The organism is Nocardioides sp. AN3, assembly GCF_054653495.1.
Map to the genome: position 1 here is coordinate 1 of NZ_BAAIGC010000034.1, position 54,692 is coordinate 54,692.

Below are 54,692 nucleotides of genomic sequence, written 5' to 3' on the forward strand. Positions count from 1 at the left end.
GCTGTTGGACGTTCCAGAGGAAGTCCAGCGCTCGCCCGGCGGCGGCCTTGTCGCCGACGGCGAGCAGTCCGGTTGCGATCTGATAGAGGTCTCGCGACCACACCGCGTGGTAGACGGCGAGACTCTGCAACGAGTTCGCCCACGCCCACGGTCTGGCGGGGGCCGCGACGAACCCGCCCCGCACCGTCTTGTCCTCGCTGGCCGCCAGGACCATCGCGGACACGTTCCACTCGGTCTGCCAGTCGGCGGCGCTGGCCGGGGTCGGCGTCAGGTGTGCCAGGTAGTCGCTCCAGCCGGCGTCGTACGCCGCCCTCTCGGCCGCGAAGCCCTGATCCACGCTTGCCTGAGCGGTGGACAGCGCCGTCGACTCATCGGCTCCGAATCCGATGCCGACGGTGAGGTCCTGGTGGTTCTGCAGCCCGTTCACCAGGACGCGCCCGGTCTGCACCACATTGCCAGGAGTCGTGGCCGTGTAGTGCCAGTCCATCGCGTGGTCGGAGGCGAGGTCGGTCCAACCGTCGGAGACCCCGAGGTATCCGCTGGAGGTCTTGCCCAGGGCAGGGCGTACGACGACCGCACTGCTGGTCGTGCCGTCGGTCGAGAGCAGGGCGCCGTCCTTGGTGCTGCGTCCGGTGTCGTCGTTCCCGGTCATCGACAGCGCGGGGTCGTGGAGCAGATACAGCTGATACGGCCGCTCCGTGAGCGACTCGAAGCGCACCTTCTCCAGCACGGTCGAACGCGCCGAGTCGGTCACGAAGGTCTTCGTCAGCCGCCATGCTCCCGACCGGGCTGTGTTGACCAGCTGGTAGGCCAGGCTGCGGTTGTCCAGCAGGACCACGCGGTGTGTCGAGTCCCGATCCTCGCGGTCGGTGAACGTGGCCCCGTCGGTCACCACGAACTGGCTGTCCCTGATGCTCGGGGTGTCGATCCGGGGGTAGTAGACGTCGGTCAGCATCCCGTCGTTGAGCGTGTACCAGACTTTGCTCGCCGTGCCCCTCGCTGTGCCGAAGCCGTCCTTGTCGCCCTCGTTCCAGGTCGACGGTGTCCCTGGCGCCCCGGGTGCACCGGCGGAGGCGGCATGGACCGGCTCGGTCGCTTGCCCGGCCAGAAGCGGCGTCGCGAGCGAGACGAAGACCGAGGCTGCGAGGGCCAGGCAGAACGCCGCGCGCCGTTGCCGACCGCTCGGGTGGATGAGGTCGATCAGCATGGGACGCTCCTTCGCTGTGCGAGGACGGGCCAAGAACGATCACGTACCCAGCCATGTCCTCACTCATGCCGGACCGGCCCCGGGAGCGGCCGGCCCGAACGTGCGCCTGCCGAGCGCGACACGCCGGGGTCACCGGCGTGTCGCTGAGTTCGGGCGCAGCGAGCGGCCGCCGTCCGAGACGGCGTCAGCTGATCAGCCGCGGGCTGCCGGTGTCACCTGCGTTCGCCGGCCAGTCGTTCTTCACGAGGATCGACTTCAGTGTGCCGTCGGCCTTGATCTTGGCGATGTAGGCGTTGAGGGCGTCCACCAGTGTCTGGTTGTCCTTCGAGATCGGGAAGCCGGTCTGCGGGGGCTCGAGCGAGGCGGCAACCGCCGGGTCCGGCTCGACGACCTCGACCTTCAAGCCGTTGCTGTTCGACTTCGCCTCACCGAACCCGTCAATGCCGACGTCGAGTCGACCGAGCCTCAGGTCCTGGTAGAGGTCGGTCGGAGCGCGGTAGAGCTTCAGCCCGTCGCCGAGGTAGGCCTTGACGTCATCGACCCAGACGTTGCCGTTGACGGTGCCGACGCGCTTCCCCTTGAGGTCGGAGACCTTCTTGAGGCCGTCGGCCGAGATGAAGACCATCTGGTCGGTGTAGATCGGGTTGGTCAGGGCGAGGACCTTGGCTCGTGCGGCCGATCGCCACCAGCCGCCGGCCGCGACGTCGGCACGCCCGTCCTGGACGCTGGGGATCACCGCCGCGGCCGCTGCCGGCGCCGCCTTGATGCTGAGGCACTCGGTGGCCGCGAACTTCTCGAGGATGTCGCCGTCGGCGCCGCCCAGGTCGTTGCCCTTGAAGGTGATGTAGGGCGGTGCCTCGTAGACGGCAACCGTCAGCGCGCCAGGGTGGAGGGGGCTCAGGTGATCGGCCGGATGGCAGTCGGCGCTCACGGCCGTCTGGTCGTCTGAGGATCCGCACGCCGCCAGCATCGAGGCCAGCAGCAGGCCGGCCGTCGCAGTCGCCGCGGACGTGGCCGTTCCGTGAGGGAGTCTTCTCATGTCGTTGCCTTTCGAGAGGGTGGGCGGAGCTAGCGACGCAGCGCGAGTCGCTTCTCGACGCGAGCGCAGAGGACGCTCGCGGGGATCGTGATGGACGCATAGAGCAGCCCGGCGAGGCTGAGGATGCTGAGGTAGCGGAAGGTGATCGACCCGATCGTGTAGGCCTCGCTCATCAGCTCGGGGATCGCGATCGTGTAGGCCAGGGAGGTCGCCTGGAAGATCATGATGGCGAACCCCATCAGCGGCGGTGTGGCGATCCGCAGGCCCTGCGGGATGACGACGAAGCGCAAGGTGTCGCGCTGCTCCATCCCCAAGGCCATGGCGGCTTCGACCTCTCCGTGCGGCACCGCCTGGAGTCCGCCGCGCATGATCTCGCTGGTGTAGGCGGCCGTCGTGAGGGCGAGTGCCAGGGTCGCCGCCGTGAAGGCCGCCAGTGTCAGGCCGGCCCCGGGGAGCCCGAAGTAGAACAGCTGGAGGATCACGAGGGCCGGTGTTCCCCGGCCGATCTCGATGAGGCAGATCGTCAGGGACCGCACCTGCCGTTGTGGCGCGCTCGCTCCGAGCGCGAGGAGCAGTCCACCGGGAAGGCCGAGGGCCAGCACCGCGAGGGTGAGCTCGAGGCTCACCCGCAGTCCACGGAGCAGGTCGGGGAGGTAGGTCGCCCAGTCGTCGAAGAAGGTCATCGCGCGACCCTCCGTCGCAGGGTGGCGTCGAGCGAGCGGGTCGCCCACGCACACGGGATGGTCAAGGCGACGTAGAAGCCTGCGGCCACCAGGAACGGGGCCATGGCGCTTCGGGTGACGACGGAGTCGTGGTTGGCGAAGTACATGATGTCCTGCACGCCGATGACCGAGGCCATGGAGGAGTCCTTGAGGAGGCCGATCGCGAAGGTCGCCGACGCCGGAATCGAGACGCGGAGCACCTGCGGACCCGCGATCCGTGCCCATGTCGCGGCACGAGTCATCCCGAGGGCGTCGCTCGCCTCCCATTGACCGGGGTGGATCGCCGACAGGCCGCCCCGGTAGATCTCTGCCATGTAGGCGGCCGACACCACGCCGAACCCGAGCACCGCCGCGGTGAAGGCATCCATCGGAATGAGGCCGCTGCCGACGCCGAAGTAGATGATGAACAGCCACGCGAGCGTCGGGATCCCTCGAAGCACCTCGATCAGGAAGCGTGCGCTCCAGCGGAGCGCCGGGATGTGGGAGCCCCGGCCGAGAGCGAGCGGGATGCCCCCGAGAGCGCCGAGGACGAAGCCCAGCAAGGTCAGCAGGATGGTCGTGGGCACGCCCTGTGCCACGGATGTGAGCGCCGACATCGTCACCGCTCCAGGACGGCGCGCAGGAACCGCCGCGTCCGTTCCTCGGTGGGGGCCTGGAAGACCTGTGCCGGGGGACCCTCCTCCAAGATCGATCCGTCCGCCATCACCACCACCCGGTCGGAGACGTCGCGGGCGAACTGCATCTCGTGGGTGACCACCACCATGGTCATGCCCTCGTTGGCGAGCTCCCGCATGACGGCCAGGACCTCCAGCCCCAGCTCCGGGTCGAGGGCCGAGGTGGGCTCGTCGAAGAGCATGACCCGCGGCTCGAGGGCCAGCGCACGGGCGATCGCGATCCGCTGCTGTTGCCCACCGGAGCAGCGGTGGGGGTACTGCCCGGCCTTGTCGGCCAGGCCCACCCGGTCGAGCAGCTTCAGGGAGCGCTCATCGGCCTCCTGGCGGCGGCGCCCGAGGACGCGCTCCTGTGCCAGCGAGACGTTGCGCAGGACCGTGAGGTGCGGGAAGAGGTTGAACGATTGGAAGACCATCCCGACGTTGCGTCGTAGGCGGACCAGCTCGCGCCGGCGGACGGACCGGCCGCTCTCCACGCGGCAGTCGCCAACACGGACTCCTCCCTCGTCGGGCTGCTCGAGGAGGTTGATGCAGCGCAGGAGGGTGCTCTTCCCGGCGCCGCTGGGGCCGATGATCGCCACCACCTCGCCCTCGCTGACGGCGAGGGAGACGTCGTCGATGACGAGGTGGTCGCCGAACCGCTTCACGACCGACTCCAGACAGATGACCGGTTCGCGGCTCTCGTCGCTGTGCGTCATCGCCTCACGCTCCTGACGGGTGGTCGTCGGCACGTGTGGCCGAGAGGTCGAAGCCCGGCCCGAGTGCGCCGATCGCGAACGACGCCGCGTCGAGGATCGGGACGTCGGTGAAGCGACGGATCTCCTCGCGGAACTGGGGGAGCAGGGTGCACTCGAGGACGAGCACGCCCACATGCGCGAGCCGTCCGCCGGGGCCGAGCTCACGCTCCGCCGCCGCTCGGACCCCCGACCGGAGGTCCTCGAGCGTCCAGCCGTTGTGGTGGGCGTGGTCGTTGGTCAGGAGCCGGTTCCACCCGTCCTCGCCCTCCAGCCCCGCCACGACGAGGCGATCGCGCAGGTCGTGCTCGGCGAGCATGCGCTCGGCAGGCTCGGAGGACACGGTCAGCACACCGATGTCACCGGAGGTGATGGTGGCCGCGAGCGGGAGCAGGTCGAGGCCACTCGTCAGCACGTTGTCGGGCACCGGCCCGTCCCCGCGGGCGTAGTAGAAGAAGCCGCAGTCGGTGATGACCAGCGAGCAGGTGGAGAGACGTTCCGCCGCGGCGCGGAAGGCGTCGATCGCGACCTGCTCGCCGGCGACGAGGGGCTCGACCCGTGCGCCCCGGGCCACTGCGTAGGTGACCGGGATCCCGGGCCAGCTTCTGGGGTTCTCGAAGAAGCCGACGGGGTTGTCGCTGATGGTGGGTGCGTCGTCGTCGTGGCACTCGAGGTCGTCGACGGCGTAGGTGTCGAGGTCGCAGAGGACGACGCCCAGGATCGGTCGGCTCATGAGCGCGGCTCCGGGGCCGGGCGGCTGGGATAGGCGACGGTTGCCTCGGCACTGCCGACGATCGCGACGGCGTTCACCTCGACGCGGATGCCGGGCAGGTTGAGCTCCTTGCCGATTAGGATGCCGGTGGCAGTCGGCCCGGGAGCGGGGAAGTAGCTGAACCGGATGTCGTAGGTCCGCTGCCACTCCTCATAGCTGAGCTCGCCGGCGTAGAAGGTGTTGAACTGGACGACGTCGCCCATCGTGCCGCCGAGGTCCTCGATGACGTTCTTGAGCGACTCCATGACCGAGCGGCACTGGGCGACGATGTCGCCGGGGTTGCGGACGTTGCCGTCCGCGTCGAGATCCTCCTGACCGCCGACCCAGATGGTGTCGCCGACGCGGATGCCGTGACTGTGGTTGATCTCGAAGGAACCGGGGACCTGCCAATGGCCGGGCACATCGGCGTAGCGGCGTACTGACGACATGATGTCTTCTCTTTCGTGGTCTCTCGTGCTCGTCTCCCGACGCAAGGAGCCGGGATCGGGCGACGAGTATCACCACGAGATCACGCGTCTGCGGGCCCTCTGAGGGCCACGAGTTCGCGCGCTGCTACCAGGAGTCCTGGGGGACAACTTTCTCACCGCGCGCTAGGCAGAGACGCGGCCGAACGTCCCCTCGATCTCATCGAGGACCGCCTTCACGATGGGGCGCTTCGCGTCCCCGCTCCTCGCCACCGCGAGGAGGCGTCGGCCCAAGCGGGGCGCGTCGAGTGCCTGCAGGTGGACCGGCGCGATCCCCTTGTCGACGGACAGGGGAGGAAGCAGCGAGATGCCCTGCCCGGTGGAGATCGCGTCGACCAGGAGCAGGAGGTCCTCGGTCTGCCATCGGACGTCCGGCTCGAAGCCCACGGCTCGGCAGGCGTAGCGGACCGCCTGACCGCAGGCGCCGATCTCCGGTGGTAGCACCCAGCGCTCGCCCTTCAGATCCGAGAGCCGCACCTTCGCCGGGAACGTCCGAGCGGGCGGCGCGACCAGGACCAGCGCCTCCTGAAGCAGCTCGCGGGTCACGAGGTAGTCGGGGAAGGGGATCGGCACGTTGTCGTAGAGGTCGATGATCGCCACGTCCACGGAGCCGTTGAGCAGGGCCTCCAGACTGTACGTCGGCTCGAGGACGTCGACCGTGAGCTCGAGGTCCGGCAACGAGACCGCCAGCCGCTGAGCGACGTCAAGCAGGACCGACCGCGCGGGCGACGGGATGGAGGCGATCCGCACACGTCCGGCGAGCTCGCCGCTGAGCTGGTGCATCTCGGCGCGGGTGACCTCGAGCAGTCTGAGGATCGAGCGCGTGTGCTCGACCAGCACCTCGCCGGCTCCCGTCAGGGCCACCCCGCGAGGAGACCGGTCGAGCAGCTGCACGCCCATCTCCCGTTCGAGGACGCTGATCTGCTGGGAGACCGCGGAGGACGTGACGCCCAACGCCCTCGCGGCACCGGCCAGCGTGCCCTGGATCGAGACCTCGTTGAGCATCCGCAGCCGCGGGACGTCGGGCAGGGCGCTGGCGGTCATGGCTCATCCTTCCATGGCGCTGCCGAGGGGCCGAAGGGCACCTGATGCAAGCACGCGCACTTCTTATCAAGTTTAACTGTACTTACTACCAACCCAGATCTACCGTTAGCGGAACCTTACGACAGGGAGGATCCGTGGCACGAGCCATCAATGAAGTAGCCGTCTTCGGCTTGGGCAAGGTCGGCGAGCTGGTCGCATCCATGCTGGCCGGCTCAGGGTTCGTCGTGTCGGGCTTCGACGCCGTGCCGACAGCGATCGCGGAGGTGGAGACGCGCGTGGTCGACGTCACCGACGCCGCCGCCGTGCGGCGGGCTCTCGCCGACGTCCATGCCGCCGTCTCCTGCCTGCCCTACTCCCTCAACATCGGCATCGCCGAGGCAGCGGCGGAGACGGGGACCCACTACTTCGACCTCACCGAGGACGTCGCGACGACCAGCCGGGTCATCGAGCTCGCGGCCCAGCACCCCACGACGGTGTTCGCGCCGCAGTGCGGCCTCGCCCCGGGTCTGATCGGGATCGTCGGCTCGGCCCTGGCCAAGGACTTCGAGGAGATCCGGTCCATCGAGCTGAAGGTCGGGGCACTGCCGCGCAACCCGACGGGCCTGCTCGGGTATGCCTTCAACTGGTCGGCAGAAGGCGTCGTCAACGAGTACCTGAACGACTGCGAGGTCCTTCGCTCGGGGCGCCGGCAGATGGTCCCGGCCATGACCGAGACCGAGCGCGTCGTGATCGGCGGCGTCGAGCTGGAGGCCTCGCTGACGTCGGGCGGACTGGGCACGATGTGCCAGACCTACGCCGGCAAGGTCCAGCGGCTGGACTACAAGACCATGCGCTACCCCGGCCACTTCGAGCAGATGCACTTCCTGTTCGACGAGCTGGGTCTGCGGGACCGCCGCGACCTGGCCGGTGAGCTGCTCGTCGCCGCCAAGCCGCCCGTCAACGACGACATCGTCTACCTGCACGCCGCGGTCGAGGGCATCAAGAACGGCATGCCGTTGCGCGAGAACTACGTGCGCGGCTTCACCTCGATCGAGGTCGGCGGACGCGAGTGGCGGGCGATCTCGTGGACCACGGCGGCCTCGGCCGTCGCCGTCGTCGAGCTCGTCGCCGAGGCGCGTCTTCCGCAGCACGGATTCATCAAGCAAGAGGACATCGAGCTCTCCGACCTGCTCACGACGCAGGCGGGGGCCAGCTTCGAGAGCCAAGGAAGGGTGTGACCCAGATGCAGGGCAACCAGCAGAGCGTCGCGGAGCGAGCACGGGAGATCCTGGAGCGGCTCGGCGCCGGCGACCCGTTCGACGTCGGCGGCGACCTGGTCGCGCGCTCGCCCATCGACGGCGCGGCGATCGGGCGGCTGCGCTCGCACACGGCCACCGAGGCCACGCAGGCCATTGCCGAGGCGCAGCAGGCGTTCGAGACGTGGCGAACCGTCCCCGCTCCTGTGCGCGGTGCTCTCGTCCGCGAGCTCGGCACCCTCCTGCGCGAGCACAAGGAGGACCTGGGTGCCCTGGTCTCGATCGAGGCCGGCAAGATCGTCTCCGAGGGCCTCGGCGAGGTCCAGGAGATGATCGACATCTGCGACTTGGCCGTCGGTCTCTCCCGCCAGCTCTACGGACTGACGATCGCCACGGAGCGCCCCGGGCACCGGATGATGGAGCAGTGGCACCCACTGGGGGTCGTCGGTGTCATCTCGGCGTTCAACTTCCCGGTCGCGGTCTGGTCGTGGAACGTCGCGCTGGCCCTCGTCTGCGGTGACGCCGTCGTGTGGAAGCCGTCGGAGAAGTCGGTGCTGACGGCACTGGCCTCGCAGGCGCTCCTCCTCCAGGCCGCGGCGCGGGTCGGCGCACCGGCCGGGCTGACGTCGGTCGTCATCGGCGACCGCCGCGTGGGCGAGGTCATCGTCGACGACCCCCGCGTGGCGCTGGTCTCCGCGACCGGGTCGACCCGCATGGGCAAGGAGCTCGCGCCCCGCGTCGCCGCCCGCCTCGGCCGCACGCTGCTCGAGCTCGGTGGCAACAACGCCGCGATCGTGACCCCGTCCGCGGACATCGACCTGGCAGTGCGCGCCATCGTGTTCTCGGCAGTCGGCACCGCCGGCCAGCGCTGCACGTCACTGCGCCGCGTCATTGCCCACCGCTCGGTCAAGGACGACCTGGTCGCCCGCCTGCGGGCGGCGTACGAGACCCTTCCCGTCGGCTCGCCGCTCGAGCCCCGCACCCTCGTGGGACCCCTGATCGACCACGCCGCCTTCGACGGCTTCCAGCGCGCCATCAGCGCAGCCCGCGCGGACGGCGGAGAGCTGGTCACCGGCGGCCAGCAGGTCCACGTGACGGGGGAGGGTCTCTACGTCCGTCCGGCGATCATCGACATGCCGTCCCAGACCGAGATCGTGCGGGCGGAGACGTTCGCGCCGCTGCTCTACGTCATGACCTACGACGACCTCGACGAGGCGATCGCCCTGCACAACGGCGTCGCCCAGGGACTCTCGTCCTCGATCTTCACCCTGGACGCACGCGAGGCCGAGCGGTTCGTGTCCGCGACCGGCTCGGACTGCGGCATCGCCAACGTCAACATCGGCCCCTCGGGCGCCGAGATCGGCGGAGCATTCGGCGGCGAGAAGGAGACCGGCGGCGGCCGGGAGTCGGGGTCGGACGCGTGGAGGAGCTACATGCGCCGCAGCACCAACACCGTCAACTACTCGACCGAGCTCCCGCTCGCCCAAGGCGTCGAGTTCGTGTGATGGGCCTTCCTTCGAACGTCGGGTGGGACGACGACCCCCTCGTCGCCGCGTGGCCCGGCCTGCCCCGCCTCGACGGCGACCTCGTCGCCGACGTCTGCGTCGTCGGCCTGGGCGGCTCGGGACTCGCCGCGGTCGAGGAGTGCGTTCACCGCGGGCTGAGCGTCGTCGGGGTCGACGCCGGGCGCGTCGCCGCCGGTGCGGCCGGGCGCAACGGCGGCCTGCTTCTCGGCGGTGCCGCGGCCTTCGCGCACCGGGCGGTCGAGACCCTGGGGGATGCCGCCGCTGAGCTCTACCGTGCCACCCTCGGCGAGATCGACCGGCTCGCGGGCCAGCTCGGCCCCGAGGTGATCCGCCGGTCAGGCTCGATCCGCCTCGTCGGCCTTCCGGGAGTGCCCCGCGATGAGGCCGAGGAGCGTGACCGTGAGCTCGACGCTGCGGACTGTCGTGACCACGCGAAGGCGATGCGCCGGCTCGGCATCACCGTCGAGGAGTACGACGGCGAGCTCGGTGCGGGCCTGTACTTCCCCGACGACGCCTCGATGAACCCCGCCCGCCGAGCACTCGGGCTCGCCCAGCGCCTTCAGGACCGGGCGCGGCTCTTCGAGCACTCCCGGGTGCGCTCGGTCAGCAGCGGTCTCGTCCGGACCGACGCCGGCAGCGTGAGCGCGCCGGCCGTGATCGTCGCGGTGGACGGGAGGCTGGAACAGGTTCTCCCGCAGCTGGCCGGACGGGTCCGGACGGCTCGGCTGCAGATGCTGGCGACGGCGCCGGGGCTGCCGGATCGGCTCCCGTGCCCCGTGTACGGGCGGTGGGGCTTCGACTATGCGCAGCAGACGGCCGACGGTGCCCTGTTCGTCGGCGGCGGCCGCGACCGCCAGCCGCGGACGGAGTGGACGGCGGACGAGACGCCGACCGCCGAGATCCAGGGCTGGATCGAGTGCGTCGCCGAGCGCATGGCGGGGCGGCCCGTCACAGTGACGCGGCGCTGGGGCGCCTCCGTCGGCTTCACCGAGGACGGGCGGCCGCTCTGCGCCGAGGTCGAGAGCGGGGTGTTCGCCTGCGGCGGCTACAGCGGCACAGGCAACCTGGTCGGACCTCTCGCGGCACGCGCGGCGCTCGCGCGTGCGATCGACGGCGCTACGCCCCCGTCCTACTTCGCGGCATGATCAGGACCAGGGAGCAGATGCCGGACCCGCTTCGGGGAGCGGGTCCGGACGTCAGGGCCGCGATCACTGCCACGATCGAGGACCTCCGTCCTCGGTTGGTCGACCTGAGCCATCGGCTGTACGCGAATCCCGAGGTCGGCTTTCTCGAGCACGGCTCGGTCGCCGCAGTCGCGACGTTTCTCGCGTCCTACGGCTACGACGCCAAGATCGGCGAGGACGGACTGCCGACCTCCCTGCGCGCCGTCGCCGGCCACGGTCGGCCGCGGGTCGCCGTGCTCGCCGAGTACGACGCGCTGCCCGGCGTCGGGCACGGCTGCGGTCACAACGTGATCTGCGCCAGCGCGCTCGGAGCGTTCCTCGGGCTGGCGCGCCATGTCTCACAGGTCGGGGGAAGCGTCGCCCTCATCGGCACGCCGGCTGAGGAGAACGGTGCCGGCAAGGAGGTCATGGCGCGGGCGGGTGCCTTCGACGACGTCGACGCCGTCGTCATGCTGCACCCCTTCACCGGTCCTCGGGAGGTCGCCGGCTTCGTCTCGCTCGCCGTCCGCGACGTGGAGGTGACCTACCACGGCACAGCGGCGCACGCCTCGTCCGCGCCGCACCTGGGTCGCAACGCCCTCGACGCCGTCGTCGCGGCCTACCAGGGCATCGCCTCGGTGCGGCAGCACATGGGCTCGACCGACCGTCTGCACGCGATCATCACGGACGGCGGATCGGCGACCAACGTGGTCCCCGACCGTGCGTCCGCAGTGGTCGAGATCAGGTCCCGCGACCTCGACGCGCTGGTCGACCTGTCGGCCAGGGTCCAGGCGGTCCTCGAGGCGGCGGCGCTGATGACGGGCACGCGCCTGGAGGCTCGCTGGGACCCGTTCCCGCCGTACCTTCCCGTGCGCAGCAACGACGCCCTGGCCCGGCTCTACCACGGGCACATGTGCGCTCGGGGACGGAGCATCGACCTGTCCACCTCTGAACCCGTCGGGGGCGGATGGTCGACCGACCTGGGCAACCTGAGCGTCCGCGTTCCGGCCATCCATCCGACGCTGAGCATCTCGGCGGAGGCCACGCCCATGCACACGGTCGCCTTCGGCGACCACTCGGTCAGCGCGACCGGCGACGCCGCCCTCGTCGACGGAGCGGTCGGACTGGCCCTCACGATGGCCGACTACCTGGCCGACGCGGAGGTCCGCCGGGTCGCCCACGAGGACTTCGAGGCCGGCGGCGGACTCGTCGACGTCGAACAGACAGTGGCGGCGCCGAGAAGCGCCACCGCCACGGGAAGAGGATGAGGCAGATGCTGAACCCGGTACACCTGCGCACCCTGGCGGTCGTGATCCGCACCGGCTCCTTCGCCGACGCCGCACGACAGATCGGCTACACGGGCTCTGCGGTCTCCCAACAGGTCGCCGCGCTCGAGCGGGCGGTGCAGCTGCCGTTGTTCGAGCGCGACGCTCACAGCATCCGACCGACGCCCGCGGCGGAGTTCCTCGCCGAACGCGCCACCAGCATCCTCGCCGCCCTCGCGAGCCTCGATGAGGACATCCGCGGACTCACCAAGGGCGACCTGGGGAGACTGCGGCTCGGGAGCTTCCCGACCGCCAGCGAGCAGCTGCTTCCCGCAGCCCTGGCTCACTATCGTGGGCTGCATCCCAGCGTCGACCTCGACCTCGACGAGGGCGAGCCGGACGACCTGGTCGCCATGCTCCACGACGCGCTGCTGGACGTCGCGATCGTCTACCGCTACGACCTGGTGCCGCCTCGCTGGCCCCCGACGCTGGCGGCCCAGCCGCTTCTCCACGAGGACCTCATCCTCCTCCTGCCCCGAGGTCATCGCCTCGCCGACGAGGAGAGCGTGACCCTCGCCGACCTCGACTCGGAGAGCTGGGTCACCACACGCGAGGGGACCGCGGGGGCGACCTGCCTGCAGCGGATCTGCTCGGCATCGGGGTTCGCGCCCGCGGTCAGCGTGAGAAGCAACGACTACGACGTGATCCGGGGCTTCGTCCGCTCGGGGTTGGGGATCGCGCTGATCCCGTCACTCGCGCACGTCCACGCCGACGACATCGTCGCCACCCAGATCGACGGGCTCGAGGTCCGGCGTCATGTGGTGTCGCTCAGCAGGACGGCGCAACCGAGCACGACGGCAGCGGTCGACTCCCTGCGGCGCGCGTCCAACAAGCTGGCGATGGTGCAACCAGGGCTCACCCGGGCCGGAGCACCGGCGTGGGTCACGCCGGTGCCGGTCCCGCGCGGCCGGGCGAAAGCAGAGGCTGTGTCCTGATCGCCCCGTCTCAGTGGCGTCCGAACCTGTGGGTGGTGTTGCGTCCGGTGACGGTGGAGGCGATCACCACCAGGACGGCGGCGCAGATGATCGCGACGACCCAGCGCGTCCAGTCGATGCCAGGGCTGCCGTTCCCCCCGAAGGCGGTGTAGATGAACCAGCCGATGATGACACCGCCGATGCCGCACAGGATCGTCAGCCAGATCGGGATGTTGTCCTTGTCTCCCGGCGCGACGAACTTGCCCAGCAAGCCGATGATGATGCCGGCGATGATGACACCGATGATCTCCATGAGGGTTCCCTCCCGTGATGAGCAGGACGAACGGGCGACACAGGTGCGTCGTTCGCTCCCTGAGAGGTACCCAGATGAGCGGCGAGTGAACTCTCAGCCACTCTCAGCCGGGTTGCGCGGTGACCAGGAGGCGCAGGCGAGTCTGCCCCAGCAGGACGACGAGGCGGTAGCACAGGGGGCGCACGATCAGGTAGGAGACGACCGCGATGATCGCGCCGACGGCCAGGCCGACCACGACGTCGAGGGGGAAGTGGGCGCCGACATACACCCGGGTGGCGGCCATCAGGACGGCGAGTCCCGCCGTCAGAAGTCCGAGCCTTCTGTTGGCCAGCAGCACGCTGGCCGTGACGGCGCCCGCCATGACGGCGTGGTCGCTCGGGAAGGAGGAGTCCGTGCTGCGAGAGACGAGCACGAGGGCGTGCGGCATGACCGTGTAGGGGCGCGACTCCCCGAACGCCGCGACCAGGAACTGGTTGACGCCGAGGGCGATCAAGGTCCCGATCGGTGCCCACAGTGCAGCCGTGACCCGTCGTAGATCGCCATCCCGCCTGGCGAGCAGCCACGAGACCAGGAGCAGAGCGGCGAAGACAGCCACACCGTAGCCGGCGTACCACCTCGCCGGTGTGTGCAGCCACGGCGTGCTCCGGGCGAAGTGGTTGACCGCCCCGAACCAGTCCTCCTGGACGTGACCCCACACCACCGTCGGCCCGTTCGACGCCACCGCTTCTCCTTCGCTTGCCGCACCCCGACGACCGCGCCGGAGAGGCTGACCGTAGACAGGGCGGCATGAAGCGATGATGAATCCGCGTCGCGCGCGTCGTCATGACGCCCCGGGCCCGCGCGTCTCCTTCGCGTCGGCACCCATGCCGATGGAGTGAGTCGACCTGAGGAGACCTTGACGTGAGAGCCCGTTCGTGCCGAATGCTCGCCATCGCCGGAGTCGCGACCGCTGTGCTGGCCGTGGCGGCATGCGGTGGCAGCGACCAGAAGGGCAACGCCGGCCGTGCCTCGACGCCGTCGATCGGAGCCTCGACCGGAGCATCGACGCCGTCGACGTCCGCGACGGCAGCGACGACGGAGGCGTCGACGCAAGCGTCGGGCGACGCCAGCGGCCTCGTCGACGCGATGACGCGGACGCTGACCGAGGGCAAGAGCGCGCACATCACCCTCGACATGGGCAGCCAGGGATCCGGCGAGGGAGACGTCGTCTTCGCCGGCAAGGACTCGGCGATGCAGCTTCGCCTGAAGACGGCCGGCCAGACGACGCAGATGCGGCTCGTCGACACCGCGATCTACGTGCAGGTCCCCGGACAGCAAGGCAAGTGGATGAAGATGAGCGCCGGGCAGGCCGGGTCGGCCCTCGCGATGGACCCGTCCCGGACCCTCGAGCAGCTCAAGGCCGCGGGCGGGTCCGCCAAGGATCTCGGCGACGGGCACTGGCAGGTCAGCCAGGGCGCCGTGACCACCGACGTGTACGTCGGCGAGGACGGCTACCTCGACAAGGTGGAGACCTCCGCTGGCGCCGGGGCGACGATGACGATGACCTACTCGGACTGGGGCAAGAGGGTCTCCGTCGAGGCGCCGCCCAGGTCAGACATCGTCGACATGCCCACGTCCTGAGCGGCGGCCTCCGTGCGGCCGGGTCGCCTCGGCTCCGGGATGGACCGGCCTCGGGGTGAACCGGCTCCGGCGGGGTACCTGGCGGCATGACGATGACACCCACCGGTCCGAACGACCCCCAGGCCACCCCGGACCCGGATCCTCCGCTCGACCCGGGCCACGAGCCTGGTCCGGGCGCCGAGCCCGAGCCGGACGACAAGACCGTTCGCGAGGTCAGTGCTCGCTGACCTCGGCCACGTCGGTGAGGTCGCCGACGATGCGCGGCGGTCGTCGCCTTCGGCCGCGCGACCTTCCGAGATTTTCTCTTGTGGGATGTAACGCCCGTCCCGGCGCGCGACATGAAGTGCGTGAACCGAACGACATCGGTCCCATCTCCGGAGGAGTAAAACATGGACAACCTGCGCAAGGGCGCCGCAGCCCTCATCGCTGCTGCCGCTCTCAGCACTGGCGGCGTCACGCTGGCCTCGGCTGCCACCGCCTCGCACGCGCAAGCAGCCCCGTGCTCGACTCAGCAGGCGCACGTCGACAAGGCCCAGGCCAAGCTCGACTGGCTGACCGCGAAGTTCGCCGCTCAGACCGCCAAGGTCAAGAAGGACCGCAAGGCTGTCGCCGCCACCAAGGGCTCGGCGAAGGCCCAGGCGAAGAAGGCGCTTGCCTTCGACAAGGCCAAGAAGGCCCGGATCGCCAAGGCCAAGAAGGCCCAGGTCCAGCGCCTCGCGCACGCGCAGGCGGCCCTGACCAAGTGCCAGGGCGCCACGACACCGACCGCGACCGCAACCGCCTAGCCGTTCGGCTCACCGCCACCGCCCGCCGCTCTCGTCCGAGGGCGGCGGGCGGTGGCGTGTCAGCTCCCCCGTATCCGGTGCGAAACGCTCCACGGCACTCAGGGCGACGGTGAGGGTGCCCGAGTCAGGGGCACGTCGCCCGACCGGAGCTTCGCGGGATCACTGCGCACGGCGGACGATGCCCTCAGGTGTGTCGACCAGGTCCAGGACTCCGTCGCTGACCACGAGCAGCGTGTCACCGGGCTCGAGGACGGTGCGGTTCGCGTGCCAGACGGAGTCGGGAAGCGTGCCGAGGGGCAGGTCGGTGCCCTTCTGCGGCGTGTATCCACCGTCGCCTCGCAGGAGGACCGCGAGGCCATCACCGGCGTCGGCGAAGTCGAGGTGCCCGGTGCGCAGGTCGAGCCGCGCAGCGAAGCAGGTCGCGAACCTGGAGACGTGGTCGAGGTCGGCCTACAGGTCGCCGGCCACCCTGCTGGGGGCTGCCGCAGGCTCGTGGAAGGTGAGAGCGGCGCGGAGCATGGCAGGAGCTGTTGCTCCACACGGGCCGCCAGGCTCATGGCGCCGGAGCGCTCCAGCTCCCGCTCGAGCAGGGCGCCGAGGTCACCAAGCGCCTGGCTACAGGACCACTGGTGGAGATGACCGGAGTCGAGCGTCGCCTGGAGGAGTGGGTGGTCGAGTCGGAGTGCGGTCTCCGGTTCGTCCCAGGCGAGGTCGGTGTCGCCACCGACCAGCGCCAGACCGGCGTGCTCTCGTCCCGTCACCCGCCGCGCGAGGCGCAGCGCGCGGTCGAGACCCTCGATCTCAACAGCGGCAGTGGTCGACACGGCTCTCCTCTCGGCCCGATCCGTCGAGATCCTCGGTGGCCCGATCGTGTCACGCTCACACCGTCAGCTGCAGTCCGGGTGCCGCGGAAGCACCACCTCCACCCGGAGGCCGCCTGCCGGCGAGTCGTCCAGGCGCACCTCTCCGCCGCGAGAGCGGACGGTCTCCCGGACGATGGCCAGGCCCAGTCCCGCGCCGCCTGAGTCGCGGTCCCGGGCGTCGTCGAGCCGGGTGAAGCGCTCGAAGGCACGCGCCCGGTCGGACGCCGCGATCCCCGGACCGTCGTCGTCGACCCACACGACGACCAGATCGCCGCGCCGGTGCACGGAGACGTGGACGCTGGAGGCATAGCGCACTGCGTTGGCGAACACGTTCCCGAACACGCGGATGAGGTCGGTCGCCGGCGCCTGCACCTGCTCGGCCACGCTCGGCTCGATCTCGATCGGCACGGACACCGGGAGACCGTCCGCCGCCGAGGCGAGCACCAGGCGCAGGTCCGCGACCTCGCCTGCGGGCACGGCGGGGGTGCCGGCATCGATCCGCGCGATCACGAGGAGGTCCTCGACGAGCGAGGACATCCGCGACACGTCGGCGTCCAGGTCGGCGAGGAGCTCCTCGTCGTGGTCGAGCCGCCTCGCCACGTCGATCTGCATGCGCATCGAGGCGAGCGGGTTGCGCAGCTCGTGGGCGGCGTCGGCCACGAAGCCGCGCTCCCGCTCACGCGCTCCGTCGAGACGGTCCAGCATCGAGTTGAGCGTCACGGCGAGCGCGCGGACCTCGTCGTCGGCCGGCGGCACGGGGAGCCGGTCTCCACGTCCCGACCCCGAGATGCGCTCGGCGGCCGAGCGCAGTGCCTCGACGGGACGAAGTGCAGCGCCGATCACGCGCCAGGCGATCAGGGCGAGGACCACCAGGATGAGGGGGTAGCCGATCATCAGCACCAGCCGCAGGACGGAGCTGCTCTCGACGAGGTCGTCGACGGGCTCGGCGACCACGATCGTCATCGTGCCGGTGCCGGTCTCGACGCGGGAGGCTCGGATCCGGAGCTGGGAGGCGATCCCAAGGCGTGAGCCCGACACCGTGACCGGCGCGTGCAGGGCCGCGTCGAGCTCGTCGGGACGCAGGATGGAGGTCAGGCGGTCGGAGTTCGACGACGCGCTCACGACTCGGGCGCGGTCATCGAGCACCTGGATGACGGAGACGCCGCTGGCCGGCAGTGTCTGGGGCAGGCGCCCGGCACGGACCAGGCCCGCGACCTCCCCGGTGGTGACCGCTGCTGCGCGGTCCACACGGCGGAGTCCCTCGACGGAGAGCGCCGCATAGAGACCGATGCTGCCGACCGCGAGCGCGACGGCCAGGCCGAGCAGCCCGATGCTCATCAAGCGGGCACGCAACGACCAGCGACTCCAGGGTCGCGCCATGCTCAGATGATCCCAGAGCGGCCGAGCCGATAGCCCACACCGCGCACGGTCTCCACGACGTCGACGCCGAGCTTGCGCCGCAGGTAGCCGACATAGACCTCGACCGTGTTCGGGTCGCGGTCGCCCAGGTCCCAGACGCGGTCGAGGAGCTCGAGCTTGGTGACGACCCGGTCGGGGTGGCGGAGGAAGAACTCCAGCAGCGCATACTCGCGAGGCGTCAGCGCGACCGGCTCGTCGCCGAATGTCACCTCCCGGGTGGCAGGATCCAGCCGCACGTCGCCCCACGCGAGCACCGGCGGCCGGGTGTCGTGGTGGCGCCGCAGGACCGCGCGCAGGCGCGCCAGCAGGACGGCGTAGGACGCTGGCTTGACCAGGTAGTCATCGGCACCGAGGTCGAGGCCGTCGACCTGGTCACGTACGCCGTCCCTGGCCGAGAGGATCAGGACCGGGACGCCGTTGTCCTCCGCCCGGAGCGCTCGCACCACGTCGAGCCCCGACATGCCCGGAAGCATGACGTCCAACAGGATGGCGTCGTAGCCGCCGTCGCGTGCCGCCGTCAGGCCGGATGGTCCCGTGACCGCGATGTCGACGGTGAAGCCGTCCGCCATCAGCCCCCGGCGCAGAGCGCGCGCCAGCCGCACCTCGTCCTCGACCACGAGCAGTCGCACACGGGCATCCTGTCAGGATCATCGACGCCGCCCCACAGGTTCTCAGCAGGTTCACAGCGCGTGGCGTGACGATGGCCGGCATGATGCTGTCGAACCGCGGACCCAGATGGCGGTGGCTGCTGCCGATCCTCGCCGTCGTCGTCGTGACCAGCGCAGGCTCCGGGGTGGCCGCCATCTCGCGCAGCGCCCACCACACGCTCCCTGCGCGCAGCGCAGCCCAGCTCCTCGTCGACGTGCAGAAGGCGCGCTTGGACGGCTTCTCCGGCACGGTCGTGCAGTCGGCCAGCCTCGGGCTCCCCGACCTCCCGGGTGTCGCCGGTGACCGCAGCTCGAGCTTCAGCTCGCTGGTCTCCGGCTCGCACACGCTCCGGGTCTGGAGCGCGGGACAGCAGCAGGCGAGGATCGCGCTCCTCGGCCAGCTCGGCGAATCCGACCTCGTCCGCAACGGGTCCGACGTCTGGCTGTGGTCGAGCCACGACAACACCGCGCGCCATTTCGCAGTCCCGGCCCAGGGACAGGACCACGGGCACAAGGAGGCCAGGACACCGACCGGCCCGGCGATGACGCCGCAGCAGGCGGCTGACGCGGCCCTCCAGGCGATCACGCCGACCACCATGGTCAGCACCGACCCGAACGCCGTCGTCGCCGACCGTGCGGCGTACCAGCTCGTGCTCGAGCCTCGCGACACGGCCACGTTGATCGGCGCGGTGAAGGTCGCGATCGACGGCGCCACCCACATCCCGACCCGGGTGCAGATCTTCGCGCGTGGGGCGGCGAAGCCGGCGTTCGAGACCGGGTTCACCTCCTTCGACCCGTCGAAGCCCTCGTCGTCGGTCTTCCGGTTCAACCCTCCGCCGGGCGCCACCGTGACCCAGGGCGGCATGGGCGGCATGGGCGGCAAGGGCGACAGCTCAGGCTCGGCACCTGCGCACGCGCCGGACGCGGCCCCGCACACGGTCGGCACGGGCTGGACCACCATCGTCAAGGCGACCATGCCGACGCCGGGTGGTGGCGCCGCATCGAAGGAGCAGACCCCTCTCGGTAGCCTCGGCTCCGTGGTCAAGTCGCTTCCGACGGTGTCCGGATCCTGGGGGTCGGGCCACCTGCTCCGTGGCACGCTCTTCTCCGTGCTGGTCACCGACGACGGACGGGTGGTGGCCGGCGCGGTGGCCCCCGCCCAGCTCTACGCCGCGCTCGCGGCGCGGTGACCGCGGCCGACGCGGTCCGCACTGCCGGCCTCACCAAGAGGTTCGGCTCCCAGACCGCGGTCGACGCGATCGACCTCGTGGTGCCCAGCGGCGCGGTCTACGGGTTCCTGGGTCCGAACGGCTCGGGCAAGACGACCACGATCCGGATGCTGCTGGGTCTCGTGGCGCCTACGCAGGGAGAGATCGAGCTGCTCGGCCATCCGGTGCCGGGCCGGGTCGTCGACGCCCTGCCACGTGTCGGGGCCCTCGTGGAGGGTCCCGCGTTCCACCCCTATCTCTCCGGCCGAGACAACCTGCGCCGTCTCGACGCCGCCGACCGCACCGCCGACCCGGCGACGTCGACGTCGCGGGTCGACGCCGCGCTCGACCGTGTCGGCCTCCTGGCGGCCGCCCGCAAGAGGTATCGGGCCTACTCCCTCGGCATGCGGCAACGGCTGGCGATCGCCGGCGCCCTGTTGACGCCCAAGGACCTCATGGTCCTCGACGAGCCGACCAATGGCCTGGACCCGCAGGGGACACGTGAGGTGCGCTCCCTCGTCACGTCGCTGGCCGCCGACGGCACCACGGTCCTGGTCTCCAGCCATCTGCTCTCGGAGGTCGAGCAGGTCTGCAGCCACATCGGTGTGATGCACACGGGTCGTCTGATCACGCAGGGACCGGCAGCCGAGATCCGGCGCCAGCAGGAGACCGAGGCACGGATCGAGACCGACCAGCCGGAGCAGGCCGCGCGGGTGATGCGCGAGCTGGGATTGGGCGACGTGCACGTCGCGGGGCGCATCGCGGTCGGCCGGCTCGGCCAGGTGCCGCCCGAGAAGGTCGTGACGGCGTGCGTCCACGCCGGGATGTCGGTGACCGGGTTCGTCGTCGACGCGCCTACGCTCGAGGACGTCTTCGTGCGCCTGACGGGGGAGGGCTTCGATGTCAGCGGCTGAGCTCTCGGCGCCAGGCACCGTGTCGCTGCGACGCCCCTCGCCTCGCCTGCTGGCCTCGGAGCTCCGGCTCATCCTGCGACGGCGGCGCAACATCGCCGGCATGGCCATCCTGGCGGCGGTGCCGATCTTCATCGCGATCGCCGTGAAGTCCACCGCGTCTCAGCCGGGCAACGACGCCCCGGACTTCTTCCGCTCCATCACGGAGAACGGGCTCTTCGTGGCCTTGTCCGCGCTCACCATCGAGCTGGGCCTGTTCCTGCCGCTGGCGATCGCCGCCATCTCCGGCGACAGCGTGGCCGGCGAGGCCAACCTCGGCACGCTCCGCTATCTGCTCACCGTGCCCGTCGCGCGGCTTCGACTGCTCGGCGTCAAGTACGCCGCGATCGTCATCTTCTCCTTCATCGCGACCTTCCTCGTCGCCGTGGTCGGCATGGCCATCGGGCTGGCCCTCTTCGGGGGCGGCGATCTCACGACCCTGTCAGGGACGCAGATCTCCTTCCTCGCCGGCCTCGGCCGTGTGGCGCTGGCAGCCGTCTACCTCTCCTGTGGGCTCGCGGCGCTGGGCGCGGTCGGGCTGTTCATCTCGACCTTGACCGAGCAGCCGATCGCGGCGACCCTGGCGACGGTCGTCTTCTCCACCGCCAGCTTCATCCTCGACTCCATCCCGCAGGTCGCCCGTCTCCATCCCTACCTGCTGACCCATCACTGGATGGCCTTCGGCGACCTCCTGCGCACACCGATCGTGTGGGACGGCGTGCTGCACGGCCTCTACCTGGCGGCCTCCTACGCGCTGGTCTTCTTCCTCGCGGCCTGGGCCCGCTTCGCCGCCAAGGACATCACGAGCTAGGCGCGGCGACGGCAATCCGCGCAGGGGCGTGGAAGGAGGAACTTCATGAGTCCTTCACCTGCCCCGGCGCACTCTCGTGCCCATGGGGCACACGACCGCTCGGCGCCGCCGCGCCGAGGAGCGCTGAGCGGCGCGCCCATGAGTGTGGTCGAAGCTCCGATGCGCATGAGCGCCGGTGGCGTGCGGCGAGCGCTCGTCGCCGGCAGTCGGTGGTGGTGGACGCTGGGCGGCATGCTCGGCGCCGCCTGCATGACCGCCGGCGGCTTCGCCTACAGCAGGATGCCCTCGGGCGGTCACGTCGGCCGGCTCGATGTCCTGCGCGATCTGCGGGCCCTGCCGTCCGCCCAGCGCTGGGGCGTCCTCCTGTGCCTCGCAGGCGTCATCCTGCTCACGGGCGCCTGGCTGATCCTCGGACACGCGGTGCGTCGCCGGCGCGCCGACGTCGTCGACGTCTGTCGCGCGACGCTCCTGTGGGCCGTGCCGCTCCTGTTCGCGCCGCCGCTGTTCAGCGGCGACGCGTGGAGCTACGCCGCTGACGGGTTCCTGACCGGGCATGGCCTGTCGCCGTACGTCTCGCCGCCCGCCGTGCTGCACGGACCGATCGTGCAGGCCGTCTGCCTGTGCTGGCGACACACCCCCGCGCCGTACGGTCCCGTTCCGCTCCTGTGGGGCGGCGCGCTCAGCCAGGTGACGTCGAGTCCCTGGCTGCTGATGTTCGGCTACCGCGTCCTCGCCGTGCTCGGACTCGGTCTGCTGATGGTCGCCGTTCCTCGGCTGGCGCGGATGGCGGGTCGCCGCCCGGCGCCCGCCGCCTGGCTCGCTGTCGCGAGCCCCTTCGTCCTCGCCGACGGCATCGGCGGCGCCCACGTCGACCTCCTGATCGCCGGTGTCGTCTGTCTCGCACTGGCGCTCACGGCCTCGCGCGGCTGGCTGACCGGCGCGTTGCTGGTCGGTGTTGCGACGGCCGTCAAGGCGCCTGCCGCGATGGCCGGGCTCGGCGTGGTCCTTCTCGCCGCACCGTCGGGGGCGCTGATGACGCGCGTTCGGCTCAGCGTGCGGGTGGGGGCCGTCGCGCTCGCCACGGCCGTCGGCATCGGTGTCATCAGCGGCCTGGGCGTCGGCTGGACACATACGATGCACGTGGCGTTGGGCCTGCACACCCCGCTGTCGCTGACCTATGACGGCGGCCGTGCGCTGCGCTGGGCGGGCCACTCGGACGCCGCCTCGATCGCCGACGGCGTCGGCGTCGCGCTGCTCGGCCTCGGCTGCCTCTGGATCCTCCTGCGCACGCCGGTGGGGGAGCGGCGGGTCGCCCTCGGCGCCGCCGGCCTTGCGACGTTGCTGACGACGGTGCTCAGTCCGGTCACCAACTACTGGTACTACCTGTGGTGCCTGCCGCTCCTCGCCTGCTGCGACCTGCCCGCACGCGCCCGGCGATGTCTGATCGCGGCGGTGGCGGTGCTCGGCGTCCTCTCGCCGCTCGACCCCACGCTGCATGTGCCCGGCACCTGGGCGATCATCATGGGGTCGATGGCGGGCGCGATCGCCGTCGCCGTCGTCGGCGACCGTCTCGTTCCCCTCGGGCGCACTCTGCTGGTGGCTCCGCGTCGCCTGTGGGAGTGGCTCGCGGCCCGGCCCGGCCGATCACTGCTGGCAGGGCTGCTCCTCGCGGTCGCCCTGCGGCTCCCGTTCCTGGCTGCACCGTTCGGCGACGACGAGGGCGGCTACCTCTACGTGGCCCAGCACTGGCCCGGGCCCGGGCACTGGCTCTACGGCGGTCAGTGGGTCGATCGCCCCCCGGTGCTCCTCCTCGTCTTCAAGCTCGTCGTCCTCCTGGGCGCGTCGCCGGTGGCGATGCGCCTCGTCGGCGTCACGGTGGCCGGGGGGCTCACCATGGGCGCCTGGTACGCCGGCCGACGGCTGGCCGGACCGGACGGTGGACTGGCAGCGGCCCTCTGCGCGGCTGCGCTGTCCTCGGAACCGGCGCTGGACGGCAACCAGTTGATCAGCGACGGCGTCGGAGCGATGTTCGTGATGGTCTCCTTCGCGCTGCTGCTCGGCGCACTGCACCGCCGGCGCGCCGAGGAGCCTGGTCGCCGTGGCGGGTGGGTGCCGGTCGTGCTCGCCGGACTCGCCGGGTGCGCGGGCGTGCTCGCCTTCCTCAGCAAGCAGAGCGCGCTGGTGGCGATGGTCGTCGCCGCCGTCGTGCTGCTCGCCCAGGCCCGGCGCAACGCCCTCCTGCTCCTCTCGTTCACCCTCGGCGTGGCGTTGCCGCTCGCCGCGACGCTCGCGTGGGCCGCGGCCGGGCCGGGTGTCGGCGTGCTCCTCAACGCGGTCTACACCTTCCGCGTCGCGTCGGTCCGCGTGGTGACGAGCTCCACCTCGCGTGCCCCGGCCGAGCGGGTCTGGCCGTTCTTCGAGATCATGGCGCTCAGCGGCCTGGGCCTGTGTCTCGCACACGTGGCCTACGACCAGCTCACCCGACGTCGATCGCTCCGGCTCCTCGGGGTGATCCTGGTCGCGGTCGCGTGCCTGGCGGCCGTGATCGCCGCCAGCGTGAATTGGTATGCCTACTACTGGCTCGCCGTCGTCCCGTTGGCGGCCGTGGGGATGGCGCTCGGCTTCATGCCCGCCGAGCGCCGGTGGCATGCGCGAGTGGCGCCCAGACTCGTGGTGGGTGCGACGGTGCTCGTCGCGGCCGTCCACGTGGTCGCGCGGATGCCGGTGAACGTCGAGGAGCCCGCGATGGCGCGCTACGTCGCCGCCTCCGCGCAGCCCCACGACACCATGACAGTCGTGTGGGGTCAGGCGAACCTCCTCGAGGATGCCGGGCTCCGCACGCCGTACCCGTACTCATGGTCCCTGCCGGTCCGCGTTGAGGACCCGCATCTGCGTCTCTTCGCACGTATCCTCGCCGGCCCGCACGCCCCCACGTGGCTGCTCGAGGCCGGCAGCATCAACGCCTGGCACCTCGAGACGCCTCGCGTCGCGCGGCTGCTCACGCAGCGCTACCACCTCGCCGGCGTCGTGTGCGGTCACAAGATCCTGCTGCTCAACGGCGTGCACCGCTCCCTCGGCGCGGGCTCCGAAGCGGCACTGGGTGGCCGATGCTGATTGTCGGCGTTTGAGCCGACTCGGTAGCCTCAACGTCCGTGCCCCTCACCACATCTCGCGCCCTCGCGCGCCCTCAGGCGGCATGAGGCTGCGCGCGATCGCTGTCCCCCTCGTCGTGACGCTCCTCGTGGCGGTCGCGCTGGTCGCGACGCTCGGCGTCTCCCGGCTCGAGAACGGCGCTCTCGCGCAGCCCGGGGCTCACGCCAGCGCGTCGCCCAGCGCGTCACCCAGCAATCAGCTGAGCCCTCAGGCAAGCACGCCGCCGAGTGCCCAGGCGGGCGCAGGCCCGGGCCAGCCCGGCCACGTCGTCATGGCCCTGGGCGACTCGGTGCCCTCGGGCAAGGCCTGCGACTGCAGCCCGTTCCCGCAGACCTACGGCACACTCCTGGCCAAGCACACAGGCACGAGGGTGAGCGTGGACAACCGGGCCGTGAGCGGTCTGCAGACCTCCGACGTGGTGGCTCAGCTGCGCACGCCGGACATCCAGGCCGCCGTACGCCGCGCCGACATCTTCCTCGTGACGATCGGCGCGAACGACTTCGGCGACCATCACGACCAGGTCGTCACCGGAGAGTGCGAGGCCGGCAACACCGACTGCGTCAGCGATGAGCTGGAGACGATGCGGGCCGACCTGGCCTCGGTGCTCGCGACGATCCGGTCACTGAGGCGGGGCAAGCCCACGACGATGCTGGTGACGGGATACTGGAACGTGTTCGAGGACGGTGACGTCGCGCGCCAGGCGTACGGGGACGACGGCCTGCAGGCATCGTTGCAGCTGACCCGACGGGCCAACGGCGTCATCAAGGCGGTGTCGACGGCCGCCGGTGCACGCTACGTCGACCTCTTCACGCCGTTCGAGCAGTCTGGACGCGACGTCACCGCCCTCATGGCTCCCGACGGTGACCATCCCGACGCCGCAGGCCACCAGCTGATCGCCGGCACACTGCTGTCCGCCGGCCTGCCGCGGGTCTGAGCGAGCGCTCTGCGGTGGGGCCGTCAGGGGCCGCCAGGGGTCGTCATGGATGGAAGCCTCTGATGTTGTGCCCCAGCCACTTGAGGGCCTCGGGGATCAGGGCGATCCACACCGAGTCGCGGTGCCCGGCGTTCTGCAGCACCACGGCGTGGACCGCCGTTGGCGCACGGACGGCTCGGAGGAACTGCGCGCTCGAGCCATAGCTGGCCTGGTCGGCGTGCGAGGTCTCCATCCACAGGGAGACCGGCGGCGGGTTGTGCGCGACGGCGTGCACCAGGTCGTAGTAGCGTCCGGCAGGACTCGCCGAGGTGAACGGGCGGTAGAACGGTCCGAACTCGGGCTTGAAGTAGCCGCCGAGCACGATGCCGGCGCCGTACTGCGCGGGGTGCAGCAGGGTCGCCATGGCGGCGTTGAACCCGCCGGCCGAGTAGCCGATCGTCGTCCAGGCGTCGCGGTTGGCGATCACACGGAAGTGCTGGCCGAGCCAGTTCGGCACGTCCTGGGTCAGCCATGTCTCGACCTGCGGCTCGCCGGCCGAGCCGTTCACGCCCTCGGTGTCCACGCCTTGCGGGATCTCGATCTCGGGCATGACGATCAACGGTGCGCGCAGAGCGTGCGCCTGCACCGCGCTGTCAACCAGCTCGGGAAGATGGAAGACCTTGATCCAGTTCAGGGGTTCGCTGGGGTAGCCGTGGAATGCCTCGATGACGGGGTAACGCTCGGTTGCAGCGGCCTTCGAGGCATAGCCGGTTGGCAGTTGAACGAGGACCGATCCGGTCAGACCGCTCTTGGCACCGTGCACCCAGTACTTCGTGACGCCCGTCGCCCCCGCCAGCTGCGCCAGAGCGGAGGGGTGCGCTGCCACCGCGGCCGCCTGCCCGGCGACCGCCATCTCGGCGGCCGCCCGCTCGCCCCCTCCCCGGTGCAAGGAGGTCTGGGCGATGTGTCCGGTGAGGGCGCCCTGCAGGTCTCCCCACCCCGCGAAGAAGAGGTAGGCCGCGTTGAGCTGCGTCGCCGCGGTGAGCAGCACGAGCGCGTTGACGAGCACGAGTGCGCCGGCCCGGCCTGCGACGTGCCAGGGCGTGGGCGGCGTGAGCCGCGGCCAGAGCAGGACGACGGCGACGAATGCAGCGACGGTGAGGAGAACGATCCCGTCGAGGAAGATCGGACCGGTGAGTGACATCGAGGCCCCCTGGCTGGCAGCTGTCCCGCGCGCCAGCCGTTGAACGGCTGACGATCACATCAAAGCGCGCCAGCCTGAACCGAACCTGATGATGTGTCCACCTCGCCGAACCGCGACAGGATCAGGGTCGCCCCGACCGCGAGGGCGAACCCGACGACGGCCACGGGTCCCCATCCGGGCCGCGGGTGGTCGCCGAAGAGGGCAAGGCCGGCCAGCGCCGGCAGGACGGTCTCGCCCACGACGAGCGGAGCGGTGGCCTGCACGACGCTGCCGCGTTGGAGGGCGGTGGCATACGCCGTCAGGGCGAGGGTCGTCGCGACCAGGAGCGCGTAGGTCGCAGGAGCGCCCGCCAGCGCTCGCAGATCATTCGCCAAGCCGGCCCCGCTGGCCGAGGCCGACAGGGCTCGCGCGGCGACCGCGACGACTCCGAACCCGAGCCCGGCCACCCCGCCGAGGAGCCACGCGCCCTCCCGTCCGCTGACGCGGACCAAGGGGAGTGAGACGACGACCAGCACCACCGCCACGGCCAGCATCAGCCACTGCGTGCGCGTGCTGACGGCGTCCGCCGGCTCCGGGCGCGCCGAGAGCGCGACCATCGTCAACCCGACGACCACGGTGCCGAGCGCTGCGACCTCGCGCCGGCGCAGCCGGAGGCCGAGGGCCATGACAGCGACGACCGCGGTCACCGCCAAGGAGCTGGACATGATGGACTGGACGACGTACAGGGGGAGGGAGCGCAGGGCGATGAGCGAGAGGATGAACCCGAGTCCGTCGAGGGCGAGGCCGAGCAGATACCGCCACGTGCGGGCCAGGCTGAGCAGGAGGCGCGGATCGAGTCCGTCGGCCCGCTCCGCCTCGGCCGCCGCAGCGGACTGCAGCACCGAGCCGACCCCGTAGCAGAGCGCGGTGCCGATCGCGCAGACGAGACCCACGGGCATGGTTCACCGTACGACCTGTCCAGGACGGGTGCGTGTGCGGCGCGGCGTCGTCAGGAAACGTTCAGGCGCGCGGCCTACCGTGGGGTTGTCGGCATGTATGGGGAGTCGGGAATGCACAACGATCGCGAGTCAGCAAGACATCCGGGACCCCTGGCGACCGCACACCGTCCCGGCGTGCTCCGTCCGACGCTGACGCCGACGGCGGACGGGCCTGGGCCGACACCGCCGGTCGCGCCCCAGAAGGGCCTGAGAGGGCTCCTCGCCCGCCTCGGCACTCCTCGGACGATCGCGCGGCTGGTGTGGCTGGTCGGCGTCATCTCCGTCATCAGCGCCGCGTCGCCTGCCTTCCACAGTCGCGTCCTGCTGGTCACCGGCGTCGTTCCCCCGGTGTTCCCCGCCGCGGCCACGACCGGCACGCTGGCCGCCGGCGCGATCCTGATGCTCCTGGCGAGCGGCCTGCGCCGTGGGAAGTACCGCGCCTGGCTTCTCGCGACCGTGCTGACGGCGTTCGCCACCCTGGCCCACATCGTGAAGGGCCTCGACATCGAGGAGGCCACCCTCACGGCCGCGGTGTTCGTGCTGCTGGTCATCGCACGGCACCGGTTCCACGCGCTCCCCGACCCGAGGTCGCCACGGCGCATCGTCGCGCTCGCGACGCTCGGCGTCCCGATCGCGACGCTCCTCGGGTATCTCTGGATCAGCGTCGACCTCGACGGGGTGGCGCCTGGAAGCACGGTGGTCTCGAGGCTCACCGAGTCGTTCCTCGGGTTGGCCGGCATCCCGGGTCCGGTCTCGTTCGTCGACGGCGAGACGGCGACCCACACGGCCATCGCCCTCGCCGTCCTCGGCGTGGCCCTCCTCCTGCTGCTGCTCCTGGTCGCTCTCGCGCCGGCCGCGGGGCCACACCGCCTCGACGGCGACGAGCGCGACAGGGTCCGCGACCTGCTGAGCCGCTGGGGTCGGGTCGACTCGCTGTCCTGGTTCGCGCTCCGCGACGACCGGGCCGTGATCTTCTCCCCGAGCGGCAAGGCGGCCGTCAGCTACCGCATCGTCGGGGGAGTGTCTCTCGCCGCGGGCGACCCGCTGGGCGACCCGGAGGCCTGGCCCGGCGCGATCGCCGCCTGGATGGGGGAGGCGAACGCCTACGGCTGGCTCCCCGCCGTGCTCGGGGCGAGCGAGCAGGGCGCGGCCGCCTACCACCGCGCCGGTCTCGACGCGTTGGAGCTCGGCGACGAGGCCGTCCTGAGCACCGCCGACTTCACCACCGAGGGCCGGCGGATGCGCGTGGTGCGCCAGGCCGTCACCCGCTGCCGCCGCGCAGGTCTGAGCTCGACCTGTGTGCGCGTGCGCGATCTCGACGACGCCACCCGCTCGGCGATCCTCGACAGCGCCGAGGCGTGGCGCGACGGTGAGGTCGAGCGCGGCTTCTCGATGGCCCTGGGGCGGCTGGCCTGCGCGGAGGACGCCGACGCGGTCGTCGTCCTCTGCCGCGACGCCTCGGGCAGTCTCCGCGGCCTGCTCCAGCTGGTGCCGTGGGGCACCGACGGACTCTCGCTCGACGTCATGCGCCGCGACCGCTCGGGCGAGAACGGCATCATCGAGCTGATGGTGACCGACCTGATGGCGCAGGCGCCGGCCCTCGGCGTCGCGCGCGTGTCCTTGAACTTCGCGGTGTTCCGCAGCGTGTTCGCCCGTGGCGAGCGTCTGGGTGCCGGCCCGGTGCTGCGGCTGTGGCGAGCGATCCTGATGCAGGCGTCCCGCTTCTGGCAGATCGAGTCGCTCTACCGGGCGAACGCCAAGTTCCAACCGGAGTGGGTGCCGCGGTTCGTGTGCTTCAGGTCGGCGGTCGACATCCCGAGCGTCTCGGTCGCGGTGCTGCGGGCCGAGGCCTTCCTCGTCGCCCCGGCGTGGTGGCGCAACTTCGGCGAGCGCGCGCGCACGCGTGAGCGGCAGCGGGCCCTCGGGCGCCCGACCGGCTCCGCAGCCGACTGAGTCCGCAGCCGACTGAGTCCCGACGACGAGGCGAGCCTGCGGTCAGCGGCGATCGACCGGAGCCGATGCCTCCCGTTGTTCGGCGGCCCGCTCGCGCCGCCCCTTGCGAACGCGCCACACGACGAGCCCTGCGATCACCACCAACGCGACGACGACGGCCGCACCCTTGCCGATCGTGGAGGCCACCTTCTCGTAGGACGCGCCAGCGAAGTAGCCGACCAGGCAGAACGTGATGCCCCAGGTGAGGCCGCCGAGCGCGTTCCAAGGCAAGAAGGTGCGGTAGCGCATCTGGCTGAGGCCGGCGAGGCCCGGCATGACGGCGCGGAAGAACGCGGTCCACCTGGCCAGGAAGACGGCCGGTCCGCCCCGGCGCCGAAGCATCTCCTGGGCGCTCCCGATCCGGGCCTGATGCCTGCGCAGGATCCCGAGCTGGAGGACGCGCGGTCCGGCGTGCTTGCCCACCTCGTAGCCGACCGTGTCGCCGACGATCGCACTGACGACGACGACCACGATCAGGATGGTGAGGTCGAGGCGTCCCCGGCTCGCGAGGACGCCACCGAGCAGGACCGCCGTCTCACCCGGCAGGACGAAGCCGACGAAGACAGCCGCCTCGGCGAAGACGAGAGCGGCGATGATCGTGTAGGCGAGTGCTGGTCCTACGGACTGGATCGCGTCCAGGACGCTGTGTCCCATCCCGATGAGGCTACCCGGGGGAAGGAGCGCACTGGGCCTTCCTCACGGGGCCTTCCGCACTGGGCCTTCCTCACTGGGCTTTCCTCACTGGGCCTTCCTCCAGCGGTAGCGAGCGCTTCACGTGGGGTTCGGTCACCGGTCCGCTCACGTCCCTAGCGTCGCGACCACCATGAGGTCGACGCTGACAAAGCTCGTGACGGTGCTGGTGGTGGCCGGCGTACCCCTGATCCTTCAAGCTGAGCCGGCCATCGCACCACACGCCGCCGGCCAGATCGCGCCGGCTCGCGAGGACGTCGGTGCACTCCCACTCCGGGCAGCGCCCGCGCCGATGAACGGACCGCAGACACAGCTGCTCTACAACGACCCGCGCCACCGGCCGCACGTCATCTCCGACCAGATCGCCGCGAACATCGCCCGCGTGCCCGCCGGCGAGCAGATCGAGGTGACCACCTACTGGATCAGCTCGCACCGGATCGCCCGGGCGCTGACCGACGCGGTCCACCGTGGCGTGCACGTGCACGTGATCCTCGCGGGCAACAGCAAGGCGCGACGGTTCGGCCTCAGCCGGCGGCTGATGCGGACGCTGGCCGCACCCGGCACTCCGGGGTCGTGGGGGATCTGGTCGAACGGCGCGGCCCGCGGCTCGGGCGGGATCATGCATCAGAAGAGCTACCTCTTCAGCCGGGTCGGCGACCAGCGCTGGGTCGTCATGAACGGCTCCTACAACTCCGCCGACACCAGCGACCGCTACACCTACGCGTTGATGTGGCAGGTCGTCGGCGACAAGGCCCTCTATGACGCCTTCGGCTCGATCGAGCGAGCGCAGGCCGCGCAACGGAGCCTCCGGCGGCCCTTGCGGACGGTGGCCGGCACCGGCTGGTCGGCATACTTCCTGCCGACCGCGGACCGGCCGGGCGCCGACCCGGTGATGGCTCGGCTGCGTGCCCTCCCGGCACGTCCCAGCACCGTCATCAGGATCCAGATGTACTCGATGTGGGGACCGCGCGGCGAGTGGATCGCCCGCCGCCTGGCGGCGATGCGGAGAGGAGGTGCGCGGATCGCGCTGGTCGCGGGGCCGACCGTCGCGGTCGGCGTCCGAGCGGTCCTGCGTCGCGCGGGGGTCACCGTGCTGCCGGGCTGCTTCGCCGACCACACGTTCACGCACGCCAAGGACATGACCGCCACCTGGGTCAGCGGCGGGGTTCGCCACTTCCGGACGTGGGTCGGCTCGGACAACTGGACCTCGCAGGGCACCGCGTCGGACGAGGCGGTCCTCGGCGTGGACGGGGCCGAGGGCAACGCCGCGTTCGACCGCGCGTTCGCTCTCATCGCCAGCCGCCGGCACAGCGCGGGTCACTGCGCGCCGCACGAGGACTGAGCTCGAGGACCGAGCTCAGTGACCGGGTCGGCCGTGGGATCCTGGGCGACATGGCCGCCACGATCACCGAAGGCGACCGGCCCGGGTCCTACGTGCTGTGGCTGGACGGCCGGGCACAGTCCCAGATCGACCCGAACGACCCCACCTGGCTCGGGTTCGACTACATGCGCCGGATCGCCGACGTGCTTGACCTGGCCGCGACTGCCGGCCGGCCGCTCCGGATCCTGCACGTCGGCGGCGCCGCGATGACGCTGCCGCGCTACGTCGCGCACACGCGGCCGCGGTCCGCCCAGATCGTGCTCGAGCCCGACGCAGCCCTCATCGAGGAGGTACGGCGGGTGCTTCCACTGCCAGCTCGCAGCGGCATCAAGGTGCGCCCCGTCGACGGTGTCTGCGGCCTTCCGGCCGTGCGCGACGGGGCGGTCGACGTCGTCGTGCTCGATGCCTTCGCCGACGGCTCGGTGCCCCCGGAGCTGGTCGGCACCCGGTTCCTGCGCGAGGTCCGCCGGGTCGTCGGGCACAGCGGCGTCCTCGTCGCCAACATCGCCGACCGGGCGCCGTTTCCGCTCGTGCGGTCCGCCGTCGCCGGGGTGCGCCCGCTGTTCGACGAGGTCGTCGTCGGCGCCGAGCCGGCGACGCTCAAGGCCCGACGCGAGGGGAACGTCATGCTCTTGGCGGGTGCCCGGCTGCCGACCGATGCCCTGCGCGAGAGGGCCTCGTCCGGCGCCGCGCCGTACCGCCTCCTCGCCTCCACCGCCGTGCTCGACTCGTTCGGTGGTGGCACGGCGCTCCCGTAGAGTGGGCCCACCACCGCCCAGCGAAGGACACACACCACACCTCATGGAAGGTCGAAGTAGTCAGGGGACACGTCCCCGATGACCGCATTCCTCCTGCTCCTGCTAGCCCTCGCGCTCGTGCTGCTCTGCGGACTCTTCGTCGCAGCCGAGTTCGCCCTCGTCACGGTCGACAAGAGCTCCGTCGACCGCGAGGCCGCCGCCGGCGACGGGCGCGCGCGCGGAGTCCAGAAGTCGCTTCGACTGCTGTCGAGTCACCTCTCGGGCGCGCAGATCGGCATCACCGTCACCAACCTCGGCATCGGCTGGCTCGCCGAGCCGGCCACCTCGGAGCTCATCCGCGGGCCGCTGGAAGCCCTCGGTGTGCCCCAGGGCGCCGTCGCGCCGACGGCCGTCGTCATCGGCCTGGTCGTCTCGACGATCGTCACGATGGTCTTCGGCGAGCTCGTGCCCAAGAACATCGCGCTCGCCCTGCCCATGGCGACCGCGAAGGCGACCCAGGGCTTCCTGCGCACCTTCACGGCGCTCAACCGCGTGCCGATCAAGCTGCTCAACGGCACCGCCAACGCACTCGTGCGGCGCCTCGGGATCGAGCCGCAGGAGGAGCTGCGCTCTGCTCGCAGCTCCACCGAGCTCGCCTCGCTGATCCAGCGCAGCGCCGACGAGGGCACGCTCGACGCCGATGCCGCTGAGCTGATCGAGCGCAGCGTCGAGTTCGGCACCCGGACCGCCGGCGAGATCATGACGCCGCGGATGCGCACGTTCAGCCTCGAGGAGAACGACCGGGCGCAGGCCGTCATCGACCTCACTCGGCGCACCGGTCACTCCCGCTTCCCTGTGCTCGACGAGCGTGACGCCGTCGTCGGCACCGTGCACGTCAAGAACGCGGTCGCTGTGCCAGCACACGAACGAAACACGACCCGGGTCAAGCACCTCATGGCCAAGCCCGTCGTCGTGCCGGACTCCCTACGGCTGGACCCGCTGATGGAGCTGCTCCGCAGTGAGGGGTTCCAGATGGCCGTCGTCCTCGACGAGTACGGCGGCCAGGCCGGCATCGTGACGCTCGAGGACGTGATCGAGGAGATCGTCGGCGACATCGCCGACGAGCACGACTCGATCCGTGCCCAGGCGCGGCTGCGGCGCGATGGCTCCTGGTCGCTGAGCGGGCTGCTCCGCCCCGACGAGGTGGAGGACCTGACCGGCGTGGAGCTGCCGGAGAGCGAGGACTACGACACCGTCGGTGGCCTGGTGATGGCCGTCCTCGGCCGGGTGCCCCACCGGGGCGATGTGGCCGAGATCGAAGTGCCCGACCGCTCCGACCCCGACGAGGTGCGGGAGCGGCTGGCCTCTCTCACCGTCGAGCACATGGACGGCCTCCGCGTCGACCGGGTGGCTCTGCGGCTGCCGGTCTCCCGTCAGGAGGTGTCGTCGTGAGCGCCCCGGTCGGCCTGCTGCTGACCGCGCTCCTCCTGGCCGGCAACGCCTTCTTCGTCGCCACCGAGTTCGCGCTGATCTCGGCACGGCGCAGCCAGATCGAGCCGCTGGCCCACCGCGGCTCGCGGATCGCCCGCACCACCCTGCGCGCCATGGAGCACGTCAGCGCCATGGTGGCGGGCATCCAGCTCGGCGTCACGCTCTGCTCGGTGCTGCTGGGCGCCGTCGCGGAGCCGTCGATCGCGCATCTGCTCGAGCCGGTGCTGGAGGCGCTCCACGCGCCGCACGGGCTGCTGCACCCCCTCTCGTTCGCGATCGCGCTCGGGCTGGTGGCTTGCCTGCACGTCGTGCTCGGGGAGATGGTGCCGAAGAACATCACGCTGGCCGGTCCCGAGCGCGCCGTGCTCGTGCTGGCGCCGATCATGTTCGCCCTCGTCTCGGTGGTCCGCCCGCTCATCGCGATGCTCGACGCCATCGCGCGAGGAACGCTGCGACTGCTGCGGGTCGAGCCGAAGGCGGAGGTCGAGTCGACCTACACGCTGGAGCAGGTCGCCGAGCTCGTCGAGGAGTCGCGCGGCGAGGGGCTGCTCGAGGCGGGGGAGTACGACCGCCTCGCTGGCGCGCTGGGATTCACCGAGAAGACGGTGCAGGCCGTCGTGCTTCCGCTGACCGAGCTGACCACCGTCACCCGCGGAGCGTCGGGGGCGGATGTCGAGGCGCTGTGCGCGGCGACCGGCTACTCGCGCTTCCCCGTGGTCGAGAGCGCGGACGGCGGCCTCGTGGGCTACCTCCACATCAAGGACGTCCTCGAGCCGGACCCCGACCGCCGGGAGCGCCCGATCGAGGACAAGTGGATCAGGCCTCTCGCCGCCGTGCACCCCGTGGACGCGTTGCACGACGCCCTCGAGACGCTGCAGCGCAAGGGGGCGCACATGGCCCGTGTCGTCGACGCCGGCGGCGCGACGATCGGCGTCGCGACCCTCGAGGACGTCATCGAGGAGCTGGTCGGCGAGATCCGTGACGCCGCCCACGGCGACGCGTGATCGGGCATCTAGGGTGTCCAGCGTGACTGCGCGGCCGACCGGGGAGGACCCCGCCCCACCCCGCGCCGACCTCATCTGGACGGTGCCCAACCTGCTGAGCGCGCTGCGCCTGCTGGGCATCCCCGTGTTCCTCTGGCTGGTGCTCGGCCCGGAGGCGGACGGCTGGGCACTGTGCCTGCTCGTGGTCTCCGGCATCACCGACTGGCTCGACGGCTACCTGGCCCGGCGCTGGGACCAGACCTCGGTGCTCGGGCAGCTGCTCGACCCGATCGCCGACCGTCTCTACCTCCTCGCCGTCGTCGTCGGCTTGGCACTGCGCGACGTCATCCCGTGGTGGCTCGCACTGCTGCTGCCGTTGCGCGACGTGTTCCTGTGGGGCCTCGTGCCCCTGCTGCGCACGCGCGGCTACTCCAGCCTGCCCGTCCACTTCATCGGCAAGGCCGCCACCTTCTGCCTGCTCTACGCCTTCCCGCTGCTCTTCCTCGGCGAGGGCGACAGCTCGGCCGCGGTGCTCGCGCGCGTCTTCGGATGGGCCTTCGCGATCTGGGGGATCGGCCTCTACTGGTGGGCCGGCTTCCTCTACGCCTGGCAGGTGCGCAAGCTGATGCTCGTCACGCCCCGACGGAGCGCGGGGACATGACGCCGCTGGAGCCGCCGGGCGCCGGCACCCTGCCGGCCCACGTCACGACCCCTCTCCTGACGCTCATCACCCAGCAGTCGATGGACGAGGACTACCAGCACGTCGCCGAGCGGCGGCGCGCTGAGGCGCCGACTGCCCAGGAGCGACATGGGCGCGGCCCGCGCACCGTGGTGGCCGTCCTGCTCTTCGGTGCCCTGCTTGCGGTGGCGGCGGTCCAGACGTCTCGCAATGCCTCGGTTGCGACTCAAGGCCGCGACGAGCTGATCTCCCGCATCGACATGCGCCGGACCGCCCTGGCCGGCGTCCAAGCCCAGATCGCCCGGCTCCAGTCGAGCACCGCGAGTGCGCAGACGAGCGATGACGCCGCCGGCAAGCGCCTCGCCGCCTTGACCGCCGCCAGCGCCGCCTTGCTCGGGCCGACCGGGTTCGACGCGACGTCGGGTCCCGGCGTGCGGGTCGTCGTCGACGATGCCCCCGGTGGGGGCGAGCAGGGCCAGGTCCGCGACTCCGACCTCGCCCTCCTTGTCAACGGCCTGTGGAGGGCGGGCGCCACCGGCATCGCGATCAACGGCCAGCGCGTGACGGCGCTGAGCGCCCTGCGGAACTCCGGCGAGGTGATCCGGATCAACGGCGTGTCGCTCTCGCCGCCCTACACCGTCCTCGCGACGGGTGACACCAAGACCCTGCAGGCCGATCTCGCCGACTCCACGTCGGGCGGCCAGTTCGAGGCGCTCGCCGACCAGCTGGGCATGAAGGTCACCATCCAGAATCGGGACAACGTCCAGCTTCCCGCGGCGTCGGAAGGCATGATGGCGCTGCACAGCGCGAGGTCGGGAACCTCGAAGCAGAAGAAGCCATCGGTCAACCAGGAGGGCACGCCGTGATCGCCGCACTCGGGCTCGTCGTCGGCATCGTGCTGGGCCTCATCTTCCGTCCCGACGTGCCGACGGGCCTGGAGCCGTACCTGCCGATCGCCGTCGTCGCCGCTCTCGACGCGGTCTTCGGGGCCTTGCGCGCCTACCTCGACGGCATCTTCGACGACAAGGTCTTCGTCGTCTCGTTCCTGAGCAACGTCGTCATCGCAGCGGGCATCGTCTACCTCGGCGACAAGCTCGGCGTCGGCGGCCAGCTCTCGACCGGCGTCATCGTCGTGCTGGGCATCCGGATCTTCTCCAACGTCGCGGCGATCCGCCGCCACCTGTTCCATGCCTGAGCCGACCCCCAGCCTGCCCGAGCCGACCGGAAGCGCGCCCGAGCCGACCGGTCGGGCTCGGCTGATGCGCGACCTGAAGCGTGCGCGACGCAGCCAGCTCGTCGTGGCGGTGCTCCTGGCCCTCGTCGGCTTCGGCGCCGTGACGCAGGTGCGGACCAACGATGCGGACAGCTCCTACGCCGGCTATCGCGAGCAGGACCTCATCGACGTCCTCAACGGTCTCTCAGCGACCACCCAGCGCGCCCAGACCGAGCTGACCCGCCTCCAGCAGCGACGCGACGACCTCCAGTCGACGACCCTGCGTCGCCAGGCCGCGCTCGACGAGACCAAGTCGCAGGTCGACACTCTCAACATCCTGGCCGGGCTCGTGCCGGTCACGGGTCCGGGCATCCGGGTGACGATCAAGGAGCAGACCTCCGCGGTGGACGTCAGCACCTTCATCGACCTCGTCGAGGAGCTCCGCTCCAGCGGGGCCGAGGCGATTGCTGTCAACGGGAAGACCCGTCTGGTCGCCCAGTCGTCCTTCGACAAGGTGCCGGGCGGGCTCCTCATCGACGGCACGGTCGTCGAGCCGCCGTACGTGGTGGAGGCGATCGGCGAGCCCTCCACGCTCGCCGGGGCCGTCACGTTCTTGCGCGGGCCGGCGGACGAGTTCAAGGCCGACGGCGCCACCGTGTCGGTGGACAAGCTCAACAGCCTCGACATCACGGCAGTGCGGCCTCACGGCGGCAGCGGCACTGGGTCGTCGGCGGGCTCCGGGGCCCAGTAGGGTTCGCTGTCAGCGGGGTCACCGCTGCCGCACCGACCCACCGACCGGCGTCGCCGGTCGCCGACCGAGAAGGAGAGGCCGTGTCCTACCCCGAGGACCTTCGCTACACCGCCGAGCACGAGTGGGTCCGGAGCCCGGGCGAGCACGAGGGCTCGGTGCGCATCGGGATCACGCAGTACGCGCAGGACGCCCTCGGTGACATCGTCTACGTCTCGCTGCCGGAGGTCGGCTCGTCGGTCGAGGGCGGCACGTCGTGTGGCGAGCTGGAGTCGACGAAGTCGGTGAGCGACGTCTATGCGCCGGTGTCGGGCGAGGTCGTGGCCGTCAACGACGCCCTCGACGCCACCCCGGAGCTTGTCAACGACGACCCGTACGGTGGCGGCTGGCTCTTCGAGCTCGTGCCGACCGATGCCGCCGCCGTCGACGCGCTGCTCGACGCCGCCGGCTACCAGGACACCCTCGGCGGCTGATCGGCTCCGCGCTCGCACGACCTCGGGCATAGGCGCTTGCCCGGTCGGGCGGGACTGATAGGTTCGGTAACGCTCAATCTGAGGCTGAGGGTCAGCGAAAGGGATGGGAACGATGCTGGTCTGCACGGCGTGCGGGAGCCAGAATCCCGACAGTGCTCGGTTCTGCGCCCAGTGCGGCACCAAGCTCCCGGAGCCCTCTGACGCGACGGCGACGATCCAGCTCGCCGACCCCAGCACCGAGACCTCCGACCGACTGCTCAACGCCGTCGACGCGGCGGCGGTCGACGCCTTGCCGCGCGGTCACGCGATGCTCGTCGTGCAACGGGGACCAGGCTCGGGCAGCCGCTTCCTGCTCGACAGCGACGTCGTCCGGGCCGGCCGGCACCCCGATAGCGAGATCTTCCTCGATGACGTCACGGTCTCGCGCAGGCACGCGGAGTTCGCGCGCAGCGGCGAGACGTTCACGGTCAGCGACGCCGGCAGCCTCAACGGCACCTACGTCAACCGCGACCGCATCGACCAGGTCGTGCTCAAGGACGGCGACGAGGTGCAGATCGGCAAGTATCGCCTCGTGTTCTACTCGGGGCACGGGGCCTGAGCAGATGGTGACGGCGACGAGTGCGGCGTCCGGGTCCGCGCCCGAGCGCCACACGATCGGCGAGGTGCTCACCCTGCTGCGGCCCGACTTCCCCGAGATCAGCATCCCCAAGATCCGGTTCCTGGAGGAGAAGGGGCTGGTCAAGCCGGAGCGGACGCCCTCGGGGTATCGCAAGTTCTCGCGGGACGACGTGGAGCGACTGCGCTACGTGCTGCGGATGCAGCGCGACCACTACCTGCCGCTGAAGGTGATCGGGGAGCACCTCGACGCCATGGACCGCGGGCTGGAGCCGCCCGCGATCGAGCCGACGGTGCCCACCGTGCCGCAGGTCGCGCTCGCCGCCGACGGGATGCCCCGTGCAGAGTCGTTCCTCCGTCGCGACGGCTTGCGGCTCTCGCGACGCGAGCTGCTGAAGATCGCCGAGGTCAGCGACGAGCTGCTCACCGAGATCGAGGGGTTCGGCCTCGTGACGCCCTCGCGCACCGGCCACTACGACACCGACGACCTCGTCATCCTGCAGACCGCGCGAGAGCTGGCCGACTACGGTCTCGAGCCGCGCCATCTCCGTGGGCTCAAGGCCGCCGCCGACCGCGAGGTCGGCCTGGTCGAGCAGGTGGTGGCCCCCTTGCGGCGTACGTCGGATCCCAGCGCCCGCGCCCGCGTCGAGGAGACCGCCGGCGAGCTCGCGGCCCTCTCCGTGAGACTGCACGCGACGCTCGTGAAGGCCGGGCTGCGTCGGTTCTGACGCCGGTTCCGCGCCCGGCGCCGCAATACCCGAGATGGGCCGTGGCTCGCCCGCGGGGGCGGAGTAGGGTTGATGACGTGCGTGAGGTCGACGTCATGGGAGTCCGGGTCGAGATGCCCTCCAACCAACCCCTCGTGCTGCTGCGCGAGGTGACGGGGGAGCGGTACCTGCCGATCTGGATCGGTGCCGTCGAGGCCACGGCGATCGCGTTCGCCCAGCAGGGCGTGGTGCCTCCGCGGCCATTGACGCACGACCTCATGAAGGACGTGATCGGCGCTCTCCAGGCCGAGCTGCGCGAGGTGCAGATCACCGACGTCCGCGACGGCGTCTTCTTCGCCAACCTCGTGTTCTCGACCGGCGCCGAGGTCAGCGCGCGTCCGTCCGACTCGATCGCGCTCGCGCTGCGCACCGGGACCCGGATCGTCTGCTCCGAGGAGGTCCTGGACGAGGCCGGCCTCGCCGTGCCCGCCGAGCAGGAGGACGAGGTCGAGAAGTTCCGCGAGTTCCTCGACCATGTCACCCCCGAGGACTTCGACGCCCACTGAGCGGCACGTGGCACGCACCGCTGCCCGCCCGAGACCTCAGTCTCAAGTTGAGGGTGAGGGTTGCGACACGCCGGACATGTCTTTGACCCCGGCGATCGCGAGTCCTACCTTGAACTGTCTCTGTTGTAACTCCAACCATGACGTTCGCTCTGCGGAGTGAGGTCGCGGCCCTTCCCCATCGGCGTTACGCTCAACGGAGTAGACCTCACGGAGGACCGCGTGAACGAGCACGAGCAGGAGAGCGGCGTCAACGCCGACGCACTCCTCGCGGCGAAGCAGGCCGATGAACAGGGCCTGCTCTTCACCGACGACGTCTCGCCCCTGCCCAGCGACGCCGGCTACCGCGGTCCGACCGCCTGCAACGCCGCCGGGATCAGCTACCGCCAGCTGGACTACTGGGCTCGGACCGGGCTGGTGGAGCCGAGTGTCCGTGGCGCGACCGGCTCCGGGACCCAGCGGCTCTACTCGTTCCGGGACATCCTGATCCTCAAGGTCATCAAGCGCCTGCTCGACGCCGGCATCTCGCTGCAACAGATCCGCACTGCCGTCCAGCACCTGCGCGAGCGCGGCACCGACGACCTGACCCGCGTCACGCTCATGAGCGACGGCGCCTCCGTCTACGAGTGCACCAGCAACGACGAGGTCATCGACCTGCTCCAGGGCGGCCAGGGCGTCTTCGGCATCGCGATCGGCGGCGTCTGGCGCGAGATCGAGGGCACACTCTCGGAGCTCCCGAGCGAGCGCGCCGCTGACGAGACCGACTCCGGACCGTCCCCGGGTGACGAGCTCGCCGCTCGCCGCGCCGCCCGCAAGATCGGCTGACGCGAGCAGCGCACACCCCTTCGCGCCTGACCCTCGGCTCGTCGATGACGGACCGGGGGTCGGGTCGTCTAGAATGGGTGCCGCTGCAGATCCCGCGTGGGAGAGTCCCTGCTCGACAGGGGCGCCGAAGGGGCAATTCCTCCCCGGAAACTCTCAGGCACCACGACCACGCGGATGAGGCGACTCTGAAGAACGGACCGTCGGCACGGGTCGGGCAACAGAGGGGGAGGGCCGTCCTGATCTCGACGACCCAGGAGTCCCCGTGACCGACTTCCCTTCCCTCTCCGAGCTCGACGGCGCCCTGCCGTTCGTCGATCGCCACATCGGCATCGACGGCGACGCTGAGCGTCAGATGCTCGAGCGTCTCGGCTTCGGGTCCCTCAGCGAGCTCATGGACGCGGCGGTGCCCGCGGGCATCCGTTCGGAGGAGAGCCTCGACCTGCCCGCACCCCTCTCGGAGAGCGGCGTCGCCGCCCTCGCACGGGAGCTGGCGGGGCAGAACATGCCGGGGGAGTCGCTGATCGGTCTCGGCTACCACGGCACGATCACGCCGCCGGTGATCCGCCGCAACGTCCTCGAGGACCCGAGCTGGTACACGGCCTACACGCCCTACCAGCCCGAGATCTCCCAGGGTCGCCTCGAGGCGCTCATCAACTTCCAGACGATGATCGGCGACCTGACCGGTCTCCCGACCGCCAACGCGTCGCTGCTCGACGAGGGCACCGCGGCCGCGGAGGCGATGACGCTGGTGCGTCGGGCGAACAAGAAGGCCGCCGGACCCTTCGTCGTCGACGCCGACGCGCTGCCGCAGACCATCGATGTGGTGCGCACGCGCGCGCTCGCCATGGGCATCGAGGTGGTCGTCGCCGACCTCAGCCAGGGGCTGCCCGAGGGCGATCTCTGCGGCGTCCTGGTGCAGTACCCCGGGGCCTCTGGTCAGGTCACCGACCCGCGCGCCGTGATCGCGGCGGCGCACGAGCGGAACGCCCTCGTGGTGGTGGCGGCCGACCTGCTCGCCCTCACGCTCCTCGAGGCTCCTGGCGAGCTGGGTGCCGACGTCGTCGTGGGGTCGTCGCAGCGCTTCGGCGTCCCCTTGTTCTACGGCGGCCCGCACGCGGGCTTCATGGCGGTCGGGCAGGGCCTCGAGCGGCACATGCCCGGACGCCTGGTGGGCGTCTCCGTCGACGCGGAGGGACGTCCGGCGTACCGCCTCGCGCTGCAGACCCGCGAGCAGCACATCCGTCGCGACAAGGCGACCTCCAACATCTGCACCGCGCAGGTCCTCCTCGCGGTCACTGCGTCGATGTACGCCGTCTACCACGGTCCCGAGGGCCTGCGTGCGATCGCGACCCGCACCCATCGGTACGCCGCCGTCCTGGCCGCCGGGCTGCGCGCCCTTGGCCACGACGTCCGCACGGAGCCGTTCTTCGACACGATGACGGTCTCGGTGCGGGGTCAGGCGGCCGACGTCGTCAGCGGTGCTCGCGCGCTCGGCCTGCACCTGCGGCTGGTGGACGCCGACACGGTCTCACTGTCGACCTCGGAGACCACGACTCGGTCCACGATCACCAGCGTCCTGCGTGCGTTCGGCGCCGGCGCGAGCGGCGCGCCGGCGGTCGACCTCGACGAGCTCGACCGCACGACTCCGTCGGCGCTCCCGCAGGGCCTGGTGCGCACCACGCCATACCTGACACACGACGTCTTCAACAGCCATCACAGCGAGACGCAGATGCTGCGCTACCTGCGCAGCCTGTCCGGCCGCGACTACGCGCTCGACCGCGGGATGATCCCGCTCGGCTCGTGCACGATGAAGCTCAACGCCACCACCGAGATGGAGCCCATCTCCCTCCCCGGCTTCGCCGACCTCCACCCCTTCGTCCCGGCCGAGGACGCCGCCGGCTACCGCCGCCTCGTCGACGACCTGGAGGGCTGGCTGGCCGCCGTCACTGGCTACGACCGCGTCTCGATCCAGCCGAACGCCGGCTCGCAGGGGGAGCTGGCGGGTCTGCTGGCGATCCGCGGCTATCACCACGCCAACGGCCAGTCCCAGCGCGACGTCTGCCTGCTGCCGGCCTCCGCGCACGGCACCAACGCCGCGTCGGCGGTGATGGCCGGCATGAGGGTCGTCGTGGTCAAGTCCGCCGACGACGGCACGGTGGACCTCGACGACCTGCGCGCTCAGTGCGACGCTCACAGCGAGGACCTCGCGGCCATCATGGTCACCTACCCCTCGACCCACGGCGTCTATGAGGAGGGCATCACCGAGCTGTGCGAGATCGTGCACAGCCACGGCGGTCAGGTCTACATCGACGGGGCCAACTTCAACGCCCTGCTCGGCTACGCCAAGCCCGGCCAGTTCGGCGGCGACGTCTCCCACCTCAACCTGCACAAGACGTTCTGCATCCCGCACGGCGGTGGCGGCCCTGGTGTCGGTCCGGTCGCGGTGCGCGCTCACCTGGCGCCCTACCTGCCCTCGCACGGCTTCCACCCCGACGAGACGAAGCGCGCCGGCATCGGGCCGATCTCGGCGGCACCGTACGGCTCGGCCGGCATCCTGCCCATCTCGTGGGCCTACGTGCGGCTGATGGGCGCCCCGGGCCTCACCCGCGCCACGGCCAGCGCGGTGCTGAGCGCCAACTACGTCGCCGCCCGCCTCGGGGAGCACTACCCGGTGCTCTACCGTGGCGACAGCGGGCTGGTCGCGCACGAGTGCATCCTGGACCTGCGCGGCATCACCGCCGAGACGGGCGTGACCGTCGAGGACGTCGCCAAGCGGCTCATCGACTACGGCTTCCACGCGCCCACGATGTCCTTCCCCGTGGCCGGCACGCTCATGGTCGAGCCGACCGAGTCCGAGGACCTGGCCGAGCTGGACCGTTTCATCGACGCCATGATCGCCATCAAGGGCGAGATCGACCGGGTCGCGTCGGGCGATTGGACACCGGAGAGCTCCGTGCTCCGCGGCGCCCCGCACACGGCCCGGGCGCTCGTCGGTGAGTGGGACCGTCCGTACTCGCGTGAGCTCGCCGTCTTCCCCACCGGCATCGACCCTGACAAGTACTGGCCGCCGGTCGCCCGCATCGACAACGCCTACGGCGACCGCAACCTGGTCTGCGCCTGCCCGCCGCTCGAGGCCTTCGCCGAGTAGCGGCCCCGCCGGCTCAGACCCTCGCCCGCACCGCCCAGGCGCGGGCGACGGCCTCGAACGGCGGGTCCGGCAGGCGTCGGCGGCACGCTTCCCGCAGCCTCTCCCTCGCAGCGGGGGAGAGGCTCGCGACGTAGTCGCCGGCCGGACCCACACCGAGCGTGAACGGCTCCCACCACGCCTCGAAGGTCGCCATCGGGACGGCCACCTCGATGACGCCGTCGACGACGCCGGTCAGTCCGGCCTGGCGGGCGAGCCGCATCAGCTGACCCGGCCGCGTCCCGGGTCGAGCCAGCTCATGGGGCACCGAAGGGTCCAGCTCGCGGGCGACGTCCCAGAACGGTCCGAGCGGCGAGCCGTCGCCGAAGTCCCACACGCACGCGGCGACGGTCCCGCCCGGCCTGACGACTCGGCTCATCTCGGCCAGACCGGCGACGGGGTCGGCCATGAAGTGCACGACCAGCTGCGCGTACGCCGCCCCGAAGGAGCCGTCGTCGAACGGCAGGTGCTCGGCCGCGGACACTCGCGCGTCCACGCCCGGAAGTCGGTCGGCGAGCGCGTGGAGGAACGACTCCGAAGGATCCACCGCGCTGACCCGGTCGGCGCCGACCGCCTCGACCAGGCGGCCGGTCAGTGCTCCCGGACCGCAGCCGATGTCGAGCACGGGAGGGCCGTCGCCTGAGCCGGCCCAGGCCAGGAAGCGGACCGCCAGCGGCTGGGAGAAGCGGCCCATGTAGCGGTCGTAGGCTGCTGCCGCGACCTCGAACGACACAAACGTCACCCTAGTGCTGGCGACGGCATCCGGTCAGCCCGCCGTGCCCAGCCCGCCGTCCCGAGCCCGCCGTCCTCAGCCCGCCTCGGCTTCGTCGATGATCTGCGCCTCCACGACGTCGTCCGTCATGGGCTCTTCGAAGGCGAGCGTCAGGTCGATCTCGGGCCGGTCGAGGTCGGCGAGCGCGGCGAAGTCTCCGGCCGTCAAGGAGCGAGGCGCCTCCTCGATCTCCGGAGGGGCGGTCAGGGTGGCGAGCGGATCGGCGGCGTTGAGCTTGCGCGCAGCCGGAAGGACGGAGCGCTCGAGTGACCCCGTGAAGGCGTTGTAGTCCTTGACGCTGCGCTGGATCGACCGACCGAGCTTCTCGACGTGCTCGGCGAGCTTGACGATGCGCCGGTAGAGCACCTGTCCGAGCTCGAAGAGGGCCTGGGCGTCCTCGGTCAGCGCCTCCTGCTTCCAGGTGAAGGCGACCGTCTTGAGCATGCCCCACAGGTTGGTCGGGGTGGCGAGCACGATGCCTTGGCGGAACGCGTGCTCCATGAGCGACGGGTCGACCTCGAGTGCCGCGTTGAGGAGCTGCTCGTTGGGGATGAAGGCGACCGTGAACTCGGGGCTGACGGCCAGGCCGGTCCAGTAGCCCTTGCGCGCCAGGACGTCCACGTGGCCGCGGACCTTCCGCGCGTGGTCGTCGAGCAGCCGACGCCGCAGGTCGGGCTCGAGGCCCTCGCGCTGAGCGTCCATGAAGGAGTTGTAGGGCACCTTCGCGTCGATGGCCATCTGCTTGCCGCCGGGCAGGTTGATGACCATGTCGGGGCGCCGGTCGCCCGAGTCGGCCTCGACCGCCTGCTGGAGCTCGAAGTCCACCCTGTTGAGCAGGCCGGCAGTCTCGATCAGCGTGCGCAGCTGCGTCTCGCCCCAGACCCCCCGAACCGCGTTGTCCTTGAGCACGGAGGCGAGCGTGTCCGCCGCCTTGCGTGACTCCTCGACGGAGGTCTGGGTGTGGCGGATCTGCGCGGCCAGCTCCGTGTGCTGCTCGACCCGAGCCTTCTCGAGGGCGTCGACCTTGGTCTGCATGGCGCGCAGGTGCTCGAGCACCGGCATGAGGGTCTTGAGGACCTGCGTCTGGCCGGCCTCGCCCTTCTCCCTCTCGGCCTGCTCGCGCCGGTGGGTCTCGGCCATCTCTCGCTGCTGCCGTCGAGCCACCTCGAGCGCCTCCTGGAGGGCCGCGCCCTGTGCGAGGGAGGCGGAGAGTCGCTGCTCGACGTCGGCGCGGTCGCGGGCGGCCTGCTGCTGCAGCTGGGCGACGACGGCCTCCTGCCGCGCCGCGAGGAGGCTCCGTGTCTGCTGGTCCTCGGCGGCGGCGCGCTCGGCCGCGTGACGCAAGGCGTTCTCCGCCGCCACCCGGGTGGCCTCCGCGGCCGCCGCCCGCAGGCGCGCCGCGCGCTGCTGCACGACGAACCCCGCCGCAGCCCCTCCGAGGAGCAGGCCGAGCAGGATGCCGAGAAGGAGTGCCAGGATCGCCATGAAGCAAGTCTTTCAGCGACCTCCGACAGTGGCCGGGCCGACACGCGCGCCGGGGGTGCCTGTCAGATCTTGGGGTTGGCAGATGCCACCTCGGGCCGCAGCGGATCTGGCATCTCCCAACCTCGACCCGTCACGCCGTGAATGTGCGCTCGCACCCGGGCGAACTCAGCCGGGGAAGGCCGCCCTCACCGCGAGCTGTCGCCGCAGCGTGTCGGCCGCATCGGTCAGCCGACGCCGCAGCGGTCCCTCGAGAGACGGATCCTCAGCCAGTGCGACCGCCTTCGCCAGCGTCGTCGGACTGACCGACGTCACAGGGAAGAACGCCTCCGCCGCCTCCGCCAGCACCCAGCCGCTGCGCACCTTCGAGGTGGCCGGGAGCTCGGCGAAGTAGCGGTCGACGTAGGGCTCGGTGAGGGCCTCCTGGCCGCCGCGCCACATGCCGGCCCCGGCGGCCGAGACCTCGTAGTTGGGCAGGTCGGTCTCACCGGTGAACACCGACCACGCGTACTCCTTCGCCTGCGCGTCCGGCAGGGAGCACAGCGCACGGGTGAGCTCGACGCGCGCCTCCGACGCAGGGTCGGCGTCGAAGGCGGCCTGCAGCTCGGCACGATCGATGGCGCCCAGGGTGGCGAGGCGCACGAGCACCCGCCACCTCAGGTCGCGGTCGACGTCGATGCCGGCCGGGGGACCGGTGAGCCAGCCTCGGAGCTCTGACGGATCGGTCGACGTCGTGACCGCTGCGCGCAGTCCCGCAAGCTGCCACTCGGACCCCGCCGGAAGGGTGGTCAGCTTCGCGAGGACGGCGCCGTGCAGCCTCTCCGCGGACCCGTCGGGCGCCAGCGGGAGGACGCGGGCGTAGAGCCACGCCCGCGTGCGCCGCTGATGGTCCTCGGTGTCCTCGACCGGGAAGCTCGCCACCGCGACGTCGACGACCTGGGCGGGGGAGACGGCCGCGTTGTGGAACGCGTTGCGCAGACCGTTCCAGACGCCGGCGCGCAGGTGATCGTCGTCGATCTCGGGCAGGAGGGACGGCAGTGCGGCGATCGTCGTCGGGTCCGGGATCGTCACGGCCCACGTGTCGTCGTACGGGTCGAGGAGGACGGCGTCGCCCTCGGCCGCGTACGCCGTCTCGGGACCGTCCAGAGTGATCGTCTCGGTCCGCCACGACCCGCCGGAGGCGATGGCGACACGGAGACTGTGGGACCGGTCGGCCGGATGCTCGGACGGCGGCGTACGGCGCAGCACGCCGGCGGCACGGTCGAGCTCGAGGCGGTCGGGACCGGCGGTGAGCAGCCACTCGCGTGCGAACCCGGACAGGTCACCTGCGCCGGCCCGCTCCCAGGACTCGACCAGGTCGTGGAGGGTGGCATTGCCGAACCGATGCCGGGTGAAGTGGTCGACCACCCCGCCGAAGAACACCTCGTCGCCCACCGACGAGCACAGCTGGCGCAGGATCGCCGAGCCCTTCGTGTAGGAGATGCCGTCGAAGTTCTGCAGTGCCGAGACGGCGTCCGTGGCCCCGTTGCCCGCGACCGGGTGCGTCGAGGGACTCTGGTCGGCCACCAGACCCCACTGACGGCGGGCGTAGGACATGTCGGCCCAGGTGTCGGAGAACTCCGTCACGTCGGCCGTCACGCGGTTGCCGAGATACTCGGCGAACGACTCGTTGAGCCACAGGTCGTCCCACCACACCGGCGTCACGAGGTTGCCGAACCACTGGTGCGCCATCTCGTGGGCGATGGTCGTGGCCCGCTGGATGCGCACGCCGCGTGTCACCCGGGACGTGAAGACGAGCGGGTCTCGGAAGGTGACACAGCCGGGGTTCTCCATCGCGCCGGCGTTGAACTCGGGCACGAACGCCTGGTGGTACTTGCCGAAGGCGTAGCGGATGCCGAAGAGTCGGTGCAGCTCGTCGAAGGACTGCCGGGTGAGGGTGAGGATCTCGTCGGCGTCCTTGTCCAGGTCCGCGGCGATGCTCGCCCGCGCCGAGAGACCGAGCGGAATGCCGTCGTGGGCGTCCTCGATCAGGTGGTAGGGCCCCGCGACCAGCGTCACGAAGTAGGTCGAGAGCGGTGCTGACTCCTCGAACTCCCAGCGCCCGGGCTCGACCTGCTCGCCGGCCGCGTTGGCGAAGACCCTCCAGTCGGTCGGCACCGTGACATGGAAGGTGTAGGGCGCCTTCAGGTCTGGCTGGTCGAAGCACGCGAAGACCGATGGTGCGGCGTCCATGAACGACATCCCGTAGACGTAGTGCCGCCCGTCGGCGGGGTCGACGCTGCGGTGGAGGCCCTCGCCGTCATTGCGGAACCGCATCGTCGCCTCGACCAGCAGCTCGTTCTCGCCCGCCACGGTGTCGATCGGCAGCCGCCCCCGGTCGAGCAGGTCGACATCGACCGGTCGACCGTTGAGATGGATCGCGGCCAACGCATGCGGCTTCAGGTCGACGAACGTCGCCCCGCCGCGGCTGGTGAACCGCACGCGAGTGACCGACCCGAAGGTGGACTCGTTCGACGCCAGGTCGAGCGCCACGTCGTAGGAGGTCACGTCGAGCAGGGCGCGGCGCGCTTGCGCCTCGGAGCGCTGGAGGGACAGATAGGGGCTCACATCGCCAGCCTAGAAGTCCTCCGGGTGGCTGCAGTCGACGGGCCGCGGACCCGTGTCATCCTTCCGGCATGACCGAGGAGACCTCCGACCTGCGCTCGATCGACCTGGAGAAGGTCGGCGAGCACCGCTTCAAGGCCGTCAACGCGCGTGGCGGTGTGCTCACCGTCAGCCATGGTGACGACCCGGACTTCACACCGGTGGAGCTGCTGCTGGTCGCCTTGGCGGGCTGCGGCGCCCTCGATGTCGACTTCATCACCGGCAAGAGGGCGCCCTTCGAGACCTTCGCCGCTCGCGCCGAGGGCAGGAAGGTCCGCGACACCGGTGGCAACCACCTGGTCGGCCTGACGGTGACCTTCGACGTGACCTTCCCCGAGGGCGAGTCGGGCGACGCTGCTCGAGACATCCTCGAGTCCGCGATCCAGCGCAGCCAGGACCGCCTGTGCACCGTCGGGCGCACGGTGACGCTCGGCGACGACGTCCGGTACCGCTCCGGCACGCTGGACTAGCGCCCCGAGCGCTCCGGCGCTGTCCTCAGCCGACGGTGACGCCGGTGAACCTCACCGGCGTGTTCGGCGCCCCCGTGCCATCGCCGTTGCTGCCGTTGTTCCCGGCGGCGGCGACCTTCTTGAGCGTCGTGAGGGTCGCAGCGTCGATCGTCCCGAACACCGTGTAGTCCGGCGACAGGCCGATGTCGCCGAACACCATGAAGAACTGCGACCCGTTGGTGTCCGGTCCCGCGTTCGCCATCGCCAGCGTGCCGGCGCCGTACTTCTCGGCGCCGGTCAGCTCGTCGGCGAAGGAGTAGCCGGGGCCACCGGTCCCGGCCGCGGCGAGGCTGGCCGGGTCCTTCGCGGTCGGGTCGCCGCACTGGAGCATCGGGAACTGTGCTGGGTCGCCGATGCGATGGCAGTAGATGCCGTCGTAGAAGCCCTGCTTCGCGAGCGAGACGAACGAGTTGACCGTGCAGGGCGCGTGGTCGGCGTCGAGGGTCAGCTTGAGATCGCCGACGCTCGAGTTGATCGTCACCGGCACCTTCCCCGACTTGGCTGCCTTCGCCGGAGGGAGCTCGATGTCGCCCCCCGAGCCGTCGGGCTTGTAGGTGCACGAGACGCCGGAGCTCGCGGGGCTCTCGGAGCTTTCCGCGCTTGCCGTCGAGCTTCCTGAGCTTCCCGCGCTTCCAGAGCTTCCGGAATTGGTGGCTGTCGCGTCGGAGCTGCCGCACGCAGCGAGGGTCACGGCGGCGGACAGGACGGCTGCGACGAGCAGCGGGCGCTGGAGCATGGCCCGCATGCTAGGCGGCGTCCCTGTGCATCGCTCGACCGGAGCCCGTCGTGCTTGCCTTGGACCGCGCTCCAAGTTCTAGCGTGGCGTCCATGGACGCAGGCATCCACTACTTCACCTTCACGCACCCCGACTGGGAGCACCGGCTGACCGACCGGCTGACGGCGACGGCGCAGGCCGCCGACCAGGGTGGCGTGTCCCTGCTCACCGTCATGGACCACTACTTCCAGATGATCCCGGTCGGGGGACCCTTCGAGCCCATGCTCGAGGGCTACGCCACCCTCGGCTACCTCGCCGGCGTCACCAACGACATCAACCTCGGCCTGCTCGTCACCGGGGTGACCTACCGACACCCCGGCCTCCTGGCGAAGATCGCCACCACGGTCGACGTCCTGTCGCGTGGACGCGCCTGGCTCGGGATCGGCGCGGCGTGGTACGACCGCGAGCACGAAGGGCTCGGCGTGCCGTTCCCGCCCACCGCCGAGCGGTTCGAGCGCCTGGAGGAGGCGCTCCAGATCGTGAACCAGATGTGGAGCGACGACGACGGCGCCTACGACGGCAAGCACTACCAGCTGAAGGAGACGATCAATCTGCCGCAGCCACCGCGCGGCCGGATGCCGATCCTCATCGGGGGCGGCGGTGAGCGCAAGACGCTCCGGCTGGTCGCCCAGTACGCCGACGCCTGCCACCTGTTCGTCCGAGAGGGACCGGACGCGATCGCGCACAAGCTCGAGGTGCTGAAGGGTCACTGCGAGGCGGTGGGTCGCGACTACGACTCGATCCGGAAGACGATCGGAGGTGGCGGCGGTCCGAACGACCCGGTCGAGAACGCCGACGCCTTCCTCGCCTCGATGGAGGAGTACGCCGCGCTCGGCGTCAGCCTGGTGACCGTCTCGCCCCCCAAGGGCGGAGACCCGCTGGCGTGGACGGAGCGGTTCACGGGCTCGGTGCTGCCGAGGCTGCGCGACATCTGAGCGACCTCTCCGCCGTGCCGTCGCTCGGACCGATGGCACGGCGGGGTCTCCGTGGTCAGACCGAGGCGCGCTCCGCCAGCAGGTCGTCGATCTGCCCGAGGGCCTGCCTCATGCCCTCTTCCATGCCCATGTCGGCGACCTGCTGAAGGTGCTCGACACTGTCGAAGTGCGTCGTCACGGTCATCCGCGAGCCGTGTGCTGCCTCTTCGATGGAGACCTCGATGCGCATCGGTGCGGGGTCGTCGAGGAACGCGCCGTCCGCGTCGGCGAACGCGTCGATGAAGGCGAGGCGGTGTGGCGGCTCGAGTTCGGTGACCTCCCAGGCGCCGTACGCATGCTCGCCCTCCGGGCCGGTCATGTAGTAGTGGCTACGCCCCTCGATGGTGAAGTCGTGTCGGGTGAAGGTGGCCGGCCATGTCGGTGGCCCCCACCACCGCGAGAGCTGGCCGGCATCCGCCCAGACCTGCCAGACGCGGCTCGGGGGAGCTGAGAGCTCGGAGGTGATCGCCAGTGTCAGGTCGTCGATGTCCCGTCGGGAGCTGACAACGGTCATGAGGTGCTTCCTTCCTCGGTGAGGATGTCGACGATGGCATCGACTCGGTGCTCCCAGAGGCGTTGATAGCCCTCGAGGAGGTCCCCGGCCGTGCGCAGGGTGGGCACGTGCGCTCGCACGAGCTGCTCGCGACCCCGGCGCTCCTTGGTGACGAGAGAGGCCCGCTCGAGGACCGCCACGTGCTTCTGCACCGCGGCGAAGCTCATCGCGTAGTGACGCGCCAGCCCGGTGACCGACTCGGGTCCTTGGGCCGTCCGCGTGAGGATGTCGCGCCGCGTCGCATCGGCCAGAGCGCCGAAGATCCGGTCCGCCACATCATGATCTACAACCATCAGGTTGTAGATTACGCCGCTGCGCGGACCAGGGCAACCCTCGCTAGTGTCTCGGCGTGGACCTGCGCTTCGAGCTCGACGACCTGAGGCGTCCTGCCGTCGTGTCGCTGCTGCGGCAGCACCTCGACGACATGTACGCCGTCTCGCCGCCCGAGTCGGTCCATGCGCTCGACCTCGACGGACTGCGAGGGCCCGACGTGGAGTTCTGGTCGGCGTGGGAGGGGGAGTGGCTGGCCGGCTGTGGCGCGCTCAAGGACCACGGCGCCGGCACGTTCGAGCTGAAGTCGATGCGGACGGCCACCGGCGCCCGGGGGAGAGGCGTGGGCGCCGAGCTGCTCGGCCACCTCCTGGAGCAGGCGCGATCGCGCGGCGGTGTCCGTGTCGTGCTCGAGACCGGCGCTGAGGACTTCTTCGCGCCCGCCCGACGTCTCTATGCCCGGCATGGCTTCGCGCTTCGGGGGCCGTTCGCCGATTACACCGAGGATCCGAACAGCGTGTACATGGAGCTCACGCTCTGAGGTTCGCGGCCAGACAGGCTCTGCGAGAGGGCCGGTCGTCTCTCACAGTCTCTGGCGGGGGGCTCTTCTCCACAGCTGCGGCCGTCGGCGCTGCGCCGCTCTGGCGGACCGACTGAGGATCGGGTTCCGTTGCGAGCCGAGGAGGAGAGATGACGATTGCGGAAGTCCCGATCTCAACAGGTGTGGAGGCCCAGGCGCCAGACGCCCCTCGAGTCGACGAGTGCCTGGTGTGCTTCGTGCTGCGCCGCCTGGAGAGCGTCGGCTGTGACAACACGCTGCGCTGGGCGAGGGTCTACCGGGATGTCGCCGCTCCGGGCGATCGCGGACTCGAGCGGCGGCTGGCTGCCCGCGGCGGCTATTGCGACTGCGAGGTGCTGAGCAACGTGTTCGTCCTCGCCGCGTCCGACGCCGACGACGACCCGGACGACGACTGGCTCCGTCTGCTGCCCGACTGCGGGGGAGTGCGGCCGGGATCCACCGTGCCCTGCCGCCACTGGGCGGCCGCCTCCTATGGGCGTCCCTGAGATGGCTGTCGGCGCCGGATGGAAGAGTGACGGCGTGACCAAGGCCAGCTTCCTCGCACCCGACGGCGACCTGCGATGCACCTGGAGCGGTTCCGCACCGGAGTTCCTCGCCTACCACGACACCGAGTGGGGCTTCCCGGTCGCAGACGACCGCCGGCTGTTCGAGAAGCTCAGCCTGGAGGGCTTCCAGGCCGGGCTGAGCTGGCGCACCATCCTGGCCAAGCGCGAGAGCTTCCGCGCGGCCTTCCATGGCTTCGACTTCGAGCGGGTCGCGTCCTTCACCGAGGCCGACGTCGAGCGCCTGCTCGGCGATGCCGGCATCATCCGACATCGCGGCAAGATCGAGGCCGTGATCAACAACGCCGGTCGGGCCGTGGATCTGGTGGAGCAGGAGGGCTCCATCGCGGCGTACGTGTGGAGGTTCGAAGACCCCGAGCCCGGGCGCGTGCCCGAGTGGCGCGCGACGTCGGAGACGTCCGTGGCCATGTCCCGCGACCTCAAGAAGCGGGGATGGCGCTTCGTCGGACCGACGACGGCGTATGCGTTCATGCAGGCGATGGGCCTGGTCAACGACCATGAGACAGGCTGCGTCGTGAAGGATCAGGTGGCGTCGGCGCGCGCCTCCTTTGCGCCACCGGCCTGAGCAGCCTGCTGCGAAGTCGCGCCTCGCCCCTCGTCAGGCTCGCCGCGGTCGGGCATGATGGCCGAGCCGGCGACGGGCGTCGCCGGCCTCTCGTCGGTCCTGCGGACGAAGGAGCCCGGAGGAGATGCTCAGGTTCGCCTACGCGGCCGCGTCGCACCTCGGACTCGTGCGTGACGGCAACGAGGACGCGGGGTTCGCCACGCCCTACCTCCAGCTGGTCGCGGACGGCGTCGGGGGAGCAGCGGCGGGCGAGGTCGCCTCCGCGACGACGGCGTACGTCGTGAGTGCGCTGGTGGCCGCGGAGCCGCATCGGGATCCGGTCGAAGTCCTGCGGCGAGCGGTCCTCGACGCCCATCTCCAGCTGCGCGAGGGCGTGGTGCGTGAGCCCGAGTGGGGCGGCATGGCAACGACGCTGACCGCTGTGCTGGCACGCGGGGACCGGTTCTTCCTCGCGCATGTGGGGGACTCCCGCGCCTACCTGTTCCGTGCGGGCGGGCTGGTTCGGCTGACGAGCGACCACACGCTGGTCCAGTCGCTCATGGACGACGGCACCCTGACGGAGGACGAGGCGGCCGACTTCGCCTTCCGTTCCGTTCTCCTGCGCTCGGTCAACGCGGAGGCACCTGCCGAGGCGGACATCCATGAGCTGCACCTGCGCCAAGGGGACCGCCTGCTGCTGTGCAGCGACGGGTTGTCCGACCTCGTCGCCGACGACGTCATCAACGGCGCGCTGGCCCTCGACGACCGTGACGCTGTGGTCGAGGCCCTGATCGCGGCGGCGCTGGAAGCGGGCGGCCGTGACAACGTCACGTGCTTGGTGGCCGATGTGGTCGACGGTCCGAAGATCTCCCAGGACGGTCGTGTCGTGGGAGCGCTGGAGCATCCCGACCTGATCGTGGATCCCTCCGCGGTGCGCGTGCCGGACTTGGCCTGAGTCGGCCACCGGATTCCGGTGATCGCGTCGGCGATGCGCGAATGCGAGCGTGTGCCGCCACGAGGAAGTGAGCCCGGGCGCGAAACTGGGCAGGTCGGCGGCATCTCGCATA

At 70.9% G+C, this 54,692-nt stretch carries 55 protein-coding genes, 1 pseudogene and 1 riboswitch; of the genes and pseudogenes, 34 read left to right on the plus strand and 22 right to left on the minus strand.

Features of this window, described 5'->3' with window-relative positions; genetic code table 11:
• From ACYQ1K_RS23980 to ACYQ1K_RS24015, 8 genes are all read right to left on the minus strand, one after another.
• A partial coding sequence (locus ACYQ1K_RS23980) for a hypothetical protein (protein ID WP_459985919.1) occupies positions 1–1,207 on the minus strand: 1,207 nt, incomplete at its 3' end.
• A gap of 184 nt (positions 1,208–1,391) precedes the next feature.
• Complete coding sequence (locus ACYQ1K_RS23985; RefSeq protein ID WP_459985922.1) at positions 1,392–2,246, minus strand: substrate-binding periplasmic protein; 855 nt, start codon at positions 2,244–2,246, stop codon at positions 1,392–1,394.
• Positions 2,247–2,275: 29 nt separating this feature from the next.
• Entirely contained in the window at positions 2,276–2,929 is a 654-nt protein-coding gene (locus tag ACYQ1K_RS23990; protein WP_459985924.1) for an amino acid ABC transporter permease, read from the minus strand.
• A complete protein-coding gene (locus tag ACYQ1K_RS23995; RefSeq protein WP_459985925.1) occupies positions 2,926–3,564 on the minus strand; it encodes an amino acid ABC transporter permease in 639 nt (212 codons plus the stop codon). The genes ACYQ1K_RS23990 and ACYQ1K_RS23995 overlap by 4 nt, the downstream gene beginning before the upstream one ends.
• A gap of 2 nt (positions 3,565–3,566) precedes the next feature.
• Positions 3,567–4,337 (minus strand): amino acid ABC transporter ATP-binding protein, encoded by a 771-nt coding sequence (locus ACYQ1K_RS24000; RefSeq protein ID WP_459985927.1) that lies wholly within the window; start codon positions 4,335–4,337, stop codon positions 3,567–3,569.
• 4 nt (positions 4,338–4,341) lie between these two features.
• Complete coding sequence (locus ACYQ1K_RS24005) at positions 4,342–5,106, minus strand: aspartate/glutamate racemase family protein (protein WP_459985928.1); 765 nt, start codon at positions 5,104–5,106, stop codon at positions 4,342–4,344.
• Positions 5,103–5,573: a Rid family hydrolase gene (locus tag ACYQ1K_RS24010; RefSeq protein WP_459985929.1), complete on the minus strand. Its 471-nt coding sequence runs from the start codon at positions 5,571–5,573 to the stop codon at positions 5,103–5,105. The genes ACYQ1K_RS24005 and ACYQ1K_RS24010 overlap by 4 nt, the downstream gene beginning before the upstream one ends.
• A gap of 162 nt (positions 5,574–5,735) precedes the next feature.
• The gene (locus ACYQ1K_RS24015) at positions 5,736–6,653 is read right to left on the minus strand and encodes a LysR family transcriptional regulator (protein WP_459985931.1); all 918 of its coding nucleotides are present in this window, start codon (positions 6,651–6,653) and stop codon (positions 5,736–5,738) included.
• A gap of 134 nt (positions 6,654–6,787) precedes the next feature.
• Here ACYQ1K_RS24015 and ACYQ1K_RS24020 point away from each other — a divergent pair, with 134 nt between their 5' ends.
• Genes ACYQ1K_RS24020 through ACYQ1K_RS24040 form a run of 5 tightly spaced genes read left to right on the plus strand, consistent with a single transcriptional unit; the run spans position 6,788 to position 12,837 of the window.
• On the plus strand, positions 6,788–7,870 hold the full coding sequence (locus tag ACYQ1K_RS24020; RefSeq protein WP_459985932.1) for a saccharopine dehydrogenase family protein: 1,083 nt from the start codon (positions 6,788–6,790) through the stop codon (positions 7,868–7,870).
• A gap of 5 nt (positions 7,871–7,875) precedes the next feature.
• Entirely contained in the window at positions 7,876–9,393 is a 1,518-nt protein-coding gene (gene amaB / locus ACYQ1K_RS24025; RefSeq protein WP_459985994.1) for an L-piperidine-6-carboxylate dehydrogenase, read from the plus strand.
• The gene (locus ACYQ1K_RS24030; protein ID WP_459985934.1) at positions 9,393–10,559 is read left to right on the plus strand and encodes an NAD(P)/FAD-dependent oxidoreductase; all 1,167 of its coding nucleotides are present in this window, start codon (positions 9,393–9,395) and stop codon (positions 10,557–10,559) included. The genes amaB and ACYQ1K_RS24030 overlap by 1 nt, the downstream gene beginning before the upstream one ends.
• Positions 10,556–11,845: an amidohydrolase gene (locus tag ACYQ1K_RS24035; protein ID WP_459985935.1), complete on the plus strand. Its 1,290-nt coding sequence runs from the start codon at positions 10,556–10,558 to the stop codon at positions 11,843–11,845. The genes ACYQ1K_RS24030 and ACYQ1K_RS24035 overlap by 4 nt, the downstream gene beginning before the upstream one ends.
• A gap of 5 nt (positions 11,846–11,850) precedes the next feature.
• Positions 11,851–12,837 carry a LysR family transcriptional regulator gene (locus ACYQ1K_RS24040; protein ID WP_459985937.1) on the plus strand — a complete coding sequence of 329 codons (987 nt, stop codon included), beginning with the start codon at positions 11,851–11,853 and terminating at the stop codon, positions 12,835–12,837.
• Positions 12,838–12,847: 10 nt separating this feature from the next.
• Here ACYQ1K_RS24040 and ACYQ1K_RS24045 read toward each other — a convergent pair whose 3' ends face one another.
• Complete coding sequence (locus tag ACYQ1K_RS24045) at positions 12,848–13,129, minus strand: GlsB/YeaQ/YmgE family stress response membrane protein (RefSeq protein ID WP_459985938.1); 282 nt, start codon at positions 13,127–13,129, stop codon at positions 12,848–12,850.
• Positions 13,130–13,232: 103 nt separating this feature from the next.
• The gene (locus tag ACYQ1K_RS24050; protein WP_459985941.1) at positions 13,233–13,850 is read right to left on the minus strand and encodes a phosphatase PAP2 family protein; all 618 of its coding nucleotides are present in this window, start codon (positions 13,848–13,850) and stop codon (positions 13,233–13,235) included.
• Positions 13,851–14,029: 179 nt separating this feature from the next.
• Between ACYQ1K_RS24050 and ACYQ1K_RS24055 the strand changes: the two genes are divergently transcribed.
• The 3 genes from ACYQ1K_RS24055 (at position 14,030) to ACYQ1K_RS24065 (ending at position 15,534) form a co-directional block, all read left to right on the plus strand.
• Entirely contained in the window at positions 14,030–14,749 is a 720-nt protein-coding gene (locus ACYQ1K_RS24055) for a LolA-like protein (RefSeq protein ID WP_459985944.1), read from the plus strand.
• Positions 14,750–14,835: 86 nt separating this feature from the next.
• A complete protein-coding gene (locus ACYQ1K_RS24060) occupies positions 14,836–14,976 on the plus strand; it encodes a hypothetical protein (RefSeq protein ID WP_459985945.1) in 141 nt (46 codons plus the stop codon).
• Positions 14,977–15,138: 162 nt separating this feature from the next.
• Positions 15,139–15,534 carry a hypothetical protein gene (locus ACYQ1K_RS24065; protein ID WP_459985946.1) on the plus strand — a complete coding sequence of 132 codons (396 nt, stop codon included), beginning with the start codon at positions 15,139–15,141 and terminating at the stop codon, positions 15,532–15,534.
• A 159-nt stretch (positions 15,535–15,693) separates the two neighbouring features.
• Here the strand turns inward: ACYQ1K_RS24065 and ACYQ1K_RS24070 are convergent.
• The 3 genes and pseudogenes from ACYQ1K_RS24070 to ACYQ1K_RS24080 all read right to left on the minus strand — a co-directional run.
• Positions 15,694–15,954 (minus strand): annotated as a pseudogene (locus ACYQ1K_RS24070) (SpoIIE family protein phosphatase); the annotation flags it as partial.
• A gap of 467 nt (positions 15,955–16,421) precedes the next feature.
• Positions 16,422–17,777 (minus strand): ATP-binding protein, encoded by a 1,356-nt coding sequence (locus ACYQ1K_RS24075; RefSeq protein ID WP_459985947.1) that lies wholly within the window; start codon positions 17,775–17,777, stop codon positions 16,422–16,424.
• A gap of 2 nt (positions 17,778–17,779) precedes the next feature.
• Positions 17,780–18,445, minus strand: a complete 666-nt coding sequence (locus ACYQ1K_RS24080; protein WP_459985949.1) for a response regulator transcription factor — start codon at positions 18,443–18,445, stop codon at positions 17,780–17,782.
• 80 nt (positions 18,446–18,525) lie between these two features.
• On the opposite strand from ACYQ1K_RS24080, the gene ACYQ1K_RS24085 reads away from it, so the two are divergent.
• The 5 genes from ACYQ1K_RS24085 to ACYQ1K_RS24105 all read left to right on the plus strand — a co-directional run bounded on the left by ACYQ1K_RS24085 (position 18,526) and on the right by ACYQ1K_RS24105 (position 25,519).
• A complete protein-coding gene (locus ACYQ1K_RS24085) occupies positions 18,526–19,653 on the plus strand; it encodes a LolA family protein (RefSeq protein WP_459985951.1) in 1,128 nt (375 codons plus the stop codon).
• Positions 19,650–20,585 carry an ABC transporter ATP-binding protein gene (locus tag ACYQ1K_RS24090; protein ID WP_459985952.1) on the plus strand — a complete coding sequence of 312 codons (936 nt, stop codon included), beginning with the start codon at positions 19,650–19,652 and terminating at the stop codon, positions 20,583–20,585. Before ACYQ1K_RS24085 ends, ACYQ1K_RS24090 begins: the two co-directional genes overlap by 4 nt.
• Positions 20,572–21,432: an ABC transporter permease gene (locus tag ACYQ1K_RS24095; protein ID WP_459985954.1), complete on the plus strand. Its 861-nt coding sequence runs from the start codon at positions 20,572–20,574 to the stop codon at positions 21,430–21,432. Before ACYQ1K_RS24090 ends, ACYQ1K_RS24095 begins: the two co-directional genes overlap by 14 nt.
• A 138-nt stretch (positions 21,433–21,570) precedes the next feature.
• Positions 21,571–24,546, plus strand: coding sequence for a polyprenol phosphomannose-dependent alpha 1,6 mannosyltransferase MptB (gene mptB / locus ACYQ1K_RS24100; RefSeq protein ID WP_459985955.1), 2,976 nt, complete (start codon positions 21,571–21,573; stop codon positions 24,544–24,546).
• Between the two features lie 82 nt (positions 24,547–24,628).
• Positions 24,629–25,519, plus strand: coding sequence for an SGNH/GDSL hydrolase family protein (locus ACYQ1K_RS24105; protein ID WP_459985956.1), 891 nt, complete (start codon positions 24,629–24,631; stop codon positions 25,517–25,519).
• A 43-nt stretch (positions 25,520–25,562) separates the two neighbouring features.
• On the opposite strand, the gene ACYQ1K_RS24110 is transcribed toward ACYQ1K_RS24105, so the two are convergent.
• On the minus strand, positions 25,563–26,702 hold the full coding sequence (locus ACYQ1K_RS24110; protein ID WP_459985957.1) for an alpha/beta hydrolase: 1,140 nt from the start codon (positions 26,700–26,702) through the stop codon (positions 25,563–25,565).
• A 59-nt stretch (positions 26,703–26,761) separates the two neighbouring features.
• Positions 26,762–27,640 carry a hypothetical protein gene (locus ACYQ1K_RS24115; protein ID WP_459985959.1) on the minus strand — a complete coding sequence of 293 codons (879 nt, stop codon included), beginning with the start codon at positions 27,638–27,640 and terminating at the stop codon, positions 26,762–26,764.
• A 174-nt stretch (positions 27,641–27,814) separates the two neighbouring features.
• Between ACYQ1K_RS24115 and ACYQ1K_RS24120 the strand changes: the two genes are divergently transcribed.
• Positions 27,815–29,632, plus strand: a complete 1,818-nt coding sequence (locus tag ACYQ1K_RS24120) for a phosphatidylglycerol lysyltransferase domain-containing protein (RefSeq protein ID WP_459985960.1) — start codon at positions 27,815–27,817, stop codon at positions 29,630–29,632.
• 42 nt (positions 29,633–29,674) lie between these two features.
• Here the strand turns inward: ACYQ1K_RS24120 and ACYQ1K_RS24125 are convergent, their stop codons facing one another.
• On the minus strand, positions 29,675–30,325 hold the full coding sequence (locus ACYQ1K_RS24125) for a DedA family protein (RefSeq protein WP_459985961.1): 651 nt from the start codon (positions 30,323–30,325) through the stop codon (positions 29,675–29,677).
• A 169-nt stretch (positions 30,326–30,494) separates the two neighbouring features.
• Between ACYQ1K_RS24125 and ACYQ1K_RS24130 the strand changes: the two genes are divergently transcribed.
• From ACYQ1K_RS24130 to gcvP, 14 genes are all read left to right on the plus strand, one after another.
• Positions 30,495–31,703 carry a phospholipase D-like domain-containing protein gene (locus ACYQ1K_RS24130; protein ID WP_459985962.1) on the plus strand — a complete coding sequence of 403 codons (1,209 nt, stop codon included), beginning with the start codon at positions 30,495–30,497 and terminating at the stop codon, positions 31,701–31,703.
• A gap of 50 nt (positions 31,704–31,753) precedes the next feature.
• Positions 31,754–32,500 (plus strand): spermidine synthase, encoded by a 747-nt coding sequence (locus ACYQ1K_RS24135; RefSeq protein WP_459985963.1) that lies wholly within the window; start codon positions 31,754–31,756, stop codon positions 32,498–32,500.
• Positions 32,501–32,578: 78 nt separating this feature from the next.
• Positions 32,579–33,931 (plus strand): hemolysin family protein, encoded by a 1,353-nt coding sequence (locus ACYQ1K_RS24140; RefSeq protein ID WP_459985965.1) that lies wholly within the window; start codon positions 32,579–32,581, stop codon positions 33,929–33,931.
• Positions 33,928–34,974, plus strand: a complete 1,047-nt coding sequence (locus tag ACYQ1K_RS24145) for a hemolysin family protein (RefSeq protein ID WP_459985966.1) — start codon at positions 33,928–33,930, stop codon at positions 34,972–34,974. Before ACYQ1K_RS24140 ends, ACYQ1K_RS24145 begins: the two co-directional genes overlap by 4 nt.
• 13 nt (positions 34,975–34,987) lie before the next feature.
• Positions 34,988–35,614, plus strand: a complete 627-nt coding sequence (clsA, locus tag ACYQ1K_RS24150; RefSeq protein WP_459985967.1) for a cardiolipin synthase ClsA — start codon at positions 34,988–34,990, stop codon at positions 35,612–35,614.
• Positions 35,611–36,498, plus strand: coding sequence for a DUF881 domain-containing protein (locus ACYQ1K_RS24155; RefSeq protein ID WP_459985968.1), 888 nt, complete (start codon positions 35,611–35,613; stop codon positions 36,496–36,498). The genes clsA and ACYQ1K_RS24155 overlap by 4 nt, the downstream gene beginning before the upstream one ends.
• Entirely contained in the window at positions 36,495–36,827 is a 333-nt protein-coding gene (locus ACYQ1K_RS24160; protein WP_459985969.1) for a small basic family protein, read from the plus strand. Before ACYQ1K_RS24155 ends, ACYQ1K_RS24160 begins: the two co-directional genes overlap by 4 nt.
• The gene (locus ACYQ1K_RS24165) at positions 36,820–37,596 is read left to right on the plus strand and encodes a DUF881 domain-containing protein (protein ID WP_459985970.1); all 777 of its coding nucleotides are present in this window, start codon (positions 36,820–36,822) and stop codon (positions 37,594–37,596) included. The genes ACYQ1K_RS24160 and ACYQ1K_RS24165 overlap by 8 nt, the downstream gene beginning before the upstream one ends.
• 80 nt (positions 37,597–37,676) lie before the next feature.
• On the plus strand, positions 37,677–38,066 hold the full coding sequence (gene gcvH, locus ACYQ1K_RS24170) for a glycine cleavage system protein GcvH (protein ID WP_459985971.1): 390 nt from the start codon (positions 37,677–37,679) through the stop codon (positions 38,064–38,066).
• A gap of 112 nt (positions 38,067–38,178) precedes the next feature.
• Complete coding sequence (locus tag ACYQ1K_RS24175) at positions 38,179–38,664, plus strand: double zinc ribbon and FHA domain-containing protein (RefSeq protein WP_459985972.1); 486 nt, start codon at positions 38,179–38,181, stop codon at positions 38,662–38,664.
• A gap of 4 nt (positions 38,665–38,668) precedes the next feature.
• On the plus strand, positions 38,669–39,409 hold the full coding sequence (gene ftsR / locus ACYQ1K_RS24180; RefSeq protein ID WP_459985973.1) for a transcriptional regulator FtsR: 741 nt from the start codon (positions 38,669–38,671) through the stop codon (positions 39,407–39,409).
• A gap of 77 nt (positions 39,410–39,486) precedes the next feature.
• On the plus strand, positions 39,487–39,954 hold the full coding sequence (locus ACYQ1K_RS24185) for a bifunctional nuclease family protein (protein WP_459985974.1): 468 nt from the start codon (positions 39,487–39,489) through the stop codon (positions 39,952–39,954).
• A 294-nt stretch (positions 39,955–40,248) separates the two neighbouring features.
• A complete protein-coding gene (locus ACYQ1K_RS24190; protein ID WP_459985995.1) occupies positions 40,249–40,776 on the plus strand; it encodes a MerR family transcriptional regulator in 528 nt (175 codons plus the stop codon).
• An 87-nt stretch (positions 40,777–40,863) separates the two neighbouring features.
• Positions 40,864–40,955, plus strand: a riboswitch (glycine riboswitch).
• An 83-nt stretch (positions 40,956–41,038) separates the two neighbouring features.
• Positions 41,039–43,924: an aminomethyl-transferring glycine dehydrogenase gene (gene gcvP / locus ACYQ1K_RS24195; RefSeq protein WP_459985975.1), complete on the plus strand. Its 2,886-nt coding sequence runs from the start codon at positions 41,039–41,041 to the stop codon at positions 43,922–43,924.
• Positions 43,925–43,937: 13 nt separating this feature from the next.
• Here the strand turns inward: gcvP and ACYQ1K_RS24200 are convergent, their stop codons facing one another.
• The 3 genes from ACYQ1K_RS24200 to pepN form a co-directional block, all read right to left on the minus strand.
• On the minus strand, positions 43,938–44,693 hold the full coding sequence (locus ACYQ1K_RS24200; RefSeq protein WP_459985976.1) for a class I SAM-dependent methyltransferase: 756 nt from the start codon (positions 44,691–44,693) through the stop codon (positions 43,938–43,940).
• Positions 44,694–44,768: 75 nt separating this feature from the next.
• Positions 44,769–46,217 (minus strand): DNA recombination protein RmuC, encoded by a 1,449-nt coding sequence (locus tag ACYQ1K_RS24205; protein WP_459985978.1) that lies wholly within the window; start codon positions 46,215–46,217, stop codon positions 44,769–44,771.
• Between the two features lie 165 nt (positions 46,218–46,382).
• The gene (gene pepN, locus ACYQ1K_RS24210; RefSeq protein WP_459985979.1) at positions 46,383–48,821 is read right to left on the minus strand and encodes an aminopeptidase N; all 2,439 of its coding nucleotides are present in this window, start codon (positions 48,819–48,821) and stop codon (positions 46,383–46,385) included.
• Between the two features lie 68 nt (positions 48,822–48,889).
• Between pepN and ACYQ1K_RS24215 the strand changes: the two genes are divergently transcribed.
• A complete protein-coding gene (locus ACYQ1K_RS24215; protein WP_459985980.1) occupies positions 48,890–49,327 on the plus strand; it encodes an OsmC family protein in 438 nt (145 codons plus the stop codon).
• Positions 49,328–49,352: 25 nt separating this feature from the next.
• Here ACYQ1K_RS24215 and ACYQ1K_RS24220 read toward each other — a convergent pair whose 3' ends face one another.
• Positions 49,353–50,102, minus strand: coding sequence for a peptidylprolyl isomerase (locus tag ACYQ1K_RS24220; RefSeq protein WP_459985981.1), 750 nt, complete (start codon positions 50,100–50,102; stop codon positions 49,353–49,355).
• Between the two features lie 92 nt (positions 50,103–50,194).
• On the opposite strand from ACYQ1K_RS24220, the gene ACYQ1K_RS24225 reads away from it, so the two are divergent.
• On the plus strand, positions 50,195–51,076 hold the full coding sequence (locus tag ACYQ1K_RS24225; RefSeq protein WP_459985983.1) for an LLM class F420-dependent oxidoreductase: 882 nt from the start codon (positions 50,195–50,197) through the stop codon (positions 51,074–51,076).
• A gap of 55 nt (positions 51,077–51,131) precedes the next feature.
• Here ACYQ1K_RS24225 and ACYQ1K_RS24230 read toward each other — a convergent pair whose 3' ends face one another.
• Both ACYQ1K_RS24230 and ACYQ1K_RS24235 read right to left on the minus strand, forming a co-directional pair.
• Positions 51,132–51,629, minus strand: coding sequence for an SRPBCC family protein (locus ACYQ1K_RS24230; protein ID WP_459985985.1), 498 nt, complete (start codon positions 51,627–51,629; stop codon positions 51,132–51,134).
• Positions 51,626–51,961 carry an ArsR/SmtB family transcription factor gene (locus ACYQ1K_RS24235; protein ID WP_459985987.1) on the minus strand — a complete coding sequence of 112 codons (336 nt, stop codon included), beginning with the start codon at positions 51,959–51,961 and terminating at the stop codon, positions 51,626–51,628. The genes ACYQ1K_RS24230 and ACYQ1K_RS24235 overlap by 4 nt, the downstream gene beginning before the upstream one ends.
• A gap of 56 nt (positions 51,962–52,017) precedes the next feature.
• Here ACYQ1K_RS24235 and ACYQ1K_RS24240 point away from each other — a divergent pair, with 56 nt between their 5' ends.
• The 4 genes from ACYQ1K_RS24240 (at position 52,018) to ACYQ1K_RS24255 (ending at position 54,580) form a co-directional block, all read left to right on the plus strand.
• The gene (locus ACYQ1K_RS24240) at positions 52,018–52,479 is read left to right on the plus strand and encodes a GNAT family N-acetyltransferase (protein WP_459985988.1); all 462 of its coding nucleotides are present in this window, start codon (positions 52,018–52,020) and stop codon (positions 52,477–52,479) included.
• 149 nt (positions 52,480–52,628) lie between these two features.
• Complete coding sequence (locus tag ACYQ1K_RS24245) at positions 52,629–53,003, plus strand: DUF2695 domain-containing protein (protein ID WP_459985990.1); 375 nt, start codon at positions 52,629–52,631, stop codon at positions 53,001–53,003.
• A gap of 34 nt (positions 53,004–53,037) precedes the next feature.
• Positions 53,038–53,646 carry a DNA-3-methyladenine glycosylase I gene (locus tag ACYQ1K_RS24250; RefSeq protein WP_459985992.1) on the plus strand — a complete coding sequence of 203 codons (609 nt, stop codon included), beginning with the start codon at positions 53,038–53,040 and terminating at the stop codon, positions 53,644–53,646.
• Between the two features lie 124 nt (positions 53,647–53,770).
• A complete protein-coding gene (locus ACYQ1K_RS24255) occupies positions 53,771–54,580 on the plus strand; it encodes a PP2C family protein-serine/threonine phosphatase (RefSeq protein WP_459985993.1) in 810 nt (269 codons plus the stop codon).
• Positions 54,581–54,692 lie beyond the last annotated feature (112 nt).

Excerpts from the sequence above, each read along its gene's own strand:
- ACYQ1K_RS23985 (WP_459985922.1), bottom strand. The coding sequence starts at position 2,246 with ATGAGAAGACTCCCTCACGGAACGGCCACGTCCGCGGCGACTGCGACG.
- ACYQ1K_RS23990 (WP_459985924.1), bottom strand. The coding sequence starts at position 2,929 with ATGACCTTCTTCGACGACTGGGCGACCTACCTCCCCGACCTGCTCCGT.
- ACYQ1K_RS23995 (WP_459985925.1), bottom strand. The coding sequence starts at position 3,564 with ATGTCGGCGCTCACATCCGTGGCACAGGGCGTGCCCACGACCATCCTG.
- ACYQ1K_RS24000 (WP_459985927.1), bottom strand. The coding sequence starts at position 4,337 with ATGACGCACAGCGACGAGAGCCGCGAACCGGTCATCTGTCTGGAGTCG.
- ACYQ1K_RS24005 (WP_459985928.1), bottom strand. The coding sequence starts at position 5,106 with ATGAGCCGACCGATCCTGGGCGTCGTCCTCTGCGACCTCGACACCTAC.
- ACYQ1K_RS24010 (WP_459985929.1), bottom strand. The coding sequence starts at position 5,573 with ATGTCGTCAGTACGCCGCTACGCCGATGTGCCCGGCCATTGGCAGGTC.
- ACYQ1K_RS24015 (WP_459985931.1), bottom strand. The coding sequence starts at position 6,653 with ATGACCGCCAGCGCCCTGCCCGACGTCCCGCGGCTGCGGATGCTCAAC.
- amaB (WP_459985994.1), top strand. The coding sequence starts at position 7,876 with ATGCAGGGCAACCAGCAGAGCGTCGCGGAGCGAGCACGGGAGATCCTG.
- ACYQ1K_RS24030 (WP_459985934.1), top strand. The coding sequence starts at position 9,393 with ATGGGCCTTCCTTCGAACGTCGGGTGGGACGACGACCCCCTCGTCGCC.
- ACYQ1K_RS24035 (WP_459985935.1), top strand. The coding sequence starts at position 10,556 with ATGATCAGGACCAGGGAGCAGATGCCGGACCCGCTTCGGGGAGCGGGT.
- ACYQ1K_RS24040 (WP_459985937.1), top strand. The coding sequence starts at position 11,851 with ATGCTGAACCCGGTACACCTGCGCACCCTGGCGGTCGTGATCCGCACC.
- ACYQ1K_RS24045 (WP_459985938.1), bottom strand. The coding sequence starts at position 13,129 with ATGGAGATCATCGGTGTCATCATCGCCGGCATCATCATCGGCTTGCTG.
- ACYQ1K_RS24060 (WP_459985945.1), top strand. The coding sequence starts at position 14,836 with ATGACGATGACACCCACCGGTCCGAACGACCCCCAGGCCACCCCGGAC.
- ACYQ1K_RS24065 (WP_459985946.1), top strand. The coding sequence starts at position 15,139 with ATGGACAACCTGCGCAAGGGCGCCGCAGCCCTCATCGCTGCTGCCGCT.
- ACYQ1K_RS24075 (WP_459985947.1), bottom strand. The coding sequence starts at position 17,777 with ATGGCGCGACCCTGGAGTCGCTGGTCGTTGCGTGCCCGCTTGATGAGC.
- ACYQ1K_RS24085 (WP_459985951.1), top strand. The coding sequence starts at position 18,526 with ATGATGCTGTCGAACCGCGGACCCAGATGGCGGTGGCTGCTGCCGATC.
- ACYQ1K_RS24095 (WP_459985954.1), top strand. The coding sequence starts at position 20,572 with ATGTCAGCGGCTGAGCTCTCGGCGCCAGGCACCGTGTCGCTGCGACGC.
- mptB (WP_459985955.1), top strand. The coding sequence starts at position 21,571 with ATGAGTGTGGTCGAAGCTCCGATGCGCATGAGCGCCGGTGGCGTGCGG.
- ACYQ1K_RS24105 (WP_459985956.1), top strand. The coding sequence starts at position 24,629 with ATGAGGCTGCGCGCGATCGCTGTCCCCCTCGTCGTGACGCTCCTCGTG.
- ACYQ1K_RS24110 (WP_459985957.1), bottom strand. The coding sequence starts at position 26,702 with ATGTCACTCACCGGTCCGATCTTCCTCGACGGGATCGTTCTCCTCACC.
- ACYQ1K_RS24115 (WP_459985959.1), bottom strand. The coding sequence starts at position 27,640 with ATGCCCGTGGGTCTCGTCTGCGCGATCGGCACCGCGCTCTGCTACGGG.
- ACYQ1K_RS24125 (WP_459985961.1), bottom strand. The coding sequence starts at position 30,325 with ATGGGACACAGCGTCCTGGACGCGATCCAGTCCGTAGGACCAGCACTC.
- ACYQ1K_RS24130 (WP_459985962.1), top strand. The coding sequence starts at position 30,495 with ATGAGGTCGACGCTGACAAAGCTCGTGACGGTGCTGGTGGTGGCCGGC.
- ACYQ1K_RS24135 (WP_459985963.1), top strand. The coding sequence starts at position 31,754 with ATGGCCGCCACGATCACCGAAGGCGACCGGCCCGGGTCCTACGTGCTG.
- ACYQ1K_RS24140 (WP_459985965.1), top strand. The coding sequence starts at position 32,579 with ATGACCGCATTCCTCCTGCTCCTGCTAGCCCTCGCGCTCGTGCTGCTC.
- ACYQ1K_RS24155 (WP_459985968.1), top strand. The coding sequence starts at position 35,611 with ATGACGCCGCTGGAGCCGCCGGGCGCCGGCACCCTGCCGGCCCACGTC.
- ACYQ1K_RS24165 (WP_459985970.1), top strand. The coding sequence starts at position 36,820 with ATGCCTGAGCCGACCCCCAGCCTGCCCGAGCCGACCGGAAGCGCGCCC.
- ACYQ1K_RS24175 (WP_459985972.1), top strand. The coding sequence starts at position 38,179 with ATGCTGGTCTGCACGGCGTGCGGGAGCCAGAATCCCGACAGTGCTCGG.
- ftsR (WP_459985973.1), top strand. The coding sequence starts at position 38,669 with ATGGTGACGGCGACGAGTGCGGCGTCCGGGTCCGCGCCCGAGCGCCAC.
- ACYQ1K_RS24205 (WP_459985978.1), bottom strand. The coding sequence starts at position 46,217 with ATGGCGATCCTGGCACTCCTTCTCGGCATCCTGCTCGGCCTGCTCCTC.
- ACYQ1K_RS24215 (WP_459985980.1), top strand. The coding sequence starts at position 48,890 with ATGACCGAGGAGACCTCCGACCTGCGCTCGATCGACCTGGAGAAGGTC.
- ACYQ1K_RS24220 (WP_459985981.1), bottom strand. The coding sequence starts at position 50,102 with ATGCTCCAGCGCCCGCTGCTCGTCGCAGCCGTCCTGTCCGCCGCCGTG.
- ACYQ1K_RS24225 (WP_459985983.1), top strand. The coding sequence starts at position 50,195 with ATGGACGCAGGCATCCACTACTTCACCTTCACGCACCCCGACTGGGAG.
- ACYQ1K_RS24230 (WP_459985985.1), bottom strand. The coding sequence starts at position 51,629 with ATGACCGTTGTCAGCTCCCGACGGGACATCGACGACCTGACACTGGCG.
- ACYQ1K_RS24235 (WP_459985987.1), bottom strand. The coding sequence starts at position 51,961 with ATGGTTGTAGATCATGATGTGGCGGACCGGATCTTCGGCGCTCTGGCC.
- ACYQ1K_RS24245 (WP_459985990.1), top strand. The coding sequence starts at position 52,629 with ATGACGATTGCGGAAGTCCCGATCTCAACAGGTGTGGAGGCCCAGGCG.
- ACYQ1K_RS24255 (WP_459985993.1), top strand. The coding sequence starts at position 53,771 with ATGCTCAGGTTCGCCTACGCGGCCGCGTCGCACCTCGGACTCGTGCGT.